This is a genomic window from Bacillus sp. FSL H8-0547 (assembly GCA_038002745.1).
Taxonomy (GTDB): domain Bacteria; phylum Bacillota; class Bacilli; order Bacillales; family Bacillaceae; genus Bacillus_P.
In genome coordinates this window covers 3,728,353-3,785,240 of the sequence record JBBODD010000001.1, presented here as the reverse complement: position 1 = coordinate 3,785,240, position 56,888 = coordinate 3,728,353, and the positions used below count along the sequence as shown (strand labels likewise).

General features: G+C 44.2%; 58 protein-coding genes (2 of these 58 only partly in view). 16 read left to right on the top strand and 42 right to left on the bottom strand.

The window, feature by feature from the left end; genetic code table 11:
- Positions 1 to 370: the beginning of a class I SAM-dependent methyltransferase gene (locus tag MHB63_19135; protein MEK3808642.1), read on the bottom strand. Its footprint begins 638 nt before the window's first position; 370 of the gene's 1,008 nt are visible here — the first part of the coding sequence; its start codon is at positions 368 to 370; the stop codon falls past the left edge of the window.
- Positions 370 to 1,695, bottom strand: coding sequence for an NAD(P)/FAD-dependent oxidoreductase (locus tag MHB63_19130; GenBank protein MEK3808641.1), 1,326 nt, complete (start codon positions 1,693 to 1,695; stop codon positions 370 to 372). Before MHB63_19130 ends, MHB63_19135 begins: the two co-directional genes overlap by 1 nt.
- Positions 1,696 to 1,746: 51 nt before the next feature.
- On the opposite strand from MHB63_19130, the gene MHB63_19125 reads away from it, so the two are divergent.
- A complete protein-coding gene (locus tag MHB63_19125; GenBank protein MEK3808640.1) occupies positions 1,747 to 1,986 on the top strand; it encodes a hypothetical protein in 240 nt (79 codons plus the stop codon).
- Between the two features lie 12 nt (positions 1,987 to 1,998).
- Positions 1,999 to 2,163 (top strand): hypothetical protein, encoded by a 165-nt coding sequence (locus MHB63_19120; protein ID MEK3808639.1) that lies wholly within the window; start codon positions 1,999 to 2,001, stop codon positions 2,161 to 2,163.
- A gap of 250 nt (positions 2,164 to 2,413) precedes the next feature.
- Here MHB63_19120 and MHB63_19115 read toward each other — a convergent pair whose 3' ends face one another.
- From MHB63_19115 to MHB63_19090, 6 genes are all read right to left on the bottom strand, one after another.
- Positions 2,414 to 3,274 (bottom strand): GNAT family N-acetyltransferase, encoded by an 861-nt coding sequence (locus MHB63_19115; GenBank protein MEK3808638.1) that lies wholly within the window; start codon positions 3,272 to 3,274, stop codon positions 2,414 to 2,416.
- Between the two features lie 102 nt (positions 3,275 to 3,376).
- A complete protein-coding gene (locus MHB63_19110) occupies positions 3,377 to 4,816 on the bottom strand; it encodes a phospholipase D family protein (protein MEK3808637.1) in 1,440 nt (479 codons plus the stop codon).
- Positions 4,817 to 4,928: 112 nt separating this feature from the next.
- Positions 4,929 to 5,420, bottom strand: a complete 492-nt coding sequence (locus tag MHB63_19105; GenBank protein MEK3808636.1) for a YhcN/YlaJ family sporulation lipoprotein — start codon at positions 5,418 to 5,420, stop codon at positions 4,929 to 4,931.
- 106 nt (positions 5,421 to 5,526) lie between these two features.
- Positions 5,527 to 6,318 (bottom strand): STAS domain-containing protein, encoded by a 792-nt coding sequence (locus MHB63_19100; GenBank protein ID MEK3808635.1) that lies wholly within the window; start codon positions 6,316 to 6,318, stop codon positions 5,527 to 5,529.
- Between the two features lie 142 nt (positions 6,319 to 6,460).
- Positions 6,461 to 7,246 carry a glucose-1-dehydrogenase gene (locus MHB63_19095; protein ID MEK3808634.1) on the bottom strand — a complete coding sequence of 262 codons (786 nt, stop codon included), beginning with the start codon at positions 7,244 to 7,246 and terminating at the stop codon, positions 6,461 to 6,463.
- Positions 7,247 to 7,261: 15 nt separating this feature from the next.
- Positions 7,262 to 8,113 (bottom strand): GRP family sugar transporter, encoded by an 852-nt coding sequence (locus MHB63_19090; GenBank protein MEK3808633.1) that lies wholly within the window; start codon positions 8,111 to 8,113, stop codon positions 7,262 to 7,264.
- 183 nt (positions 8,114 to 8,296) lie between these two features.
- On the opposite strand from MHB63_19090, the gene MHB63_19085 reads away from it, so the two are divergent.
- Both MHB63_19085 and MHB63_19080 read left to right on the top strand, forming a co-directional pair.
- Positions 8,297 to 8,500, top strand: coding sequence for a hypothetical protein (locus tag MHB63_19085; GenBank protein ID MEK3808632.1), 204 nt, complete (start codon positions 8,297 to 8,299; stop codon positions 8,498 to 8,500).
- A 212-nt stretch (positions 8,501 to 8,712) separates the two neighbouring features.
- Positions 8,713 to 10,200, top strand: a complete 1,488-nt coding sequence (locus MHB63_19080) for an aldehyde dehydrogenase family protein (GenBank protein MEK3808631.1) — start codon at positions 8,713 to 8,715, stop codon at positions 10,198 to 10,200.
- A 121-nt stretch (positions 10,201 to 10,321) separates the two neighbouring features.
- Here the strand turns inward: MHB63_19080 and MHB63_19075 are convergent, their stop codons facing one another.
- The gene (locus MHB63_19075) at positions 10,322 to 10,525 is read right to left on the bottom strand and encodes a DUF6501 family protein (protein MEK3808630.1); all 204 of its coding nucleotides are present in this window, start codon (positions 10,523 to 10,525) and stop codon (positions 10,322 to 10,324) included.
- A gap of 117 nt (positions 10,526 to 10,642) precedes the next feature.
- Between MHB63_19075 and MHB63_19070 the strand changes: the two genes are divergently transcribed.
- A complete protein-coding gene (locus MHB63_19070) occupies positions 10,643 to 12,517 on the top strand; it encodes a prenyltransferase/squalene oxidase repeat-containing protein (protein MEK3808629.1) in 1,875 nt (624 codons plus the stop codon).
- Between the two features lie 72 nt (positions 12,518 to 12,589).
- Here MHB63_19070 and MHB63_19065 read toward each other — a convergent pair whose 3' ends face one another.
- The 6 genes from MHB63_19065 to MHB63_19040 all read right to left on the bottom strand — a co-directional run bounded on the left by MHB63_19065 (position 12,590) and on the right by MHB63_19040 (position 18,682).
- Entirely contained in the window at positions 12,590 to 12,904 is a 315-nt protein-coding gene (locus MHB63_19065; GenBank protein MEK3808628.1) for an RNA polymerase alpha subunit C-terminal domain-containing protein, read from the bottom strand.
- Between the two features lie 29 nt (positions 12,905 to 12,933).
- Entirely contained in the window at positions 12,934 to 14,085 is a 1,152-nt protein-coding gene (locus MHB63_19060) for a GNAT family N-acetyltransferase (protein ID MEK3808627.1), read from the bottom strand.
- A 17-nt stretch (positions 14,086 to 14,102) separates the two neighbouring features.
- A complete protein-coding gene (locus MHB63_19055) occupies positions 14,103 to 14,873 on the bottom strand; it encodes an SDR family oxidoreductase (GenBank protein MEK3808626.1) in 771 nt (256 codons plus the stop codon).
- Between the two features lie 15 nt (positions 14,874 to 14,888).
- Entirely contained in the window at positions 14,889 to 16,676 is a 1,788-nt protein-coding gene (locus MHB63_19050) for a S9 family peptidase (GenBank protein ID MEK3808625.1), read from the bottom strand.
- 130 nt (positions 16,677 to 16,806) lie between these two features.
- On the bottom strand, positions 16,807 to 17,562 hold the full coding sequence (locus tag MHB63_19045; protein ID MEK3808624.1) for an STAS domain-containing protein: 756 nt from the start codon (positions 17,560 to 17,562) through the stop codon (positions 16,807 to 16,809).
- A 76-nt stretch (positions 17,563 to 17,638) separates the two neighbouring features.
- Entirely contained in the window at positions 17,639 to 18,682 is a 1,044-nt protein-coding gene (locus MHB63_19040) for a C45 family peptidase (protein MEK3808623.1), read from the bottom strand.
- Positions 18,683 to 18,816: 134 nt separating this feature from the next.
- Here MHB63_19040 and MHB63_19035 point away from each other — a divergent pair, with 134 nt between their 5' ends.
- Complete coding sequence (locus MHB63_19035) at positions 18,817 to 19,953, top strand: NADH-dependent flavin oxidoreductase (GenBank protein MEK3808622.1); 1,137 nt, start codon at positions 18,817 to 18,819, stop codon at positions 19,951 to 19,953.
- Between the two features lie 349 nt (positions 19,954 to 20,302).
- Here the strand turns inward: MHB63_19035 and odhB are convergent, their stop codons facing one another.
- The 4 genes from odhB to MHB63_19015 form a co-directional block, all read right to left on the bottom strand.
- Entirely contained in the window at positions 20,303 to 21,568 is a 1,266-nt protein-coding gene (gene odhB, locus MHB63_19030; GenBank protein MEK3808621.1) for a 2-oxoglutarate dehydrogenase complex dihydrolipoyllysine-residue succinyltransferase, read from the bottom strand.
- A 2-nt stretch (positions 21,569 to 21,570) separates the two neighbouring features.
- A complete protein-coding gene (sucA, locus tag MHB63_19025; protein ID MEK3808620.1) occupies positions 21,571 to 24,411 on the bottom strand; it encodes a 2-oxoglutarate dehydrogenase E1 component in 2,841 nt (946 codons plus the stop codon).
- A gap of 453 nt (positions 24,412 to 24,864) precedes the next feature.
- On the bottom strand, positions 24,865 to 26,790 hold the full coding sequence (locus tag MHB63_19020; GenBank protein MEK3808619.1) for a VWA domain-containing protein: 1,926 nt from the start codon (positions 26,788 to 26,790) through the stop codon (positions 24,865 to 24,867).
- A gap of 12 nt (positions 26,791 to 26,802) precedes the next feature.
- Entirely contained in the window at positions 26,803 to 27,693 is an 891-nt protein-coding gene (locus tag MHB63_19015; protein MEK3808618.1) for a MoxR family ATPase, read from the bottom strand.
- Between the two features lie 170 nt (positions 27,694 to 27,863).
- Here MHB63_19015 and MHB63_19010 point away from each other — a divergent pair, with 170 nt between their 5' ends.
- Positions 27,864 to 28,457, top strand: coding sequence for a hypothetical protein (locus MHB63_19010; protein MEK3808617.1), 594 nt, complete (start codon positions 27,864 to 27,866; stop codon positions 28,455 to 28,457).
- Positions 28,458 to 28,496: 39 nt separating this feature from the next.
- Here the strand turns inward: MHB63_19010 and MHB63_19005 are convergent, their stop codons facing one another.
- The 4 genes from MHB63_19005 to MHB63_18990 all read right to left on the bottom strand — a co-directional run bounded on the left by MHB63_19005 (position 28,497) and on the right by MHB63_18990 (position 32,310).
- Positions 28,497 to 29,495 carry an LLM class flavin-dependent oxidoreductase gene (locus MHB63_19005; GenBank protein MEK3808616.1) on the bottom strand — a complete coding sequence of 333 codons (999 nt, stop codon included), beginning with the start codon at positions 29,493 to 29,495 and terminating at the stop codon, positions 28,497 to 28,499.
- Positions 29,496 to 29,602: 107 nt separating this feature from the next.
- A complete protein-coding gene (locus MHB63_19000; GenBank protein ID MEK3808615.1) occupies positions 29,603 to 30,625 on the bottom strand; it encodes an LLM class flavin-dependent oxidoreductase in 1,023 nt (340 codons plus the stop codon).
- 143 nt (positions 30,626 to 30,768) lie between these two features.
- Complete coding sequence (locus tag MHB63_18995; protein ID MEK3808614.1) at positions 30,769 to 31,341, bottom strand: YitT family protein; 573 nt, start codon at positions 31,339 to 31,341, stop codon at positions 30,769 to 30,771.
- Between the two features lie 96 nt (positions 31,342 to 31,437).
- Positions 31,438 to 32,310, bottom strand: coding sequence for a VanW family protein (locus MHB63_18990; protein ID MEK3808613.1), 873 nt, complete (start codon positions 32,308 to 32,310; stop codon positions 31,438 to 31,440).
- 239 nt (positions 32,311 to 32,549) lie between these two features.
- Between MHB63_18990 and MHB63_18985 the strand changes: the two genes are divergently transcribed.
- Entirely contained in the window at positions 32,550 to 34,484 is a 1,935-nt protein-coding gene (locus MHB63_18985) for an LTA synthase family protein (GenBank protein MEK3808612.1), read from the top strand.
- A gap of 42 nt (positions 34,485 to 34,526) precedes the next feature.
- Here MHB63_18985 and MHB63_18980 read toward each other — a convergent pair whose 3' ends face one another.
- From MHB63_18980 to cdaS, 5 genes are all read right to left on the bottom strand, one after another.
- The gene (locus MHB63_18980) at positions 34,527 to 35,081 is read right to left on the bottom strand and encodes a superoxide dismutase family protein (GenBank protein ID MEK3808611.1); all 555 of its coding nucleotides are present in this window, start codon (positions 35,079 to 35,081) and stop codon (positions 34,527 to 34,529) included.
- A 539-nt stretch (positions 35,082 to 35,620) separates the two neighbouring features.
- Positions 35,621 to 36,649, bottom strand: a complete 1,029-nt coding sequence (locus MHB63_18975) for a LysM peptidoglycan-binding domain-containing protein (GenBank protein MEK3808610.1) — start codon at positions 36,647 to 36,649, stop codon at positions 35,621 to 35,623.
- Positions 36,650 to 37,060: 411 nt separating this feature from the next.
- The gene (locus MHB63_18970; GenBank protein ID MEK3808609.1) at positions 37,061 to 38,257 is read right to left on the bottom strand and encodes an MFS transporter; all 1,197 of its coding nucleotides are present in this window, start codon (positions 38,255 to 38,257) and stop codon (positions 37,061 to 37,063) included.
- Positions 38,258 to 38,388: 131 nt separating this feature from the next.
- Positions 38,389 to 39,723, bottom strand: a complete 1,335-nt coding sequence (locus MHB63_18965; protein ID MEK3808608.1) for an NCS2 family permease — start codon at positions 39,721 to 39,723, stop codon at positions 38,389 to 38,391.
- 126 nt (positions 39,724 to 39,849) lie between these two features.
- A complete protein-coding gene (gene cdaS, locus MHB63_18960; protein ID MEK3808607.1) occupies positions 39,850 to 40,452 on the bottom strand; it encodes a sporulation-specific diadenylate cyclase CdaS in 603 nt (200 codons plus the stop codon).
- A gap of 300 nt (positions 40,453 to 40,752) precedes the next feature.
- On the opposite strand from cdaS, the gene MHB63_18955 reads away from it, so the two are divergent.
- The gene (locus tag MHB63_18955; GenBank protein MEK3808606.1) at positions 40,753 to 42,114 is read left to right on the top strand and encodes an MATE family efflux transporter; all 1,362 of its coding nucleotides are present in this window, start codon (positions 40,753 to 40,755) and stop codon (positions 42,112 to 42,114) included.
- Positions 42,115 to 42,192: 78 nt separating this feature from the next.
- Here the strand turns inward: MHB63_18955 and MHB63_18950 are convergent, their stop codons facing one another.
- A complete protein-coding gene (locus MHB63_18950; protein MEK3808605.1) occupies positions 42,193 to 42,600 on the bottom strand; it encodes an Lrp/AsnC family transcriptional regulator in 408 nt (135 codons plus the stop codon).
- A 116-nt stretch (positions 42,601 to 42,716) separates the two neighbouring features.
- On the opposite strand from MHB63_18950, the gene MHB63_18945 reads away from it, so the two are divergent.
- Entirely contained in the window at positions 42,717 to 43,475 is a 759-nt protein-coding gene (locus tag MHB63_18945; GenBank protein MEK3808604.1) for an MBL fold metallo-hydrolase, read from the top strand.
- A gap of 39 nt (positions 43,476 to 43,514) precedes the next feature.
- Here MHB63_18945 and bshB2 read toward each other — a convergent pair whose 3' ends face one another.
- From bshB2 to rarD, 4 genes are all read right to left on the bottom strand, one after another.
- Complete coding sequence (gene bshB2 / locus MHB63_18940; GenBank protein ID MEK3808603.1) at positions 43,515 to 44,180, bottom strand: bacillithiol biosynthesis deacetylase BshB2; 666 nt, start codon at positions 44,178 to 44,180, stop codon at positions 43,515 to 43,517.
- Positions 44,181 to 44,196: 16 nt separating this feature from the next.
- Positions 44,197 to 44,547: a YojF family protein gene (locus MHB63_18935; GenBank protein ID MEK3808602.1), complete on the bottom strand. Its 351-nt coding sequence runs from the start codon at positions 44,545 to 44,547 to the stop codon at positions 44,197 to 44,199.
- A 12-nt stretch (positions 44,548 to 44,559) separates the two neighbouring features.
- Positions 44,560 to 44,832 (bottom strand): hypothetical protein, encoded by a 273-nt coding sequence (locus tag MHB63_18930; protein MEK3808601.1) that lies wholly within the window; start codon positions 44,830 to 44,832, stop codon positions 44,560 to 44,562.
- A gap of 86 nt (positions 44,833 to 44,918) precedes the next feature.
- Positions 44,919 to 45,851: an EamA family transporter RarD gene (gene rarD / locus MHB63_18925; GenBank protein MEK3808600.1), complete on the bottom strand. Its 933-nt coding sequence runs from the start codon at positions 45,849 to 45,851 to the stop codon at positions 44,919 to 44,921.
- 136 nt (positions 45,852 to 45,987) lie between these two features.
- Between rarD and MHB63_18920 the strand changes: the two genes are divergently transcribed.
- A complete protein-coding gene (locus MHB63_18920; protein MEK3808599.1) occupies positions 45,988 to 46,455 on the top strand; it encodes a spore gernimation protein GerT in 468 nt (155 codons plus the stop codon).
- Between the two features lie 71 nt (positions 46,456 to 46,526).
- Here the strand turns inward: MHB63_18920 and MHB63_18915 are convergent, their stop codons facing one another.
- From MHB63_18915 to MHB63_18900, 4 genes are all read right to left on the bottom strand, one after another.
- A complete protein-coding gene (locus MHB63_18915; protein MEK3808598.1) occupies positions 46,527 to 46,766 on the bottom strand; it encodes a hypothetical protein in 240 nt (79 codons plus the stop codon).
- An 89-nt stretch (positions 46,767 to 46,855) separates the two neighbouring features.
- Positions 46,856 to 47,236: a DUF2188 domain-containing protein gene (locus tag MHB63_18910; protein ID MEK3808597.1), complete on the bottom strand. Its 381-nt coding sequence runs from the start codon at positions 47,234 to 47,236 to the stop codon at positions 46,856 to 46,858.
- A gap of 121 nt (positions 47,237 to 47,357) precedes the next feature.
- The gene (locus MHB63_18905; GenBank protein ID MEK3808596.1) at positions 47,358 to 48,086 is read right to left on the bottom strand and encodes an SDR family oxidoreductase; all 729 of its coding nucleotides are present in this window, start codon (positions 48,084 to 48,086) and stop codon (positions 47,358 to 47,360) included.
- Complete coding sequence (locus MHB63_18900) at positions 48,083 to 48,406, bottom strand: winged helix-turn-helix transcriptional regulator (protein MEK3808595.1); 324 nt, start codon at positions 48,404 to 48,406, stop codon at positions 48,083 to 48,085. Before MHB63_18900 ends, MHB63_18905 begins: the two co-directional genes overlap by 4 nt.
- A 147-nt stretch (positions 48,407 to 48,553) precedes the next feature.
- Between MHB63_18900 and MHB63_18895 the strand changes: the two genes are divergently transcribed.
- The 3 genes from MHB63_18895 (at position 48,554) to MHB63_18885 (ending at position 51,364) form a co-directional block, all read left to right on the top strand.
- The gene (locus MHB63_18895; protein ID MEK3808594.1) at positions 48,554 to 49,177 is read left to right on the top strand and encodes a nitroreductase family protein; all 624 of its coding nucleotides are present in this window, start codon (positions 48,554 to 48,556) and stop codon (positions 49,175 to 49,177) included.
- 102 nt (positions 49,178 to 49,279) lie between these two features.
- Positions 49,280 to 50,566, top strand: a complete 1,287-nt coding sequence (locus MHB63_18890) for a GntP family permease (GenBank protein ID MEK3808593.1) — start codon at positions 49,280 to 49,282, stop codon at positions 50,564 to 50,566.
- 21 nt (positions 50,567 to 50,587) lie between these two features.
- Positions 50,588 to 51,364, top strand: coding sequence for a 3-hydroxybutyrate dehydrogenase (locus MHB63_18885; protein ID MEK3808592.1), 777 nt, complete (start codon positions 50,588 to 50,590; stop codon positions 51,362 to 51,364).
- Between the two features lie 41 nt (positions 51,365 to 51,405).
- On the opposite strand, the gene MHB63_18880 is transcribed toward MHB63_18885, so the two are convergent.
- The 3 genes from MHB63_18880 to MHB63_18870 all read right to left on the bottom strand — a co-directional run bounded on the left by MHB63_18880 (position 51,406) and on the right by MHB63_18870 (position 54,806).
- Positions 51,406 to 52,011 (bottom strand): alpha/beta hydrolase, encoded by a 606-nt coding sequence (locus MHB63_18880; protein ID MEK3808591.1) that lies wholly within the window; start codon positions 52,009 to 52,011, stop codon positions 51,406 to 51,408.
- Positions 52,012 to 52,072: 61 nt separating this feature from the next.
- Positions 52,073 to 52,684 (bottom strand): NAD(P)H:quinone oxidoreductase, encoded by a 612-nt coding sequence (gene wrbA, locus MHB63_18875; GenBank protein ID MEK3808590.1) that lies wholly within the window; start codon positions 52,682 to 52,684, stop codon positions 52,073 to 52,075.
- A gap of 718 nt (positions 52,685 to 53,402) precedes the next feature.
- The gene (locus MHB63_18870; GenBank protein ID MEK3808589.1) at positions 53,403 to 54,806 is read right to left on the bottom strand and encodes a S41 family peptidase; all 1,404 of its coding nucleotides are present in this window, start codon (positions 54,804 to 54,806) and stop codon (positions 53,403 to 53,405) included.
- Positions 54,807 to 54,903: 97 nt separating this feature from the next.
- Here MHB63_18870 and MHB63_18865 point away from each other — a divergent pair, with 97 nt between their 5' ends.
- Positions 54,904 to 55,683: a class I SAM-dependent methyltransferase gene (locus MHB63_18865; GenBank protein ID MEK3808588.1), complete on the top strand. Its 780-nt coding sequence runs from the start codon at positions 54,904 to 54,906 to the stop codon at positions 55,681 to 55,683.
- 79 nt (positions 55,684 to 55,762) lie between these two features.
- Positions 55,763 to 56,023 carry a hypothetical protein gene (locus MHB63_18860; GenBank protein ID MEK3808587.1) on the top strand — a complete coding sequence of 87 codons (261 nt, stop codon included), beginning with the start codon at positions 55,763 to 55,765 and terminating at the stop codon, positions 56,021 to 56,023.
- Positions 56,024 to 56,059: 36 nt separating this feature from the next.
- Here MHB63_18860 and MHB63_18855 read toward each other — a convergent pair whose 3' ends face one another.
- Together MHB63_18855 and MHB63_18850 are read right to left on the bottom strand one after the other, a co-directional pair.
- Positions 56,060 to 56,584, bottom strand: coding sequence for a mismatch-specific DNA-glycosylase (locus MHB63_18855; protein MEK3808586.1), 525 nt, complete (start codon positions 56,582 to 56,584; stop codon positions 56,060 to 56,062).
- A protein-coding gene (locus tag MHB63_18850) for a M15 family metallopeptidase (protein MEK3808585.1) crosses the window boundary here: on the bottom strand, positions 56,584 to 56,888 show its end. 517 nt of this gene lie beyond the right edge of the window; 305 of the gene's 822 nt are visible here — the last part of the coding sequence; its start codon lies off the right edge, out of view — the gene reads right to left on this strand; its stop codon occupies positions 56,584 to 56,586. Before MHB63_18850 ends, MHB63_18855 begins: the two co-directional genes overlap by 1 nt.

Genomic DNA, 56,888 nt, shown 5'->3' with positions numbered 1-56,888 from the left:
CATCTGTTTTCATAATGGACGGGTATGTCAAAAGCGCGGGGATGTGCAGCTCCATCATTTCTTTCAGCAAAATGCCGACAGACTTTGGATCACGCTTGCTGTCAGGCAGCATAAAGCTTCTTGAGGTTTTAAATTTATTTCTTGAAACCTTTTTAAGGTACTTAATAGAGACCCCAACTTCCACCCAGCGTTCAAGAATCTCTGTTTCTAATGAATGACTGGCTGCAACCTCTTCGATCGTTTTTGGAGATTTAAAAATTTCAAACAGATCAAGTTCATACCCGACATATGCGTGCCAGCTGTATAAAAACGGCAAATTCTTCTTCATCCAGCTTCTCGCTTTGTAAAGCCTTACATATTCAGCAATCATCAACGGCTGTACCTCCCTTTCGCTTCCCACGGATAATCATTTTCATACGTGAACATGTAGCGGGTATGCAAAAATTCAATATTCTGGATCGATCTCGCCGGCATCAGGCCAATCTGAATCAGCCTGTCCACAAACGATTCCTTCCATATTCCAAGTCCCGAAATATTAAGCATTTGCTTTGTATGAAGCTTTTCATCATCTGTCATCTGTTTGAGGCTTCTGTTTCTGAGTGTACCAAAGTACCTGAAAGGCTTTGAATACGCTAGCGCGGACAGGTGGCTGAGGCTTAAAATAAAATCCACCCTTGACTTGCGGACTTTTTCATACCACTTTAAATTATCCTGACTGAGTTCATTATGCCTGTACATCCAGCACAGCAGTTCGCCGAGCACATCTCCGTCCTGTATGGCAAGATTCATGCCTTCCCCTGCCATCGGATGCACGCTGTGCGCAGAATCTCCGAGAATCGCCATGTTCCCCGACACATATGAATCTGCGTGGAAATGAACGGGAATCATCAGCTGGATCTTCTTCCACTCCGTAAGTTCGGTCACATAGCCATCAAGTTCAGGACACAAGTCGATATACTTCTTGTGAAAATGTTCAATGCCTTTTGCCTTAAGGGACTGATAGGCACCTGACTGAATGAGGTAGACCGTTCTGACTTCATTGTCAGGAAGGGGAAAGAGTCCGAGAAAAGCATGAGGTGTAGAGATGATTTTTCCTTCCGTCATGTCAGCCGGCCTTTTGAATGTGACGGTTAAAAAGTGATGATCATATTCATGCTCATTCAGGCTGACATTCATCGCTTTTCTGACGTTTGATTTTCTTCCTTCAGCACCGATAAAATAATCTGCCTGAATTTCCACTTCCTCTTTTCCCATTGATACAATCGCTGTTGAATCATCACTGAATGCCTTGAATCGCGCGGGCTGTATGTAATGGAAAGAAGGAAACTTTTTGGCTTCTTCAAGCAGGAGTTCCTTTAATTTTTCATGGGGGATCATCAAAGCAAAATTGAACTTGCTCTCAATGATTCCGTAACGCATTACAGCTGATCCAAGCAATCTATATGAACCTTTCTTACGTTTCATTTCATTCATTTCAATTTCATTGATCCGGTGTCCTGATCTTAGAACAGGCTCTGATAAACCGAGAGCGTCAAAGATTTCAAGACTTTTCGGCTGAAGCAGCTCCCCTTTATACAAATGCGGGGAGCCTTTTGTCTGTTCTACCACGCAGACATCGATCCCGCACTTGGCAAGCTTCAGAGCAGCGGTCAACCCTCCAACTCCCCCGCCAATGACTAAAACCTGTGTTTTCATCCTCCCACCGCCTTTCACCTTTCATTTCCACATTTGGGAAACATTGAAACCATGGAATGCGCCAGAAAAGCGGAGCCGACTGTTCAGGCCTGGCAGTCAGATAAGAAATCACCGGAAAAGTCCGGGTTTGACTTTTTCGGTGATTTTGTTCTGACAGAAGGACTAGGAGGCGGAGCTGGACATGGGAAAAGCGGAATCAGCCGTTTAGCTCCGACAGGCAGAAAAGAAATTGACCAGAAAGGCCGGGTTTGCCTTTTTGGGCGATTTTGTTCTGACGGAGGAGTTGGCTGATGGAGCTGGACAATGCGAAAAGCGGAATCGACTGTTCAGGCCTGGCAGGCAGATAAGAAATCACCGGAAAAGTCCGGGTTTGACTTTTTCAGTGATTTTGTTCTGACAGAAGGACTAGGAGACGGAGCTGGACATGCGAAAAGCGGAATCGCTCGTTTAGCTCCGGGAGTCAGATAAGGAAGCGCGTTAATGGTGCTTTGTATGGGGAAGCATTTTTCCCAGAATGTTACCCTATATTTAGCGGTTAGCAATTTACAGGGATGCATTTCGCTAAAATGGTACCCTCTATTTCTGCAACAACAACTTATAGGAATCCATTTTACTGCTGGCATCCGGGGATACACTGGGCATCGCTCCACACCAACAAAAAAAAACCCAAGACTGCTGTTTAGAAGCAGTCTTGAGTATAAAAGTGAACCGGAAACATTTAAACTGCTCCTTGATTTGAAAATGAAATCATCACAGAATCCTGGATCGGCTTGTAGCCTATTTTCTGATAGATGCTGTTTGATGTAGGATTTGATAAGTCTGTATATAGAGTGCAGAATGAATAATCCTTCAAGAGCTCACTGCTGAGTGCGGACACGCAGCTGCTCGCATATCCTCTTCCCCTGAATTTTTCCGGAGTGTATACAAGGGATACCGTTATGCCGTTTTGAGTTGACCGCGATTTTTTTGCCATCGAAACAGGTATTCCGTCAACCGACCAGATGTAAATAGAGTCCTCAGCGAGAAATTTCTTCATTCTTTCTGCTGCCTGTAGAGTCGTGATCGGGGGCTCATTTGTAAACGTCATAAAGTCCGCCATCCACTCTGTTAAAAGCGGCAGGTGTTCAAGTTTTGCTTTTTGAAAGCTCCCTTCACTGACAGCTACAGGCTGCACCTCATGAAGCTGATAGATTTTTTGCTCCATCACAATGTCGGCTCTAATCCCCGCCTGTTCGGCCCACTCTTTGGCAAATCTTTCTGTCCAGTACCTCTCACCGACAGCACCCGGCACAGAAACCCCTGCTGATATCAGCTGTCTGACCATTTCAGCAATCAACGTTTCACTGATTAGTTCGTTATTATATGTAAGAATTAAATTGTGAGGGGGCGTCATAAGCAGCGCTGCCGCAGGTGCCCCTTCTGTTTCCATCAGAGCGGTATATACGTCTGAAGCCGGAACCGTCTTTTTAAAAACAGACAGGAGTCCCAGCGCCAAATTATTTTCCGCTTCCTGCTTCATAAGCAGCGGTTCTGATTTTTCAATGTACGTGCGGCGGTCTTTGTATTCTTTAAGCATCATCCATTATCACCTCTAATCTTTGTATTAGATTCACCCCCTCACTTTCCCTTTAAAATAATTATTTTTTTCGCAAAAAAAAAACTCCGAGGCAAATCCCGGAGTTTAGAAGGTTGTAAACCTGAAAAATTTCTGCAGAGCATATATGCCCCTTTTGAATACCGGCATGTCATCTCTGTATTTTTCAACATTCAGGGTATATTCAGCTCCGTCATTCGTCCAGAGTTTTGTGAAATACGCTTCGACTTCTTTCATAACGTCCTCATCCTGAGGAGCGGTGATTTTCAAGTCGTTCTCAAGATTAAGGTCATCAAGATTCCGTTTTGTGAAATTCGCCGAACCGCTGATGATCGTGGATTCATTTTTCCCTTTAATATAAAGAAGCTTCGGATGATACTGTTCATTTGTTGTGTTATACCATCTGATTTTCGCTTTCTTTTTCGTATCTTCCATCAATTCTTCAGCAACAGGACGGTTAGGCAGGCCTATTTTCTCCTGGCCGAAAGCATTTTGATTCGGATCAAGAATCATATTCACCTCAACACCGCGGTTAGATGCGTCAACGAGTGAGTTGATCACTTTTCTGTCAGCTAAATAAAACATTCCCATCCAGATGACATCCTGTTTTTCTGCAGCCCTGATCGACGACAGCAAATGCTCGTAAATTTTCCCTTCAGTCAGCACCTGCACGCCGATATTCCCTTTCTCATTTTCCGTTTCAGTGTACTCAGGAAGTTTGGGTCCGCCGGAGTAGTTCGATACAGCCTGTTCGGATTCGAGCACGTCTGCAATGACATTTCCGCTTACCTGAAAAGCAGTATTGGAATGAAACCCGCTTGCATCGTGAGGATTAGCGGATGAGACAATGGCTGTCTTCTCCGTAGCGACTGCTTTTCTGTGATTTGCCTTTACATTAAAAAGCTTTAAATAAGACCTTACCGTCATACCAGGGGCAGTATCCCCAAACGGATTGGCCACCCAGCCTTTTCCTGACTGGCCGAACCACTGAAAAAACGTTCTCCAGACACTGGAATACAGCGGATTAGAATCTCGCAGAGGCTCCATATCCGACAGAACGACATCTATGCCTGCATCCTTAAAAGCTTCAAGCTCCTTTGATTCGTGTGACCCGTATGAGGTATTGATTTCGTCTGTAATAAAGACAATCGGCATGTCAGGGTTTTCTTTCTTTTTTTGAAGCAGCGCCTCCGTCAGCTGAGCACTGATATCGGGATAGGATTCTCCCTTGTTGTAATAGCCGTTAAACAAAAATAAGTCAATCACAACAAATTCTTCAGCTTCATCAATCGCTTTAAGCACAGCATCAAATATCATCCGATCTGATTTGACCCTGTTTTCTTTCTGATACGTCAGGTCATATAAAAAATCGACATCCTCCACCTTGCGTACTTCCCCTTCATATGAAAGACCTTCGGGAAGAGGCTTATAGCTTTGATACATAACAGTACCTGTTAAAATAATAAAAATTAGCAGGATGACAAACAGGCGTTTCTTTTTATAGCCTGCAAACGAAAACCTTGACAATAAAACTCCCCCTACAACAGAATAATGGCTTTCTTTATATCCCCTGTTTCATTGATATAAAAACCTTTATCAAAAAAATAGACCGCAGACTGGCTGCGGCCCGTACAATTAGTTATTTCGACTGGGGAAACATACGCTTCACCATTTCACCGAACTCATCTGCCAGTCCTGAAACCGGTTCGCCGTTTCGGATTTTATCGCCGTAGTCTTTTACACGGTCAAAAAAGTCAGGATTTTCCGAAACAAACACATTGTCCAAATTGCGGTCTGTTGATCGTACCTGATCAGCTACTCTGTTCTTTAATTCATCAGACAGTTTGCCTTTAGGATTTCCCTCAAGCATAACTGCTGCATAAGCCGTATTATCAAGAACAATGACATTCGCATATTTGATTTCTTCTAAATCTGCCACTTTTTTTGCAGCATCGTCAGCTACATTCATGCGGTTATCGCGGTTTTCATTCGTTTGTTCATCATAAGTGACATTCTTAAGCTCATTGTTCATGATGTTGTCGTTTTCACGTGCGTTATTATCCATTCCACAGCCGGCGGCAATCAAAACAGAGAAAAAAATGGCTGTTCCTGTCATTAGAAACTTATTCATTCAGCATGCCTCCCAAATTTTTATTCCCTTTATTTTCTGCAATTGAGAACTGATTATGCAGGATGAACAAAAATACTTGTGGGAGACAATGAGAAAACCAGCCCCATCAAGAAGGCTGGCTCGTGATTTTTTGAAGTGCGTACCCTTTTTCTTTCCAGATATAAAAAATCCCCTGCTTAAAGGACTGAAACGTTTTTACATTCAAAATATAGCCCTGATGAGTGATATGCTGCACAAGCTTTGGGTTCATCCCTGCAAAGATGGATACGGTCCCCATAAGCCGCAGGCCTTCTGCGATTTGATTAAGATGAAAAGCAATTGTTTCATCAAATGTCTCGCTAATGCCTGTAAAGTCAAAAATCATATATTCAGCTCTCCGCTCGGCGGCTTCCTTCAGGATCTTCTCTTTCATTTTTTCCATTCTTTCTTCTGTCAGGGTTCCTGTCAGAGCGATCAAAAGAGCAGAGTCGAGTGCGGTGCCGATGATTGGCGTATACATTTCCTCAAGCAGCGCTTTTCCCTCTTCTATCACATCTTCATATTCTGTTACATCACGCCACGTCAGGACAAATCCTGTCTGTTCCCCTTGAAGATTGCTCAGTTTGTCCACAACGATTTTAGCTGTGAACCGGTTAAACAGCCTGATCTGGGCACTGTGCGGAAACGGACCGTTTTTTAGGATGTCATTTTGTTTTTTCCCGTGAAAGCGCCGGATATCAAACCCGATAAATGCTTCCGGATCAGTAATTCCTGCAAGCGGCCCCACTTTTGACAGAATCTCTTTTGCAGCATGATTCATCCAGATGATGCGGTACTCATCATCTGCAAAAATAAGCCCTTCCCCTATCCGGTCCAGCAGAGAATAAACATTCATATCCTCTAAAATCGATGAACTCATCTTCACTTGCCTCTTCCCCCTAGAAGACTATTTTTCTGTATGTATTCCACAATTATATCCTTTTCCACCATTTTGAAAAGAATAAACGTGCTGAGGGGTCAGTCCCGCTGTGCGTTAATGCACAGCGGGACTGACCCCTCCTTTATCCTTTTCCAGCCTGAAAGCTCGGGTATTTTGTCATTCCGCCGTCTGCATAGAGGGTAATTCCTGTTACGTAGCTTGCCTCTGATGAAGCAAGGAATGCCACACATGCAGCGATTTCTTCCGGTTTGCCGATGTATCCCATTGGGATGAGGTCAATGACATCTTTTTTAATCTCAGGATCCGCAAATTTTTCTGCATTGATTGGTGTATCTATTGCTCCCGGCGCGATATTGTTGACGCGAATGCCGGATGAAGCATATTCGAGTGCAAGGGTTTCAGTCAAAAGCTTGATTCCGCCTTTGCTTGCTGCATAGTGGGCAAAATGTGGCCAGGGAATCTGCTGATGCACAGATGACATATTGATAACAGAGCCTTTAATGTTATGATCAAGCATATGCCTGATCGCTTCTCTGCTTCCTAAAAAGCATCCTGTCAGGTTTGTCTGTATGACTTTATTCCAGTTTTCAAGGCTCAGTTCTTCAGTGGGAATCTCAGCCTGTATTCCTGCGTTATTGACCATAATATCAAGTGTGCCGTAAGTATCGACTGCAAACTGGACAATACGCTTCACATCATGCTCCTGTGAGACGTCACCCTGGATTTTTGAAGCTTCACCGCCGTTTGCCTTGATCTCTTCGATGACAAGGTCGGGCTTATCGTCTTCTGTTAAGTAGTTGACAACGACTTTTACGCCCTCTTTTGCAAAGCGCTGTGCAATGGCTTTTCCAAGTCCGGATGAAGCACCGGTAACAGCAGCAACTTTTCCTTTTAAGCTTTCATACATTCAGCATTCCTCCATTTACCTTTTTGTATAGCCAAGCAGCACTCCGCCTCCGATAATCAGCAAGCAGCCAATAATAACGAGCACAATCTGTTTTTTTGTCTTTTTTTCACCCAGCAGAAAGATTCCGCCCAGTGTGGAAATGATGATACCTGTCTGGGATAAAGAAAAGCTTGTCGCAACTCCGATTTTCGGAAGGGAGAGAAGCAGCCCAAGGTTTCCTGCCGCCCACATTAATCCTGTCAGAATGTTCCGCAGTGCATATTTATCAAAAGGCTTATGTCTCGCGGTAAGAATAATAGCAGCAAGCACCATCCCAATCGCCTGCGGCAAAATGGCTGCCCAGCCGTCAATCTCAAAGTAGCGGATAATAATAACGTAGCCGATGTACCCGATTGAGGAAATAAACAGAATGAAGAGTCCACGCTTCAGGCTCTTTCCGGCTCCTTCTTCATCCTTCTGGCCAATGGATGTAAACACTACTCCTGTAATGATGAGGAGGATGGCTAGGCTTCCAAGGATAACCGTCATTTTTGTATCCCATTCTTTAAAAAGCAGAACGCCGAACAGTGTCGTCCCCATAAGCTGCATGCCTGTTGAGATCGGCACGGTTTTGGATACGCCGATATGCTTGACACTGGCAAGCTGATTCAGCTGCCCGACCGTCCAGAAAATACCCGAGATAATTCCGATTGACCATACAACCGGAGTGAGATCAGGATTTGAAAAAAAGAACATAACAACCGAAAACAAAAACGCTCCTATTGTAATACCAAGTGTTTGGCTGTATGCATTACCGCCAAGTTTTACACTAACAAGCACAAGACTTCCCCACGCAACGGCGGGAATTAAAGCAAGCAAAATTCCAATCATGATGATATCCCTTTCTACTATGTAGTCGTGCAGCTATTTGGACATTTGAAAGTATTATTTCCCCTTATGCAGAAAATAACACAGCCTGCCTTAGTTCATTCCACTAATAAGAAAGATTGAAACAGCATGTTTATAAATAGCGCCGCTTTTTTATACTGGATAGAAAAAGGAGGGTCATATATGGAAGATGTTTTTGCTGAATACGGTGTGTGGGATCTCTATCTTAGAGACAGATACCCTCTTGAAGAATCCGGGATACTCAAAGAGGCTGAAGAAGATGAGCTCATAGGCTTCTTTGAAACGTTTGAGTACGAATCATATGAACAGTTTTCAACCCTCTTTCCACTCTATTTATTTCTCAGAAAGAAGAACCGGCAATTTTGATATGATGCCGGTTCTTCTATTTATTTATAACTTTCAAACTCAAAAAAATTCGAATACAAAACCCTTATTTATTGTAAATTTTGAATTTTTGATATATTATTCTATTTGTAACCGCTTACACAACAGCAGGCAATGACCTGCATCTTGTTGGCGGGTCTTCAGCACGATTTTCTACATAGGTTTTCACCACAAATATTTAGGAGGCTGATGAAATGAGTCAAGCTACACTGAAGGCTGGAGAAAAACTGGAGAAATTTCTGCAGGGAAACAAAAAGCTGTTTATAAACGGGGAATTTGTAGAAAGCGTTTCTAAAAAGACATTTAATACACCTAACCCGGCAACCGGTAAAACGCTCGCTTCCGTGTATGAAGGAGATAAAGCAGACATCGATCTTGCTGTTAAAGCCGCAAGAAAAGCATTTGACAGCGGTCCATGGTCAAAAATGAGCGCGGCTGAGCGCAGCCGATTAATGTACAAGCTTGCTGATCTCATGGAAGCCAATAAAGAAGAGCTGGCCCAGCTTGAAACACTCGATAACGGGAAACCAATTAATGAAACAACTAACGCTGATGTTCCGCTCGCGATTGAGCATATGCGCTATTATGCCGGCTGGTCAACAAAAATTGTCGGACAGACGATTCCTGTCAGCGGACAATATTTCAACTATACAAGACATGAAGCATTAGGGGTTGTCGGACAGATCATCCCGTGGAACTTCCCGCTGCTCATGGCGATGTGGAAGCTTGGTGCTGCTCTTGCAACCGGCTGTACAGTGGTCCTGAAGCCTGCAGAACAAACACCGCTTTCTGCCTTGTATCTGGCAGAACTCATTGCAGAAGCCGGCTTCCCTGAAGGTGTTGTGAATATTGTACCTGGATTCGGCGAGACTGCAGGAGATGCTCTTGTCATGCATCCTGATGTTGATAAGATTGCTTTCACAGGATCGACCCCTGTCGGAAAAATGATCATGGAAAAAGCGGCAAAATCCTTAAAGCGCGTTACACTTGAGCTTGGAGGGAAATCTCCAAACATCATTCTTCCGGATGCTGACCTGTCAGCAGCGGTTCCAGGTGCGCTGACTGGCGTTATGTTTAACCAGGGACAAGTCTGCTGCGCAGGATCCCGCGTCTTTATTCAGAAAAAACATTATGATAATGTCGTGGCAGATATGGTGTCGCACGCGAAAAACATCCGTCAGGGAGCAGGAATCGAGCCGGAAACGCAAATCGGGCCGCTCGTATCTGACGAACAGCAGAACCGCGTGCTGAACTACATCCAGCGCGGCGTCGAAGAAGGAGCCGAAATCCTGACCGGCGGAAGCTCGCCATCTGAAAATGGATACTTTGTATCCCCAACGATCTTCTCTGCCGTAAAAGATGAAATGACGATTGCAAGAGAAGAGATTTTCGGTCCGGTTATCGCTGCTATGCCTTATGATGATCTTGATGAAGTGATCAACCGTGCCAACCAGAGCGAATACGGCCTGGCAGCAGGACTCTGGACGCGCGACATTGCAAACGCGCATTATGTGGCAGGCAAACTGAAAGCCGGAACGGTCTGGGTTAACTGCTACAACGCATTTGATGCCGCTTCTCCTTTTGGAGGCTACAAACAATCCGGTCTTGGACGGGAAATGGGCTCGTATGCACTTGATAATTATACTGAAGTAAAGAGTGTCTGGATCAATCTGCAGCGTTAATGCTTTCATCCTCCCCTGCCCGCTTGAGGCCATTTTGCCTCAGCGGGCAGTTTTTTATTTTGCACTCAAGTTAAAAGCCAATAAAAAAACACCGCCTGATCAAGCCAGACGGTGCTGCTTCTTACTTTTCCTCGAAATAATCTTTGTAAAAACCGCTTACTTTCCCATTATTGTCGATCACAAAGTAAAATTCTTCTGTTTCATTTTTCACTTCATATGTATTTCCCGCCGTTAACACTCTGTTGACCATATACTTCTCGGCATTTGTATGTTTGCAGGTAACCGTTTTGAATGTTTCTCTGTTAAGCCAGTCCTGATGAATCATCCGTGATTCTCCTTTGCGCATTTTGACCTCATTATACTATAGAAATGTAAGTGCCGCCACCCGCTGAGTAATAACCTTCACTTCCCCGAATAGACTGGTGAAGATGAGGTGAAACATGTGAACCTATTTAGACGGACAGAAGATGAAGTACAAAAGCGGATTGCAGAACTTAGAGGCGTTCAAAGGACGGATGGTTCCTTTCGCTACTGTTTTGAGGGCGGACCTATGACTGATGCTTTTATGATTATTACGCTCAGATCCCTTGGAGATCAGGATGAACAGCTGATAGAAAAACTTGTCCGAAGGCTTATAAAGATTCAATCTCATGACGGGGTATGGAGACTGTATGAGGATGAAAAGGAAGGAAATCTGACAGCAACTGTTCAGGCCTACACGGCGCTTGTTATTTCAGGACACTTTACCGCTGCAAGCCCTGAACTTCAGCGTGCAGAGACATTCATTCTCGCAAACGGCGGCCTGTCTGACGTTCATTTCATGACAAAATGGATGCTTGCAGTCAACGGTCTTTATCCGTGGCCGAAGCGATTCAGGTTTCCGCTGTCATATTTGCTGCTCCCGGCATCTTCCCCCTTCAGTATGTACCAGTTAAGTTCTTATGCAAGAATTCATTTTATGCCGATGATTCTCGCCATGAATAAAAAGTATATTCATAAGGGACTTGAAACAGCTGACTTTTCACACCTTTATGCATCTAAACCCAAATCAATCGACTGGCTGTCCCTTCAACGTGATGAGCGGTCCCGTCCAAATCTTTTCCTGCAGATGATACGCTCTATCGCAGCCTATCCAGCCTATCTTCACAAATCAGGTTATCAGACAGCAGAAAGATACATCCTTGACCGGGTTGAAGCAGACGGAACCCTTTTCAGCTATGCAAGCGCCACTTTTTTTATGATTTACGGATTGCTTGCCACCGGATATAAAGAGCAATCGTCGCAAATCCAGCGTGCCATATCAGGATTAAAATCACTAATTTATGAACAGGACGGCCTTGCCACTCTTGAAAACTCGACATCTACTCTATGGGACACAGCCCTTCTCAGCTACAGCATTCAAGCTTCTGGTGTAAGCTGCCGGGATCCGATGATTGCTGCGGCTTCTCGTTTCTTGCTGAAAAGACAGCACGCCAAAAAAGCTGAATGGGCGGTTCATAATTCTAAATCAGAAGCTGGCGGATGGGGATTTTCTGACATCAACACCAATCATCCTGATAACGATGACACCGCAGCAGCTCTCCGGGCCTTAACACCTGCAGCGGTATATGATCCCATCATGTTTTCCAGCTGGAACAGAGGAACCTCCTGGCTGCTTTCCATGCAAAACCGTGACGGAGGTTTTGCTGCATTTGAAAAAAATACGGACAGTGCCTTGGCTGCCATGCTTCCTCTTGAAAATGCAGGCGATGCTGCAGCCGATCCTTCTACAGCAGATCTCACAGGGCGCGTGCTTGAATACTTGGGATCGTTTGCCGGACTTAAAAAGAATCATCCTTCAGTAAAAGCTGCAATCAACTGGCTCAAAAGCAATCAGGAAAAAGACGGTTCCTGGTATGGACGCTGGGGAGTCTGCTACATTTACGGCACATGGGCAGCCATTACAGGAATGAGAGCTGCAGGTGTATCTACTAACAACGCCTCCATTCAGAAGGCCGTGACCTGGCTGCTCAGCATTCAAAATGAGGATGGAGGATTTGGAGAATCCTGCAGAAGCTGCGAGGTTAAATCCTATGTGTCTCTTGGGTACAGCACACCATCTCAAACGGCGTGGGCACTTGATGCCCTTCTCACCGTTCTCGATAAAGAGCATGAGGCCGTTCAGCTTGCCGTGAACCGTCTGCTGCTGCCATTTGATCAACAAAGCGATGAATATCCAACCGGAATCGGTCTGCCAAAACAATTTTACATTCGCTATCACAGCTATGGCAGAATTTTTCCGCTGCTTGCTTTAAGTCGTTACCTGAAAATGAATTAGAAAAGGAGCCTTTTCCTTAAGGCTCCTCTTTTGCACGCTGCTTACGCTGTCAGACTTCACTTGACCTATATGTTATTTCGTACTCTTAAATGATAAACCAGCATCTTCCAAAGCGGCTCTTAACTTTGGAATTGTACTCGGACCCACTCCATGCAGTTTCAAAATATCCGGTTCACTATACTCTGACAGGCGCTGAAGTGAGGTAATATTGTTCCGTTCGAGAGCTCTTCTGGCAGGTGCACCTATCTTTGAAAGAAAATCACTCTCAATCTCTATCTCCGATTCGCACACAGGGCAAATTGGGCAATCCGAGCTTTTAACATAATTGTGGCCATTTTTACAAGTCCTCAATGTTTTATCCGCCAGCGTCGTTGACCTCCTTTTCATGAGAATCCTTTATTTCAGAGTCGTGCCTGTTAAAAGAAATCATAGAAAAACGATTTTCTCTCCGGAATCAGCCGTTCGAGACGGATTGCAGCCTCTTCACTGCCTTCCATTTCCCCAATATCATATAAAACCGACGGCCGCTTATATCCAAGTAATGCTGCTGTCAGCGCATTAATGGAAAGGCTGATTTCGCCTTTCTCAGCGTCTGTTTTCGTCACGTTTCCATCGCTGATCTCGTACGTCCCATTATTCCACGGAGCATGTTCATCCTTGATCGTGAGGACTGTGCGTTCTTGTGAAGCAAATTCATAGTCTTTTAAAAAGGCTTCAGCATCTACAATTCTTGCCATAAAGTAAGGAGTCACTTCTGCTTTGATTCTTGGCTCTTTTAATGAATAGAAAAGAGGATCGCTTTCAAACGTGGTGATTTCAAGGTCTTTGATCATCGAGTCATGCTGGCAGATAAAATTCCATAAACCCGTTCTCGCTGAAGGTGTCAGCGGAACAAACTCTTCCACGGTCATTTTGGAATCCTTCACTTCATATAGGAGATACCCTTCTGCCGTACCGCTTTCATTGTAATAGACTGCTGCATAGGTATCTTCGCTGTATATGGATTGCTGCCACCATCTCGTTTCCCTTTTCAGCATGCCTGAAAATCTCGAAGCAAACTGATCATAAACCTTCTCAATTTCTTCGGAATGACCATCCTTTCCGGCATGACGCTTTACAGTTCCAGGAACCTGTTTTTTCATGACAAGACTCTCAGATTTTAAAGATGCTTTTAAATGGCTGCTGAAAAGTTCCCACCCGTATTTCCGGTAAAAAGGAACAGAAAAGGGATGAAGCATGGAAATCGTACAGCCTTCATTTTTCATCGTTTCCAGCAGATCCGTCAGCATTTCCCGGACAAACCCGCTTCTGCGGTATTCAGGATATGTCGCTACACCGGCGACTCCGCCCATTTTTACTGTCCGTCCTCCGATATACACCTCTAAAGGCAGCAAATGAAGCTTTGCTGCAAGCTCTTCTCCTGAAAAGACACCATACAGCTGATGATGTTTATCCATCAAATCCAGCCGTTCTTCCACCTTCTCCTCAGGTACTTTGTACTGAAAAGCATATTCTGATAATTTCATTGCTTCTTTATAATGCTCTTTTGTCAGTTTCACGACTGTCATCTTGATAGTCCCCTCTTTCATGATCGGATAAATCCGCCTTCTGAATGTATCGTCTGGCCGGTGATCCACTCGCTTTGCTCACTTGCCAAAAAGGCAATAAGCCTGGCAGCATCCTCAGGCTTGCCGATTCTCCCCGCCGGAAATTTCAAAAGCAGAGAAGCCTTTATTTCATCCGTCATCCAGCCAGTATCTGTCGGACCGGGATTCACGGCATTGACTGTGATCCCCTTATGGCCGATTTCAGCTGCCAGCGTTTTTGTCATGTCTGGTATACATGCTTTTGTTGCCGCATAAGCAAGCTCACCGGGCATCGGGCCAAGCGACTGTCCGGAAGTGAGGGTGATCACTCTTCCTCCCCGTCCTTTTGTAAATCTCCTCGCAAACTCGGTGCTCAGCATGATTGGAGCCCGCACATTTAGTAGATAGTGACGATCCAGAATAGCAGATGTAAGTGTTTCTGCATCGCTATAGACAGAGTAGGCTGCATTGTTAATAAGAACGGCAGCCTCGCCAAGCGTTCTCTCCGCCTTGTCAAACAGCATGGAAAAAGATGCTGGATCTGTTAAATCAAGCTCCATGCTGGCGCAGCGGACTCCCTTTTGAACGATGCTCTCTTCCAGTTTTTCTATGTCTTCCTTCAAAGAACCCCACGGCTGCTCGGAATCATAGGGTCTATAGTAAGTAAAAAAGATATCGATGCCTGCCTCAGCAAGCTCAACGCATATGGCTGCCCCGATGCCTGATTGTCTGCTTGCTCCGGTGACAATCGCCATTTTTCTGTTATTCATTCCTACACCTGCTTTTTAGAGATGCTGATTCAAGAAATCAGCAATTGCTTTGTATACAAGAATCTCATTTTCTTTTTTCGAAAATCCATGTCCTTCGTTTTCAAGCACTATATAGTCTGTCTTTCTTCCTTTTTGCCGCAATGCTTCTACAATCTTATCAGACTCTGCTTTGACAACACGGGGATCGTTTGCCCCTTGGATCACGAGCATCGGCTTTGTCATGCCATCAATATGAGTAATCGGTGAAAAATCAATCAGTTTTTCACGGTCGCGTTCAGGATTGCCTACCCACTGATCCATTGCCGGCTTCCAGAATTCCGGTACACTCTCAATAAACGAAAAAAGATCGCTCGGCCCGAAAATATCCACTACCGCTTTGAAGTAGTCAGCGTGACGTCCGTGCAGCAGCAGAGCCATATAGCCGCCATAGCTTCCGCCCATCAGAAAGATTTTCTCTTTATCAGCAAGCCCTTCCCCAATCAGCCAGTCAATTCCGGCCGTCATGTCAAATCGCGGCCCATTTCCCCAGTCTCCTTCAACCAATTTTGAAAAAGATAGGCCATATCGTGTTGATCCTCTGAAATTGGGTGCAAAAATGCTGTAGCCGCTTTTCAGAAGATATTGAAACAAAGCCCTGAATGCATTGGTCTCAGCAGATTGAGGACCGCCATGAGGCCAGATAATCATGTGGTGGTTGCTTACTTCAGAATGTGCCCTGTAAAGAGAAGCTTCAATGGCCATCCCGTCGAAAGAAGGATAGGTTACGGTCTCCGGATTTACCAGATCCTCCGGTGAGAGTCCAGGCACACCGTGATTGGTTACTTGCTGCCATGAGTGTGACGGTGTTCTGCTGAAGATATTCAGCGGCATTATGGCAGACTGTCCAAGGAGGAAGAGCTTGCCTTCCTTTGTGATTTGCAGTTTGCTGATGCGGTCGGCAGGTACGTTAAGCTGCTCATAGGATTGATCCGACAGATTAAAGCTATAGAGCTCATCCTTGACCCCTTTTTCTGCAATGATATAGAATTTGCCGGAAAAAGAATCATATTTCAGAGTACTGAAGTCTTTGCCTTCAAGCTGCAGAACCTTTGCAAAACTCTTTGAAGGAAGGTGAAACTTTGCCAGATAGGAAAAGTCTGATTCATAGTTCGTCAGAAAATAGAGGTCATCCTCTGATATGTATACAGCATCATTCTGCGTGTAAGAGACTTCGCTTTCCGGTGCAGCTAGTATGTTTTCTCCGTCTTTTCCAACATAGAGGAGAGATGACGTATTGCTGAAATTCTTTATAAATGCAAAGCTTGTTTCTTGCGGTGACACAGCAAGCAAATAAATGGGCGCATCTGTGCCCTTGAGCATCAGTTCCTCTTTTCCGCTATCAATTTCATAGCGGTATACTGCAAGGTTTTTTTCATGGCCATTTTTAGTTGATGTGTAATACAGCGATTTTTCGTCCTTTGAAAAAAACGGCTGCATATGGCGTTCGCCTTCAGCCAGACGCAGCGGGCTCTGGGCACCTCCCTTTTTGGACAAGGCATAAAGCTGCGTATTTTCATCCCCGTCCCTGTCAAAGCCTGCAAGGATAAAATCCGCCCGGCTGTTATAAGCCAGACTGCCGCATGCCTGATTTACGGTTGTCAGAGGATATGGATAGTGGTTTGGAAGATCCATCGCCCACAGATTGTAATGGCCTCCGATATTTGTACTGAAAACGAGCTGATTGCCATCAGGTGAAACGATGAAATCCTGAATGGACAGCACGTTCAAAAATTGCTCGACATCCGGCTGATTAAAAGTAATCATTATGTACACCCCTCAAAAAATCATTTCGTGTTCTTATTCGACAAAAAGAAATAAATTCCTTCATCGTATTAGTGCAAAATAATTTTATTATGTAAACTTAAAGGCGTATTTAAAGGCCCCTTCCAGGACCTTATTTTTCTTTCATCTGAATGAATCTTAAGCCGGTCTGCAAATTGGAAAACGTCTGAATACTGTCCATTGAAACACCAAGATTGATAAGGGTCTGGGCGATCTCCGGCCTGATCCCGACAATCATGCACTGTGCACCGAGGAGTTTTACCGCTTCAGCTGCCTGAATCAGATGATTCGCCACATATGTATCAACAACGGGAACCCCTGTTATCTCAATAATGACGTAACGGCATTGATAGGTTTCCACACTGTGCAGCAGATTTTCGGTAATAACGGCAGCGCGTTCATCATGAACCGCACCGATTAACGGTAGGATGCAAACATCTTTTGATATAGGGATAATCGGTGCCGAAAGCTCATTAATCATGCTGTCCTGTTTTCTGTATGCTTTATTCCAGCAGTCCGTGCAGATCTTAACGAGCTCTGCAATCATCGGATCAAACCAGCTGTCCGTTTTCTCATAAAGCTCATCTGCACTGGCCGAATCCTCCATTGCATCAATAATTGTTCGTTTAAACTGCTGAATGGACGTGACCAAATACTTTAAACACTCTTCTTCGCTGAAGTGCCTGTCAATCCATTCTTTAAAGAAATGAACAGCCTCATTTTCCGATTGGCTGATTTGACTGAAAATGATCTGGAACGTTCTCCGCTTATCCTCTTCCGTTAAAAAATTCGGGCTGGCTACCTTTCCTTCCCATCTCTGAAAAAGCAGCTCCTCGTTCCGGTTCATCATGTCAATTACTTGCTGCATATACATTCCCCCAACTTTCTTTGCTCTTGTACCGTACCCTCTGGAGCATCTCTCTCAAACGCTGTGTACAAGCTTTTTAGTAGGGAAATTCTAAATCTGACTCTATTGTTCCTTTTATTCTTTTCAGGAAGCTGTCCTTTCCGTTCAGCCAATCTTTGAAGTCAATTGAAACCGGCTCCCTGTCTCCCCCTGCGCCTATAAGGACTTGGAGTGTTTCAGGTACATATACAGCTGTATGAAGAGTTCCAGCCCAGTTGCCGTACTCTTTTTTGAATATGGCACCATCTGTCCGGTTGAAAAAAGCAAAAGCGTCTTTCGGGTTCAGCTCTGTATGAAATCGCCCCTCTATCCACTTCTTTCTTTGCATGGTTTCTTCAAGACGATTCCTGTTTTCAGAACGTTTATCACCCAATTCAAAATGATTGGTGCAGGCAAGCTTTTGCCCTCTTTTCACCTGAACGCCTTTGCTTGACGCTTCAGCAATTGCCGCATGCCCTGACGAGTCATAGAGGGAGTAGTTGAATGCGTGGCGGTGAGGGATTTCTTTCAGCAGCCAAATGGCTTCTTCGGTTGATTTGCACGTATCGAGCAGCATTCTTGCAATGCTGCAGCAAATAAACCCGTCGCCCGGCTTGAGACGGTTCACAAAGTGATAGCCGACTGCAAGACCCTTTTCATTCATTCCGTCCATGCGTCCGATCATCCGCGTCGCAAACCCTATGCTTGCATAGGCGGTTTCAGGCTGCCAGATTAAAAACCTGCCTTCATACGTCTTTGGGTGATAATCGTAGTTTCTCGCGTAAATTCCATCCTGCATCAGTGCGCTGCAACCTGATTTTTTCCAGTCTCCCTGATAGCCGCTGTATTCATGGATGACATCCGCAAGAGGCCACTCCATTCCCTCTGAAAGCCCTTCAAGCTCCGTCCACAAACCCGGGGAAAAAGATTCCATAAGGCGTTTTGCCTCCTTTAATTCTGTGCTGTAGGACTTTGCAGATTTCACGCGTCTCTTTTTATGATTTTCAAAAAGGTTTGATCCCCTGTGGATCTTTCCCTGCTTCACGCCAAGGTCAAAATAAGTGCCTCTTCCCTGGATAATTTCCACTTCGATTTTTGTCATAACGATCACTCTCCGTTACTCTATCATGAATGATTTTATCGGCAGAAACAAATTCTAATGAGCAGATTTAATGATTTTGTGCGAAAGCGGAAGTATGATGATAGATGAACGAAAACATACGGAGGTTGAGAATAATGAATTCAGAGTATAAGCAGCTCCTTCAGCCATTTTCATTTAAGAATGGCGTTCAGTTAAAGAACAGGATTGTCATGGCCCCCATGACAAATTTTTCCTCAAACGATGACGGCACTGTGACAAAAGCAGAAACGGATTACTACAGCCGCCGTTCAGGCGGACCCGGGATGGTCATTACTGCATGCGCGTATGTGACTCCAAGCGGAAAGGGCTTCCCGGGAGAGTTCGGAAGTGACACTGACGATATGATTCCTTCCTTAAAACAGCTGGCTGCAGCCATTAAAGAAAAAGGCGCAAAAGCCATCATGCAAATCTTCCACGGAGGACGAATGGTCCCCGCTGAACTGGTTCCAGGAGGAGATGTTGTGAGCGCAAGCGATGTGCCGGCCGAGCAGGGACACCCATCTGGCGAGGCGCCTGTGCCGCGTGCTTTAACAATAGATGAGATCCGCTCCATCATCGATGACTTTGGAGAATCAACGCGCCGCGCCATTCAGGCAGGATTTGACGGCGTTGAAATTCACGGCGCAAATGGATACCTGATTCAGCAGTTCGTATCGCCTCACAGCAATCGGCGCGAAGACGAATTCGGAGGTTCACTTGAGAAGAGACTTGCCTTTCCTTTGGCTGTAGTTGATTCTGTTAAAAAAGCAGCAGCCGAATTTGGTGATGAGAACTTTCTAGTAGGATACAGATTTTCTCCTGAAGAACCGGAAACGCCTGGGATTACGATGGAAGATACGCTCGCACTGGTTGATGCCCTGAAAGAGAAGAATCTTGATTATCTTCATATTTCATTAATGGAATACTGGTCAGCTCCAAGAAGAGGAATTGATGATACCCGCTCAAGGCTTGAAATTATTCAGGAACGGGTTGGCGACAGCGTTCCCCTTATTGGCGTAGGGTCCATATACACCCCTGATGACGCGGTAAAAGCAATGAATACCGGTGTTCCTCTTGTTGCACTTGGCAGAGAGCTGATTATCGACCCTGACTGGGTACAAAAGATTGAAGAAGGACAGGAAGATAAAATTGATACCCAGCTTGATAAACAGGCGCAGGATCGTCTTGTTGTTCCTGATCCGCTGTGGCAGGCGATTATCAACACGCCTGGCTGGTTTCCTGTTAAAGAATAGAATGAACACAAAAAGAGCATCTTTTGCAGATGCTCTTTTTTGTGGAGTCTATATGCCTTATTTTCAGGGTTCAGCATGGTGCTGAACAGGCGATTCCGCTTTTCTGGTGTCCAGTTCCATCAGCCAACTCCTCTGTCAGAACAAAATCCCCGAAAAAGTCAAAACCGGACTTTTCCGGAGATTTCTTATCTGCCTATCGGAGCTAAACGGCTGATTCCACTTTTCTAGTGTCCAGTTCCATCGCCCAACTCCTCTGCCAGAACAAAATCACCGAAAAAGTCAAGACCGGACTTTTTCGGTGATTTCTTATCTGACTGTCAGGCCTGAACAGTCGGCTCCGCTTTTCTTTTTACCCTTCAATCAGCAGCGACTCTGGATCTTCAAGAAGGTCTTTGATTGTCGCAAGGAAGCTTACGGCTTCTTTTCCGTCGACGATGCGGTGATCGTAGGAAAGTGCAATGTACATCATTGGACGGTTTTCCATTGTATCCTTATCGATTGCCACAGGGCGAAGCTGGATTTTATGCATGCCCAAAATTCCAACCTGCGGTCCGTTAAGGATTGGTGTTGACATCAGGGAGCCGAAAACGCCTCCGTTTGTAATCGTGAATGTGCCTCCTGAAAGGTCAGCAATTGTCAGCTTGTTTTTCTGTGCTTTACCGGCAAGATCACTGATATCCCCTTCAATTTGGGCGAATGATTTGCGGTCTGCATCGCGGACAACAGGCACGACAAGGCCTTCAGGAGCAGAGACAGCAATGCCGATATCATAGAATTTTTTGATGATCAGCTGATCTCCCTGAATCTCAGCGTTGAGAAGCGGGTATTTTTTAAGAGCTGCGATTACTGCCTTTGTAAAGAATGACATAAATCCAAGACGCACATCGTGCTGTTCGAAGAATTTGTCTTTACGGCGCTTGCGGATGTCCATAACAGCAGTCATGTCCACTTCATTAAACGTAGTCAGCATCGCTGCTGTCTGCTGAACTTCTACAAGACGTTTTGCGATCGTTTGTCTGCGTCTTGACATGCGCTCAATTTCTACCGGCTTGTCATAAGAATCTGCTGTAACAGCAGGTTTCGCTTCAGGTTTAGGAGCAGCTGGCGCCTGCGGCTTAGCTTCAGGCGAATAGGCCTCTACATCATGCTTGCGCAATCTTCCAAGCGGATCTCCTGATGGAACCTGGGAAAGGTCAATCCCTTTTTCCCTCGCAAGCTTGCGGGCAGACGGAGAAGCAATCGGACGCTGTGACTTCGCTTCCTGCTGTTCTTGCTTTACAGGTGCAGACGGTTTCGGCTGCTCTTCCGTTTTCGCTTCTTGTTTAGGTTCTTCAGGTTTTGCCTCAGGAGTTTTTTGTTCCTCGCCAGAAGAAGCTCCGCCGTTTTCATCAATTTCAGCGATCACTTCACCCACTTGAACAGTGTCTCCTGAATCTTTAACAACATCTTTCAGCACACCAGAATAATCAGCTGTCAGTTCAACGTTTACTTTATCGGTTTCAAGTTCAACCAGATATTCCCCTTTTTCAACGTAGTCTCCCGGCTGTTTCAGCCATTGTGCGATGGTTCCTTCTGAGATGGATTCAGCTAATTCTGGTACGATTACTTGTGCCATGATTAAATTCTCCCTTCGTTTTTCCACGTCAATGCTTCAGTCACGATGCGTTCCTGATCTTTTTTATGAACGTTTGGATCTCCCTCTGCGGTTGAAGATCTTCTCTTTCTGCCGATATACTTCACTTTTGTCTGTGCTGGCGAAACTTCCCGGAGTTCCGGTTCAATGTATGTCCATGCACCCATGTTCATTGGCTCTTCCTGTACCCATACAATCTCTTCAAGAGCTTCATATCTTCCCAAAATAGCTGCTATTTCTTTTTTCGGGAAAGGATACAGTTCTTCCACTCTTACAAGGTGAATACTGTCAGCTTTGTTTTCCATTGCGTTCAGTTTGTCCGTTAAGTCTGTCGCGATTTTTCCGCTGCAAAGGACAATTCGCTTCACTTCTGAATGGTTCAGGCCGAGTCCGGGCTGTTCAATAACCGAACGGAATCCACCAGCGCTCATTTCATCGATAGTTGAAATAGTCTGTGCGTTTCGCAGCAGGCTCTTTGGCGTCATGATGACAAGCGGACGCACTTCCTCGCGTTTGAGCAGAGCTGCCTGTCTTCTTAAAATATGGAAATATTGCGCTGCGCTTGTCAGGTTGGCAACTGTCCAGTTGTTTTCTGCTGCAAGCTGAAGATAGCGCTCAAGTCTCGCACTTGAATGCTCTGGCCCCTGTCCTTCGTACCCGTGCGGAAGAAGCATCACAAGACCTGATTTTTGTCCCCATTTTGCGCGGCCTGCAGAGATGAACTGGTCAAAGAATACCTGGGCGGCATTGGCAAAATCTCCGTACTGTGCTTCCCAGAGCACAAGTGTTTCTGGAGCAAAGACGTTATATCCGTATTCAAATCCGAGCACAGACCCCTCAGAAAGCGGACTATTATGAACGGCAAATGATACGTTTGATTTACTAAGTTTATGCAGCGGTGCATAAACATTGCCTGTCTCGCTGTCATGCAGGACAAGATGTCTTTGGGAGAATGTGCCGCGCTCTGAATCCTGTCCTGAGAGGCGGATCGGTGTTCCGTCTTCAAGGATCGTTGCAAACGCAAGCGTTTCAGCAAGAGCCCAGTCAGCCTTTTGCTCACCTGCAAAGATGTTCGCCCGGCGCTCTAAAATGCGCTTAAGCTTATCAAACACATGAAAATCTTCCGGCCATTTTACAAGTTCATCATTAATTCTGAGCAGCGCTTCTTTCTCAACAGCCGTTTCAATAGCCGGCAGCCCGTTGATAACGATTTCAGGAAGTTCTATATCATGTACCTGAGTAACTTTTTTAGAAGGTACTTTTTGGTACGCTGCATCGAATTTATCCAGTACTTGCTGATCAATTTCTTCAATTTTTTCTTTCGTTGCATATCCTGCTTCTTCAAGCTTCTTCGCATAAAGAGCCCGTGCAGTAGGATGCTTGCGGATTTTTTCGTAAAGCTGCGGCTGCGTCGTCATCGGCTCATCCATCTCGTTGTGGCCGAAGCGGCGGTAGCCGATCAGGTCAATCAGGAAGTCGCGGTTAAACAGTTTGCGGTATTCAATCGCCATTAGAACAGCTGCAAGGCAAGCCTCCGGATCATCTGCATTAACGTGAACGATCGGAATTTCATACCCTTTGGCAAGGTCACTTGCATACTTAGTCGACCTTGAATCCATGCTTTCTGTCGTAAAGCCGATCATGTTATTTGCAATAATGTGAATGGATCCGCCTGTCTGGTAGCCTTTCAGCGAGTTCAGGTTCAGTGTCTCCGCTACAATTCCTTCTCCAGGAAACGCTGCATCCCCATGAATGATAATTGCCATAGATTCTTTTACGTCATGCTCTGGGTAGCCGGCTGTTTTGCGGTTATCCTGTGCGGCACGCGTATATCCCATGACAATAGGATCAACATACTCCAAATGGCTTGGGTTGTTTGCTAGAGTCAGTCTCGCCCTCTTCGTGCTTTCATCTGTAATCTGTCTGTCAGCGCCAAGATGATATTTTACATCTCCGCTCCAGCCATAGTTAATGCCTACAGAACCTTCAGATGGCACAAGCTCCTTGTTTGGAGAATGCTGAAATTCCGAAAAAATAATTTCATACGGTTTTTTAAGGACATGGGCAAGAACATTCAGACGTCCTCTGTGCGCCATTCCGATGTTTACATTGTGTGTGCCTGCGTGAACTGCATTGGAGATAAGTTCATCAAGCATCGGAACAAGCATATCAAGCCCTTCAATTGAGAACCGCTTCTGTCCGACAAACGTGCGGTGAAGGAATTTTTCAAATCCTTCAACTTCAGAAAGACGGCGAAGTATGGAAAGACGCTTTTCGTTTGTGTGGCTTTTGAAGATTTCTCCTGATTCAACCATTTTTTTAAGCCAGTATTTTTCTTCAAAACGGTGAACATGGGAAAATTCAAAAGCAATGGTTTTTGTATAAACTTCTTTTAAGTAAGTAATTGCCTGAAGTCCGTTCGTCACATCCTGCGGTGCATCCGCACACAGAATCGACGCTGGAATTTCTTCAAGATCTGCTTCTGTAAGCCCGTAATCCTTCAGCTTAAGAAACTCTTTTCCAGGGTTTTCAAAAGGATAAATAGAAGCGTTTAAGTGTCCGTAAGTGCGGATATCATCAGCGAGCTTGACTGCATAGGCAATCTTCTTCATCTTGTCCGCACTAGGCACGCCCCCTGCAGCCGGAACAGCCTCTGATGCTGCCTGCTGCGGTGATTCATCCCAGCCGTTAAACATTTCTCGCAATTCGGCGTCAACCGATTCCGGATCCTGTTTATACTGATCAAACAGTTCCAGGACATAGCCAAGGTTCGGGCCATGAAAATCTTCAAGTCGAATCTTGCGCTTTGTTGTTGTTCCTGACATCTTACATTACCCCCAGCAATGGTAGTGAATCTGCTTTCACGCAGATCCAATTGGATATTATTGTAATATACTATCCTTTCATTCAAAGAATGATAGGTTTGGATTAAAACGCTTCCATTTCCATTTTAACACTCCCTGGCTTTTTTATCAAAGGAGTATCATAAGAAAATTAAAAATAATAGTGAAAAACAAAAATTAATAATGATTCTTCATGAGACCGCAGCCCTTAATTTCGACTGACTGCCAAAAAATAGCTTGTCATCCGACAAAAATCCCCATATTCTTACCAATTTTCTTTTCTTACAGCCAACCGCACCCGCATTTTTGGAATGTTCTTTCTTTTGTATACTTTCCCGTCAGATCAGACCCTCCATACAAGGATGAATATTGTTTAGATTTGAGTATTTCATAATAATATTTGAAAGAAAAAAGCGCCTCATCGCGAGACGCTTATCAGGCATGAATACTTTTTTGTAGCAATTTTTTCAAAACAGGAAACAAGACTTCCGGAAGCGTGTCAATATCAGGAACAACAATGCTGAACTTTCCATATATGTTCTGGATTGTTTTCTGCTGTCCCTCATCAATTTCGCCGTTTGAAAGGAAAATATTTATCACTTCAATTCCGCGCTTTCTGGCTTCAAGCACCGCTTCATGTGTGTCGATGATCCCGTTCTGCTCATATCCTGAAGCGGCCGGTTCACCGTCTGAGAAAACTAGCATAAATTTTTGGCTCTCACTTCTTTGCATCAGCTGTTTGGTCATATGGCGAATCGCATAGCCGTCGCGATTATCCTCTTCCGGCTGCAGCTGGAGGATCTCCGGCCCCCTCTTTTTTTGAAGAGACGAACCAAAGTCAATGACCGTCTTAAAGTGGTTTGGCTGGCTTGTTTCGGTGGCTTCATTTGTATCTTCCCAAAAACCGGTTACTTGATGGACGACAGATACAGATTTAAGGGCTTCATGAAACAGTGTAATCCCGAGCTTCGTCTGCTCCATTTTGTCAAACATAGAAGCAGAGCAGTCAACGAGCAGGCAGAAGGCAGCATCAATCTGCGCCGAAGGCTGATTTTTCTTATAGAACAGACGAGGATTATCATCCGTTAAAAGCTTCAGCAGTTTCTTGCTCAATCTCCCTGTATGCAAATCGCTTCTTGGGGAAATTTTTTTATGTTCCAGGGTTTTTTCAATCATTTGCTTTAATTTTTTTTGATAAGGAGCGATGATTTCTTTTTTCTCGCGGTAGGAGACCTGTTCATCAGCAGAAGGCAAGTCCGGAACTGTAAAAACAGGAAAGGCATATTTGTTTTCTTTGCCAAATGCTTCATTTCCGCCTTTTTCCTCCCTGTTTTCTGCATTCTCCAGGGCTTCGAGCTGCGAATAATCGTTTCGGGCTGTCTTTTTGGATGACCCCTGCACCATTCCCAGTGCCTGATCTCCATCATCCCCCTCCCTTACACCTTCACCCAGCAGGTCAGTTTTCGTTCCCTGCTCAAGATCAAACTGAAGAAAACTTTTCGTTGCCTCGCTTGTTTCCCGGTGCCATGTTGGAAGCTTGTCTTCATGGACATCCTCATCATCATCTTCTCTTTTTTGCTTGAGAATATCATCATTTTTAAGTTTTGATTTTCTTTTCATTTCATCAAATGTCATAGCCTCATCGGCCGCCGCATAGTCAAGAACCGGAAGATGAAAATACATGTTCAGCATATCAGCCTCGAGAAGATCCTCAAGCACCTCTGTGACAGAGAGAACAATTTTGCTGATGGCTGCTGTTTCTTTTGCCTCGTAAAAAGATAAGATCTCTCTTTCTAAAAAAGGAACGGCAAGGTCAATGGACTCACTTAGTGACGGAAAAACCTCCAGGGGTGAATCCGATGTAGCTTTTAAATAGAAAGCGTTGTAAAGTGCATCTGTTAAAATGGTCCGTTCCTGATTTATAATCAGCTGGCTTTTAAAAAACCGCCTGTACATTTCCCTTCTTGCCGCAAATACACGCACAGTGCCGGGTCTTTCTTTTTTGCAGGCTTCCTCGAGGCGCAAATCCTCAAGCATGACGAAAAGCTGCTTGGCAAAGCTTGAAAGCGAAAGGTTCTGTGCAGCTTTTACAAAGGAATCAACAGCTTGATAATCCGTATACCTGCTGCTGCCGATGCTCCGGAGAAACACATCGCTTTTCAGTCCGTTCACCATATCCTTGCGGGGACGATTGTCCCAGAAATGGCTGATATGCACTTTTTTAGTGAACGGGTCAAAATAGGACTGCACGGCAAATTCAACTTCTGTCTCATCGCTGCGTGTCAGTGTTTTTGCAAGATCCGACAGCTCCATAAAAAGAAAGGAATCTACCCGTTTATCATTGAATTTAATGTATTTCATGACAGATCCCCTTTATGCAAACAGCGTTTCTGCAATATTACGGATCGCTGCCTTTTCCCTGTCATCTTCAAGTTTCTCAGTAATTCCGCGTGAGATCGCACGCAAAGGCGGAAGATAGACGGCAAGGTCGCATGTATCAATCAAGGCCCGTACTGAAGCGGCTTCTTCTGAAATTTGTCCGTTTTGCACCTGTAAGAGTAAATCAGATGACAAAGTGACAAATTGGGACAGAAGTTTTTCATCTTTCAATTTCGACTGTGTGCGAAGAACGGATTTCAGCTGGTCTCCCTGAATATACGGAACTTCTATGACAACAAAACGGTTTTTGAGTGCTTCATTCAGAGGTACCGTGCCGACATATCCTTCATTAATGGCAGCAACTGTGCCAAAGCCTTCTGAGGCCCGGATGACTTCCCCGGTAAACGGGTTCGTGATCATCTTACGGTAATCAAGCACTCCGTTTAAGATAGGAAGCGTTTCAGGCTTCGCCATATTGATTTCATCTATATAAAGTAGATGGCCTTTTTTCATCGCATGGATGACAGGCCCCTCTATAAACTCAATTGATGTTTTCGCCCCCTCCTGCGAAATGGTTTTATAGCCAAGGAGCGCCTCGGCATCAAGGTCGACACTGCAGTTGATGCTGTGCATCGGCTGTCCGAACAAATTGGAAAGGGTTTCGGCAAGCTTGGTTTTTCCAGAGCCTGTAGGTCCTTTTAATAGAACATTTTTCCCAAGCGAGAGGGCAATCATCGCATCAAAGAGGACCGCATCCTCTGAAGGCATATAGCCTCCTGTTCCGATCAAGTATGAGTCCCCGCTGTTTTTATAGGATTCTGCCCGCTTCCTGATATCTGCCAAAAGCTGCTGCGGAAGGTTCATGGCTTCTAATTGTAAGGTCATTGTAGGTTGTTCCCTTCTCTCGTTCAAATTTCTCTGCCCCAGTATACTAGAAAAAAACGCATGACTCAAAGGGATTGTCTTTTGCAAGCGCGTTCAAAGAAAAAACCGATTATAACTGGTGGATTGCTGGTCGGAAGTGCTACATTAAATGATAAAAAAGAGGTGAATCTATGTTTAGTTTGTGGGCAGCTCTTATAGCTTATGCTGTATTTTTTGCGCCGGGAAAGGACGGCGAGGAAGATGACATCATGAAACACCTTTTGACTGGTTCTTTTGAACAGGCAGATCCGCTCGTTGTTATGGTGTTTTCATTTTTAGGGATTTTCCCAATGATCTTTGCTCTTTTAATTTTGCCGAATGATACCCGGAAGCTTCCGGCCTGGCCTTTTGTTCTCGGTTCATTTGCACTGGGAGCTTTTTCGCTGCTTCCTTACTTCTTTTTGAGAAAAGAGCGTAAGCATATAGAAAGGAAATTCTCAGAAAAAACGAAAAGGCTTCGTGATTCAAAGTTGGTGATTTTGATTCTTGCCGTGCTTACTGCCGGTCTATACCTTTTCGGCATCTTTATGGGGTCAATAGAGAGATATTCAGAGGCCTTTCAATCTTCGCAGCTGGTCAGTGTGATGACAGCTGACCTGTTTGTTTTAACATGGCTTTCGTGGTTTGTGCTTAAACATGAATACAAAATGGGCAGAAGAGCCTTCTATTCTTTTATTCCCGTTCTGGGTCCGCTTTGTTTGCTGCTTCTAAAAGAAAAAAAATAAGGGTGAAGACCCCTTCACCCTCGTTTCAAAAAAGCTTATTCAGCGAAACAGTCCGGATACAATCTCGAATGACCGCAGGCGTTCGTGATGGTCGTAAATAGAGGCATTGACCATAATTTCGTTTGCGCCGGTTTCTTCTATGAATGTTTCAAGTTTCTCTTTTACCGTGCTTTCACTGCCGACAATGGATGAACCAAGCTGCTGATGAATGGCAGCTTTTTCATATGGCGTCCACAGTTCTTCCATATTTTCAACCGGAGGCTGCATTTTTCCGGGACGATTGCGGACAAGATTCAAAAACTGCTGCTGCATGGAAGTCGCCAGATAGGCTGCTCTTTCATCTGTATCAGCAGCGATGATGTTGGCGCCCACCATTGCGTAAGGTTCGTCAAGGACTTCTGACGGCCTGAAGCTGCTTCTATACAAATTCATTGCGGGCACCGTATGCTCTGGAGAAAAATGACTGGCAAAAGCAAACGGCAGGCCAAGTCTCCCTGCAAGCTGTGCGCTGAAGCCGCTTGAACCCAAAAGCCAAATTGGCACATTCAGGCCTTTTCCCGGCACAGCTTTAACATGAGCTGCCTCTGTCGGATTAAAGTATTCTCTTAATTCATCAAGCTGTTCAGGGAAATCTTCCCCATTGCTCATGTTTTCTCTACGCAGTGCCCGTGCTGTTAACTGGTCAGTTCCCGGAGCCCGTCCAAGCCCAAGATCAATTCTTCCAGGGTAAAGCGATTCTAGCGTTCCAAATTGCTCTGCGATGACAAGAGGCGAATGATTCGGCAGCATAATCCCGCCTGACCCAACACGTATGGTGGAGGTTCCTCCGGCAACATGGCCGATCAGCACAGCAGTTGCAGAGCTTGCGATTCCTTCCATATTATGATGCTCTGCCAGCCAGAAACGGTTATATCCCCACTTCTCCGCGTGCTGGGCAAGATCCAGTGTGTTTTTAAAAGCACCTGATGGCGTGCTCCCTTCTACAACAGGAGCAAGATCCAGAATTGAAAGCTTTACATCTTTTTTTGTATTGGACATAAAAAGTCCTCCTTCTAGTACATCTTAAAGACGAATTTATAGAAACTTACAAAAAGTAAGCACGTGTGATTGGTTTCTATTTTAACAAGGAAGAAGGATAAAAGAAACTAATTCGACTCCAGTCGGCAGCTTCCGGTTTGAAATGCTTCTGCAAGCAGCCTGTACGACTCACGTTTTTCTTTGAAATCGTAAATGTTGGTCAGGATAAGGGCTTCATCTGTCTTATAGTCATCCGCTATCCGCAGAAGGTCCTCCTTTATCCTTTCCGGAGTGCCGATCAGCATTCGCTTGCGGTTCATTCGTATTTTGCTCTTTTGATCCTCATTAAACGTTATCTTTCGGGCTTGATCCGGAGAAATGATTCTTGTGTCTCCCCCGCTTTCAACCTGGAGCAGCCAGGCATCCTGACTGCTTGCCAGATACTCTGCCTTCTCCTGAGATTCAGCACAGACTGCAAAAATGCAGAAATTTGTCTTCGGTTCTTTTAAATTGCCCACTGGCTTAAACTGCTTTCTGTAATCTTCCATAGCTTTTTCCCCGCCGACCGGGTTGATAAAGTGCCCGTATGTAAAAGCCATCCCGTGTTCAGCTGCCACTCTGGCTCCTCTGTGCGATATTCCGAGCAGCCACAAATCCGGAGAGGACGACAGCGGATCCGGCATCGCCTGTACACCAGAAAAAGCATGATCCTCCGGCAGGCCGCTGCTTAAGTAACCCCGTAAGTCCTTTAGCTGTCTTGGAAATTCGTTCATGCTCTTTCGAAGGCCATCTGTCAGTGCAAGACGTGTTTCTGCCGAGCCTCCCGGAGAACGTCCAATGCCAAGGTCAATCCTGTTTGGAAAAAGCGTTTCAAGAGTACGAAACGTTTCAGCTACTTTCAGCGGACTGTACTGAGGGAGCAGCACACCCCCGGATCCGACTTTTATCCGTTCCGTATGAGAGGCAGCATGTGCCATCAAAATTTCCGGCGCTGTGCTTGCAAGACCGCTCGTGTTGTGATGTTCTGCAAACCAATACCGGCAATAGCCCAGCTTTTCAGCCTCTTTTACAAGGTGAAGGGATTGTGCAAGCGCATCTTTGGCTGTAAACCCTTCTGAAATGGGTGACTGGTCTAATATACTAAGTTTCATTGCATCTGCTCCTCCCACTGGTGTAATTTCGCTTATGCTGAAGAAAATGCATCCCTCTCAATAGATTTACCGCAGCGGTCTTTAAAAATCAAACATTTGAACTGTCTGAAAACAAAAACAGATCCCTCAGGACCTGCATTCTGCTATTCTTCCGGCTTCATGACAATCGAAGTAACAAGCCCAACCACAGCGATGGTTATACAGGAAAAAACAAAACTCCTCAATTCCAGTGTTTTATATCCCGCAAGAACGACAAGCCCGTCTACTAAAAGGATTGCGATGCCGATATTTAAGCTGGTATAGTCTGAAATCAGCCGTGCAAGCAGATCTGTCCCCCCGGTGCTTGTATCATTTCTGAGCATAATCCCGATTCCTATTCCTATAACGCATCCGCCTATTAATGAACTTAAAAAGATTGGCAGATCAAAAGACGTCCTAAGAGGATCAAGCAGATCAATAAAGAACGCGGAAACGAGCAAACCATGAAAGCTGCTGTAAAAATACGCCGGCTTATAAAACCAGGCATACATGCATAGCGGAATGCTGAACAATAAAATGCATAATCCAGTCTTAAAATCAAAGTAATAATGCATAATAAGCGCCGCACCATCCACACCGCCGTCAATCAGATGGTGAGGGACAAGAAACCCGTTAATGCCTATGCCGATCAGCAAACTTCCTATTATAATGGCGGCTATCTTCTGTGTGATAAGCATCACCTTGCCTAAGAAAAGAGTCTTCTAACTATATGTCCAGGCATATTCTTTCAGAAGCATCTTTTTCAGACCGGCAAAATCAACCGCCGCAAATCGTTACTTCTTCCTTTCTGCACTCTTTTCGTAGAGCACTTCCTTTGTGGAATAAATCGTCACCGTCACACTTGAGCTGTAAACAGCAGCCATGATGAGAACAGGCTCGCTGTACTTGTTGGTGAACTTGAAATCAGGACCATACCAGCTGACCGTCGCATCCCTTCCCTTAGGCACATAGGGAACATTTCTGGAATGGGAAAACCGTTCAATTATTTTTAGGCCTGCATTGTCTGTCGCATTAAATAAGGTAGAAGAAACCTGGCAGATTCCGCCGCCAATTCCTTCCGCAAGCTCGCCTCTAATGATAATCGGAGCTTTCATATAGCCTTTTGCAGCCGTTCTGTTCCCTACAACACCATTAAACGAGAAGGTTTCTCCCGGAAAAACAACTGTATTATTAATGGCGTCTGCAGCAAGGATTATGTTTGTTGATCTTTGTACATTTCGTTTGTTAAAAAAAGTAGCATAGCTGCCGATCCGTGCTGAACGGATGCTTTTTAAAAGATCACTGTCCACCCTGGGGTATAAATCCATTTTTGGCGCCTGGACCGTCATCGGCCCTTTCCCGTAAAAAAAGGAATATAAAAGTTCAAGAAATTTTTCTTTGTGCAGCCTGTAGCCTTTTTTTTCCTGTATAATCGCGCCTGATTTACTTAGATGGGCATTTACAGGGGGCTTGTACATCACGTTGTCAATTCGCGTTGACAGCTGATTTATTTTTTCATCGTCCATTATGTACATTTCTTCAGTAAGCTGCGCCAAATCTTCCTTTGAAATTGTCCCGATACTCTCCGTCTGGTCTTTGATCATCAGACTGTCATGATCGGGCTGCTGAGTCAGCGCAATCAGCAAAGCGAAAAAAGCCATTTTCATACACCATCACTCCCCTGCTTACTATTGGCTGCACAGTATGACTTTATGTATGATTTATAAACATTTTTGAAATAAAACATGATAGAATTTCAGATTGATTGAATTATAAGAAAGTTGACTTTTATACAGGGAATGCGTTATGATTTTTCTTATCTTTTGCTGAACAAATTCAACATTTTCAAACCGACTGCTAACGATTTTTAAAAATGATAGTACTTGATTACTAGAGGTGAAAAAAATTGAACAAATTATTTGCTAAGGGTTTTTTAAATAAGCATCTTGGCTTTTTTATTTTCGCTGTAGTCCTGCTGTGGATTAAAACCTATGCTGCTTATCAAACTGAATTTTCATTAGGCATTGATAATGCCATTCAGCAATTTCTGCTGTTTGTTAACCCGATCAGCTCTGCTGTGCTGTTTCTTGGATTAGCACTTTTTGCAAAAGGAAAAAAGGCGTTTATCTGGATCATCATTATTGATTTCCTTATGTCCTTCCTTTTATATGCGAACCTTGTCTACTACCGTTTCTTTAATGACTTTATTACGGTTCCAACTTTGACGCAGACGAAGAATGCAGGCGACCTTGGACAAAGTCTTGGAGCTCTTGTTAAACCATATGATGTCCTGTACTTCCTGGATGTTGTCATTTTGATGGTTCTAGTATTCGGGAAATTTGTTAAGCCTGAAAATGTTCGAATGAAAGGCAAAAGAGTAGCGACCGTGATCGTTTCAGCTTTTGTTCTGTTCGGAGCAAATCTTGCTCTTGCTGAAATGGACCGTCCACAATTGCTGACACGCACTTTTGACCGAAACTACCTTGTGAAATACCTTGGAATGTACAACTACACAATTTATGATGCGATTCAAAGTTCTAAGTCTTCCGCTCAGCGCGCACTTGCTGACAGCAATGACGTTACAGAAGTACTGAACTATACGAAAGCAACACAGGCCAAGCCAAACCCTGAATATTTCGGCAAAGCTGAAGGCATGAACGTCATCTATATTTCACTTGAATCGCTGCAGACTTTTGCGATCGATTATAAAATTAACGGCGAAGAAGTAACGCCGTTCTTAAACTCACTGACGAAAGACAAGAATACTCTTTACTTTGATAACTTCTTCCATCAAACTGGCCAGGGTAAAACATCTGACGCCGAGTTTATGGTTGAAAACTCATTATACCCACTTCCGCAGGGAGCTGTTTTTACAACAAAAGCTGAAAACACGTATCAGGCAGCACCGGCAATCATGGATCAAAAGGGTTATTCAACCGGCGTATTCCACGGCAACTACAAATCGTTCTGGAATCGCGATGTCATGTATAAATCACTGGGATATGAACAATTCTTCGACGCTGAGTATTACTCAATGAAAGAAGAAGATGTTGTGAACTACGGATTAAAAGACAAACCATTCTTTGAAGAGTCCATTCCGCTCCTAAAATCAATGGAGCAGCCGTTTTACACAAAGTTCATTTCATTAACGAACCATTTCCCTTATCCGATTGAAGAAGATGAGGCTACCATTGACCCTCATACAACCGGAGACGGGTCAGTTGACCGCTACTTCCAAACGGCACGCTACATGGATGAATCTCTTCAGCAGTTTTTTGAAGACCTGAAGAAATCAGGTATGTATGACAATACAATGATCGTCATGTACGGTGACCACTACGGAATTTCAGAAAATCATAACAAAGCGATGTCTCAGGTAATGGGAAAAGAAATCAACGGCTTTGAACACGCTCAGCTGCAGAGAGTTCCGCTCTTCATTCATGCCCCTGGCTTAAAAGGCGGACAGCAGCACCAATTCGGCGGCACAGTTGATATTCGCCCTACTGTTCTTAACTTGCTTGGCGTTGATACAAAAGACTATATCCAAATGGGTACAGACTTGATGTCAAAAGACCACCAGCAAGTAGTACCATTCAGAAACGGTGATTTCGTGACTCCGGAATTCACTTCTGTTGACGGCAAGTTTTATGATACAAAAACAGGAGATCTTGTAAAAGAGAACGAAGAAATACAACAGACGGAAGAAATGGTAGACAAAAAGCTGACAATCTCAGATAAAATCGTCTACGGTGACCTTCTCCGTTTCCACACTCCTGAAGGCTTTAAAAAAGTTGATCCTAATCAGTACCGCTACATGGGTCCTGATGAAAAAGAAGAATAATCAAAAGCTGATGAGAACTTGTTCTCATCAGCTTTTTTGTATTCAGTTCACGACAGCTCCGCAGGCAATCCGGTTTCCTGCATTTCCTGCCGGATCCGTCTGATAATCGTCTTTCGACTCGTGGATAATCAGCGAACTTCCATCCTCATCAAGCAGGGAATTCTTTTTCCCCTGCATCAAGGTAACATCTGCAGTCTGCAGTTCCACATCCACCTTCCCCTTCTCGTTAACTTCAATGTTAGGAAGATCTCCTGCATGATAACCTTTTGGATTATCGAATCCATGCTGTTTTTTCTTCGGATTATAATGTCCTCCTGCCGTTTTAAAATCCGGTTTATCGCACTTTCCGGTTTCATGGATATGAATGGCTTTTATGCCGGGCGGCAGCCCTTCAGCCTTAAGCCTGATTGATACCCCTTTGCCTGCTTCAGTAAAAACCGCGGTTCCAATTTTAATCCCCTCGCTGTTTATCATTTCTGCTGTAACCGGAGCAGCAGCACTCCCGCTCGCAGGTGCTGACTCTTCACTTGAAGCTGTGCAGCCGCTAAGCGCCGTGACAGCAGACAGTAAAACCGCTGATACAATATGTTTTTTCATGATTCAGCCTCCATTTCAAAAATTCTCTAGTAGGTTGTGCATAATGGAGGAAATTTAAAACGGAGGAAGTGATTATGTGAACATAAGTGTTTGCTTTTTCTTTTTGGAGATGTGCGGGGTTATAGAGAGAACCTTTTGTATGGCTTCTTTTATGCTGGAGGGTTATGTATCGACTGCTTATGACCTTTCACTCCTCTCTTCTATATTGAAGGGTCATATCACGGCTGCTTATGACCCTTCACTCGCTCTCCCTCATGCTAAAGGGTCATATCACGGCTATTTATGACCTTGCACTCACTCTCTTTCATGTTGAAGGGTCATATCACGGCTGCTTATGACCCTTCACTCGCTCTCCCCCATACTGAAAGGTCATAACACGCCTGCTTATGACCCTTCACACACTCTCCCCCATACTGAAGGGTCATAATTTATTGCTGAAATGCATATATATAACATCTTTTGTAAACATCACAATAATAAAAACAAAAAATCCGCTCCCTCTTTTAAAAGGAACGGATTTCATGAACCACAGCGGCTTCTTATTTCAAATATCTTTTAGCTCCCAGGTACCTTGCTTTCCAGTAGGAGTTGTCCATCTTCGAAACCGTTACACCCGATGAGCTTGCGTGAATAAATTCACCATTGCCAAGGTAGATCCCCATATGGGATGGACCTGCTTTATAAGTAGTGAAATAAACGAAGTCACCTTTTTGCGGAGAGCTTACAGACGTCATAATATCCCAGTAGCCTGCAGTGCTCAGGCGGGATACGGACGTTACTTTGTTCAGTACATAGTACATATAGCCGCTGCAGTCAAAACCTGACGGGGTATTTCCGCCCCAGCGGTACGGAACTCCGATGTGTTTTTTAGCTTCGGCAATCATTGTATCTATTTTACTGCTTGCAGATGGCTTTGTTTCTTCCACTTCTTTAGGCGGCTGTGCTCCTGAACCTTTAACTTTGAGAACCTGTCCTGCATATATGGTATCAGATTTCAGATTATTCATTGCTTTCAGTTCAGAGACCGTTAAATCAAACTTATTCGCAATTTTCCCAAGATAGTCGCCAAGCTGAACCTTATATGTAGACGTTTGAGGTGTCTGGGCTGCTGGTTTTGGACTTTGCACAGGAGCTTGCGGTGCAGGTGCTGATGATGCTTTGCTGACTTTTAAAACCTGACCCGGCCGGATCAAATCTGATTTAAGGCTGTTCCAGCTTTTCAGTTCATTTACCGATACTTTATGTTTTGACGCAATAACCCAAAGTGAATCACCTGACTTCACAGTGTATGCAGCGGCAGACGCTGGTTTTTTTACTGATGCAGGTTTTGGGGCTGACGGTTTTGCATTTTGAGCACCTGAGATTTGAAGGACTTGTCCAGGGTAAATCACTTCACTCGTTAATTTATTTGTTTGTTTAATTGTTTGAATCGTTGTTTTATAGTCACGTGACAATTTCCACAGCGAATCGCCTTTTTGTATGGTTACACTTGCTGCTGAAGCTGCAGAACCAATGAGGCCTGAGCCTATGACAGCTGAAGCAGTCAACCCGAGAATCTTCTTTTTCATCTTCTGCTATGTACCTCCTTTTTTCTTACTTCACTATTTTAATAGATTAGGGCATTAATTACTACAAATTTCTAAAAATAGTATGATTTTCTTACTTTTTACGACGGAAAATGTCAATTTTATCCCGAAAAATCCCCGTAAAATGACATACTGATGCTTTTTTCCCTGGAGCACCTTCTGTCTCAAGTACATATACTATTTAAAAGGAAACAGGGTGTTTTGGATGGCGAAAAGATCAAGAGGCAAGACTTTATGGAGAATGGCATCACGGGCCAGAGGAACGTGTCCTGTATGCGGAACACAGCGTATAAAGCTCCTTTACCCGAGCCTTCTGGACGGGCAGAAGGTAACAGTCTGCAAAAAATGCAGAAATAAATAAACCGAAAAAAAAGAGAGGTATCCCCTCTCTTTTTACTTGCTTTCACTTAAACCAGCAATCTCGTTTCTCTGAAAATACTTCATACCGTACAAAATGACGAGCAGGAGCGAGAGCGTGCCGAATATAAGGACCATAAATTGCAGTCCAATCGTATCAAGAAACAGCCCAGTACCGAGCAATACGATCTGAAACATGACCCGGTCGAGCATATTCCTGAATGAAAAGAAGCGTCCATGATACTCTTTTGGTATTTTTGTCTGAAAGATGGTTGAAACAATCGGGAAGAAACAGCCGACACCAAGTCCGAATACCCCAAACGAAACAAGTGACATCCACATGATATCGCTGAAAAATAAACTTAAATGAGCAATGGAGATGACGAGCGCAAAGACAAACAGCATGTGAACAGATGAAAAGCGGTGCGTAATTTTCTTCACGAAAAAAGCGCCGATCATAAAAGCAATCCCCTCTACCGTATACAGCAGTCCTTTAATGGATGTACTGTCCTGCAGTTCGCTGATGTTGATGACCATTAGATTAAAACCGCCGATAAATAACACTGGAATGATTGTCAGGACAAGCGCTGTGATCGCTATAGGCGCGGCCTTCAGCACCGGAAGCACTTCTCTGAAGGAACCCGAACTTCCCGTACCGTTCTTTTCTTTTTTCTCTTCCTCGAAATCAAGCAGGAACGTTGCTCCGAATAGTATGGCATAGGCAGCCATAGAAAGAGCATAGATGGATGTTAAACTCATAAAGACGAGCAGTGCCCCTGCCAGTGCCGTTCCAATGACCCTTGCAATGGTCGCAACGTTCATATGCACCCCGTTCATCTGTATCAGATCCTGATCCTTGACGATAATCGGAATAACAGCCTGCAAAGCAGGAAAATAAAAAGCAGCCGACAGCTGAATGCTGATCATAAACAGAACCATAAACAAAAGAGAATCAAGCCCGATTGCGATAAACATAAACACGACACTTACCATTCGCCCAAGTCCGGAGTAGATCAGCACCGTTTTTTTTGAACAGCTGTCAATCAGCCTTCCCGCCAAAGGACCGACCAGCACTCCGGCAAGCAGACCAGTAAACAGAATAAGCGATTTCATAAAGTCGGATGGCACATTTTTCTGCATGAATTCAAGGTTTCCAATAATTCCGAACCACAGTCCAAGTCCGGCAACGAACTCCCCGCTGAGCACAATCCAGACATTTTTATTTTTCCACATCATATTGTCCCCGTTTTCTTAGCTGAACCAGCTGAATTTTCTCTATCTATACTATAGCACCGGCTGATTTATTTCGCCACACGAAAAAAGCTGCTTTTCATACGAAAAAAAGAGACCTTATTCGGTCTCCTTTAAATCATTGTATAAAAGTTGATTAGGAACGCAGCCGTAATGACATACATCATCCAGTGAAGCTCTCTCACCCTGCCTGTAAATACTTTAAGCAGCGTATAGGAAATAAATCCGAAAGCTACCCCTTCTGCGATGCTGAATGTAAGAGGCATCATAATAATTGTTAAAAATGCAGGTATCAATTCTGTCAGATCATCAAAGTGAATTTCCTCTAGCTCTGTCAGCATGAAGGCACCGATGATGACAAGTACAGGAGCAGTTGCCGCATTTGGAATGAACTGAATAAGCGGTGTGAACAGCAGTGTCAGCAAAAACAGCAGCGCGGCAAAGACTGCTTTCAGACCCGTTCTTCCGCCTTCAGCGATTCCGGTCGCATTTTCAATATAGGTGTTCATGGCTGTGCTGCCGAAAACGGCGCTTATCATTGTGCCGAGTGCACCAGTTGTAAGGGCACGCTTCATATGCGGTGTTTCACCGTTTTCATCGTTCAGATCGGCTTTTTTCGTCAGCCCGATTAACGTAGCGAGCGTGTCAAAAAGTTCAACAATCGTGAATGAAAAAATGACAGAGAAAATGCCGTATCCGATGGCTGCCATAATATCGAGCTTTAAAAACGTCAGTTCAACAGAGGGCCAGTCCGTCGAAAAAATGTCGCCAGCTGATGCCGGAACAGGCGAGTGGCCGGTTGCCATTGAAAGAATGGTAATGACAAAAATGCTCAAGATCAAACCGCCTTTAATGTTTCTCGAAACGAGAGCGGCAGCGAGAATAAGTCCAAGAAGTGAAAGCCATGTACCTTTATCCGCGATGTTTCCCAGTGCAACATAAGTGGATTCATCAGGTACAATAATTCCTCCGTTTTTCAGGCCTATAAACGCGACAAAAAGGCCGATTCCGGCTGTTATCGATGCTTTAAGCGTTTTTGGGATAGCCGAAACGACTTTAGAACTTACCCCGGTAACCGAAAGCAAAAAGAAAACGAGTCCCGATATAAACACAGCGCCAAGTGCTGTTTCCCACGACAGGCCCTGTCCAAGCACCACCGTGTATGTAAAAAAGGCGTTGAGCCCCATCCCCGGGCCGATGACGATCGGCAAATTAGCCCATAGACCCATGAGCATTGTTGTTAAGACGATAGCCAAAATGGTACCCGCAAGTGCTGCCTCTTTCGGCATCCCCGCTTCTGACAGAATAATCGGGTTGACTAATATGATATAACTGACAGTCATAAAAGTAGTCAAAGCTGCCAGAAATTCCGTCTTAACGGATGTATTCCGTTCATCAAGCTTGAAGTAATCATTCAGGAGTGAACGGGGTTTGCTGCTGTCTTTCATGTCTATTCTCCTCCTCAAATTTTGAAGAGCGCTGTCTTACTATGATGAAAGTTCAATCAAAGAATAAAGGCAAAGCTCGTCAATTAAAAACTATATTATATGCTTTTTTCTGAAAAAAGAAAAGCCTTAATCCGAGCTGAACGGATACAGCCCCCCGTCAATCGCAAAGGACATTTTCCCCGTTTCCTCTGATACAACTAAAGCGATGGCATCTGTTTTTTCTGTTATGCCGATTGCCGCACGGTGTCTTGTCCCCATCTTTGTTCCGGAATTTTTAATGGATAGAGGGAGCACATTTGCTGCTGAAAAGATCCTTGTACCCGAAATCAGCACTGCCCCGTCATGAAGAGGATTTCCGGGATAAAAAATGCTCTCAAGAAGTGACGCTGTGAGCTCTGCATTTATCTGAACTCCGTTTTGGAGAATCCCCTGCAGCGGATTTTCCCGTTCAATTACGATTAATCCGCCGTGCTTGTGCTTTGCAAGCTCCTGGATGACTTTGGAAAGCACCTCATAGTGCGGCGTGTATGCTGACAAATAGGCCTGAAGATAATAGGACGATGCCTGTGCCTGAAGCTGCTGGAAGGTTTTATGCAGCTCTTCGAGTTCGCAAAGAAGGCAATAATTTTTCACATGCAGCGATGACATTAGCTGCTCTGATTCTTTTATGATCACGCCAAGCTGATGATAAATATGTTTTTTAATCGGGTCCAGCGGTTCTTGTTCCACTCCGCACTCTCCTCTCCGGTAAATCTTTTTTAGTGTTTGAAACGAAGAGTCATCTCATGCAAGAAATTCCCAAAAACGGTTAATACTAATAAAAAATATTTGGGGAGGGTCAATAGTGACTGTAATGAAAATCGTTCAATATTTGTTCTCTGGAATGGGTATTGTCATCTTGAGTTTCTTCTACTATCAAATGTTTAAGCCGCAAAAAAAAGAGGTGGAACAGAAACCGAAATAATGACTGGCCATTCTCTTTTCGTGGTATAATTCTTTCGTTACTCTACAGAAACGGAGAAAGCAGCCATGAAACAAACATATACGTTATGGGATAAAAGCAAACAGTTCTTCCATATTCTTCTTCCAATTTTAATTACACAAGTAGCGCTTTATTCGATGAATTTTTTTGATACGACAATGTCCGGAAAGGTCAGCCCGGGAGATCTTGCAGGGGTTGCAATCGGTTCAAGCGTATGGGTTCCGGTATATACAGGACTGAGCGGAATTCTGCTTGCTGTCACTCCTATCGTCTCTCAGTATGCAGGAGCCAAACAAAAGGATAAAATTCCTTTCACGGTCATACAGGGCCTCTATTTGTCAGTTCTCCTTGCCTCAGCAGTTGCAATAGCGGGATTCTTTGCTCTTGATCCGATTCTGAATTCCATGAACCTGGAAAATCACGTTCGGGAAACAGCCAAGTACTATCTTGCAGCGCTGGCTTTTGGAATACTTCCTCTTTTTTCATATAATGTTCTGCGCTGCTTCATAGACGCACTTGGCTTTACGAGAGTCTCTATGTTTATTACTCTGCTTTCCCTTCCTATTAATGTGGTTTTTAACTATCTGCTTGTCTTCGGTAAATTTGGATTTCCCGCTCTCGGAGGTGTGGGGGCAGGGGTAGCATCAGCGATAACGTACTGGTCGATTATGCTGATCTCGGTTTATGTCGTTTATAAAAAAGTTCCCTTTGCAGAGTACGGCATTTTCAGCAGATGGTATAAGGCTTCTGTCAAGGCATGGCTCGATCTGCTTAAAATCGGGATCCCTATCGGCATTGCGATTTTCTTTGAAACAAGCATTTTCGCTGCTGTCACTCTGCTCATGAGCAACTATGATACGGTGACCATTGCTTCTCACCAAATCGCTATTAATTTTGCCTCCCTTCTGTATATGCTGCCGCTCAGCATCTCAATGGCCCTTACCATCGTAGTCGGGTTTGAGGTTGGCGCCAAACGCTATAAAGATGCAAAAATATACAGTTATCTCGGGATTGTGCTTGCTGTTATCCTGTCTTCGCTTACAGCAGCAGTCATCTACTTCTTCAGAAGTGAAATTGCCGGAATCTACACAAATGACGGGATTGTCGTTGCCCTGTCTGCGCAGTTTTTAATCTACGCCATCTTCTTTCAGCTTTCTGATGCGATTGCTGCTCCAATTCAGGGAGCCTTGAGGGGATATAAAGATGTAAATGTCACGCTTATCATGGCTCTTGTCTCTTACTGGGTGATAGGGCTGCCAACGGGATACTACCTTGCAAACAACACAGATTTCATGGCTTTCGGATACTGGATTGGACTGATTGCGGGGCTTGCAGCTGCGGCTGCAGCACTCTCCGCCAGACTATGGTTCATTCAAAACAGAGTTTATGGTAAAAGACAGCGGGGCTGAACATTACAGCTCTTATACAAAAAACAAAACCCCCGGGTGCACCGGGGGTTTTTGTCTATCTTCAGGAAACCATTTTTATCAGCTGGACCTGATGACGATTGAAAGTTTATAGTTCGCATATAAATTCAAGTCATTTAAAAATTCATCCAGGTCCTCATTTTTATCGAACTTGCATTCAATTAAGTAACAGCTTTCCCCGCTTATTTTATACAGCTTGGCGACATTCTTTTTTTCTATAAACTCAAGCAGAGGTTTATGGTTACGGTTTCTTGTGAAAACATTGATAAATGCATGAATCATTTTTCCTGTTTTCTGGTCATTTAAATTGATGGTATACCCTTCAATAATGCCCTCTTCTTCAAGCTTGAGTACTCTGGCTGATGCTGCCTGACCAGTCAAATGGACTTTTTTGCCCAGTTCTTTCATGGTCATTCTTCCGTTATTTCTTAGCTCCTCAATAATCTTAAGGTCTGTTGCATCCGGCATGCGGCAAACATCCTTTCAATAATCAAGCCAAATGGCTTTAAGACTTGATTTCATCTATGTATTACCTTCTGCATGTATTTTATACTAAGATAGAAAAGTTGAGAAGGAGGAACACAATGTACATTCAGCAAATACGAAACGCCACTTTAAAAGTCCAATATGCGGGTAAAACCTTTTTGATTGATCCATTTTTCGCAGAAAAACATGCAATGCCGCCGTTCCCTAACACACCAAATCAGGATGTGAGAAATCCGCTTGTTGATCTTCCTGTACCGGTTGAAGAACTCACTCAAGCCGATGCCGTTATTGTTACACATTTGCACCCTGATCATTTTGATCAAGCTGCTGCGGAAGCTTTGTCTAAAGACATGACCATTCTCGCGCAGAGTACGGAAGATGCAGAAGAAATCCGTAAATATGGCTTTACTGATTGTTCAGCGTTTGATGATGTTCAGCTTTTCGAAGGCATCAGGCTGATCCGGACATCAGGACAGCACGGAAGAGGAGACATCACCAAAATGACAGGACCCGTTTCGGGGATTGTCTTTAAAAATGATAAAGAGCCGACATTATATGTTGCCGGAGATACAGTCTGGTGCAGCGAGGTTGAAGAAGCGCTTGATCTCCATCAGCCGGATGTTGTGGTTGTAAACGGTGGCGCAGCGAGGTTCCTTGAAGGCGGTCCGATTACAATGACAGCTGAGGACATTTTTACTGTTAAGGAAGCAGCTCCTCAGGCTGAGATCGTCGTTTCGCACATGGAGTCTTTAAATCACTGCCTTTTATCCCGAAGAGAGCTTAACCGTTTGATTACAGAGAAAAACTTCGGCAGCACTGTTTTTGTGCCGGAGGACGGGGAAACACTAAAATTCTAAGTACAGAAAAACGAGTGCGGAATGAAATCCGCACTCGTTTTAGTCATTCCATTTATATGTCCAGAAGATTTCTTTCTCAATCCATTGTGAAACTTCAGGATCTTTGTTTTTGAACTTCTCTTCCATTTGCTTCAGCATGCCCTCTGTCTGGCTGCGGTGAGCACGCAGCGCGTTCAGCTTCATCTCGGCAACACTTGTAATATCAACTGTCACATCATGCTCGCCAAGAACCTCCGTACGATTACGGGTAATGGCGATGCAGTATGTTTCCGGCCTTTCTTCAATCGGCTTTCTCTTCAGGGCATGAATGACTGCTTCCCCAGTTGCATCATGATCCGGATGAACCCCGTGACCGGGATAAAATGTTACAACAAGCGTCGGTTTTACTTCATCGATGATGTTTTCAATGATATCCGCAAATGTGTCAATGTCTTCAAATTCAAGCGTTTTATCGCGAAGGCCAAGCATTCTTAAATCCTGCACATTGAGTGCATCACATGCATCCTTCAATTCTTTTTTTCGGATTTCAGGCAGCACTTCTCTGTTGGCAAAGAGAGGACTTCCCATGTTCCGGCCCATTTGCCCGAGTGTTGCACAAGCATAAGTAACCGGAATTCCTTCTTTTCGTTTTAAAGACATTAATCCCCCTACGCCGAATGATTCATCATCGGGATGAGGCAGGACAACTAATACATGTTCTCTCATCTTTTCTTCTCTCCTTCTACTCAGCAAACGGTGTTTCGCTGATCTGAAGCGCGATGGCAAGCTTTCCGTCGCGGTCATGCCCAGCCATCAGCAGCTGATTGTTTTCATTGTATACCCAGTCTGTCAGGCCTTCTGCATAAATCCAGCCATGATCCATTTTAAGTCCGACCCGGTATGGGCCCTGTCCTGTAATTTTTGCCTGGTTAAACGAGACTTTTGCATTTCGGATAAAAGCAACGACCGTCATGTTATTTTCATTCATATGGGCAGAATATGCGCCGGTTGTTGTTTCAAGATGCACATAAACTTCTTTGTTTACTAAAACATCCAGGTGTTTCTGAATATCTTCTTTGGAAATTGGGACCATGTGATTGCTCCTTTATGTAAGTACTATCCGTTCTTCTGCTACTTTTACATGCAGGTCCATCAGGGCGATTTTCTCCTGATCACTGAGTCCGGATGCTGAAATGCGCTTCATAGCAGAAAAGAATTTCTGCTCCGGCTTTTTGCGGAGCCTGGGATGAGTGTGTTCATCCTTAAGGTCTCTTTCAATGGCGTCACAAAGAGTCTTCATTTCGTCTGATGACGCCTCAAGACTCCGGTTTGACCAAAGGTTTCTGTATGCTTCAAGCAAGCTTCTGTCAAAACTCATCTTCTTCAACCCTTCCTGCATGTCTTATTGTATACCTAAAAATCATTTCAATGAAAGAAAAAAGCCTCGCACAAGGGCAGGCTTTCCTACAATCCCATTGTTTTCTTTTTCTTCCATTTCCATGCGCTTCCCTTCACGTGTGAAAAAGAGAACAGAACAAGCGCAGACCAAATGAGTGAGAAAGTAATCATTTCCGTTCCAGAAAATGATTCATTGTAAACAAGCACCCCTAGAAGCAGTGTAATTGTCGGGGCGATATACTGCAGAATACCGACCATGAATAAAGGAATGTGCTGTGCTCCTTTTGCAAACAGCAAAAGAGGAACAGCCGTGACGATGCCCGCTCCAATTAAAAAGGCATTTGTTGAAGGCGACCAGTCAAAAAAGGCTGAATTGCCTTTTGCCGCAATCGAGAAAATATAGATCAGAGCTGCCGGCATCACCATCAGTGTTTCAAGTGTAAGCCCGATCGACGCATCAAGCTTGGTTACTTTTTTCGTCAGGCCGTAAAAACCAAAACTTAAAGCGAGTACAAGAGCAACAAATGGAAACTTCCCGTACTGAAGCGTCATAAACAGCACGCCTGCAGCTGCAAGGCCAAATGAAGCATATTGCCACTTATTCAGTCGCTCTTTCAGGAAAATCATTCCGAGGAGGACGCTTATTAAAGGATTAATATAATAACCGAGGCTCGTTTCAAGAATATGGTTGTGGTTCACAGCCCAAATATAGAGATACCAGTTTATGCTGATCAGTACAGACGAAAGAACGAGAGACAGGAGCAGGAGCGGTTTTCTCAGCATGCGTTTGATCACATCTGCGAGCTGTCCCCACTGCTTTTTCATCTGAATGAGGAACATCATGAACAAGAACGACCAGAAAACACGGTGTGCCAGAATTTCCTCAGATCCAACATGCTCAATCAGCTTCCAGTAAACAGGGAGAATCCCCCATAAAAAATAGGCGAGTGCCGTATGCATCAAGCCTGTGTGGTATGCATCATATTGTTTTTGCTTCATTTTTACAGCACCTTCCTTTACAAGCAACATGCCAATTATAATCCTGAAACAAGGATTGCGACAAGAAAAAAATCTTAACCGTTGCCCTGAATCATTCATATAGTGAACTATACCTGCAAAAAAGGGCGTGACAAGCATGTTTCCCTGGAATAAGAAATTCCCCTTCAATCAGTCAGACGGACAGATGCCGGATGCCTTTAAAAACATGAACCCGAAAAATGTGGAGGATTATATTCAAACCATTATGGGCAACGTTTTTGGCGAAGGATTTCAAACTCAATTTCCCTATCAGGGCAATGTAGCGCCGGCAAAAACACAGCAGACTGTCTCCCGGAAGCCTGAACTGTTTGAAACGAACGATCACATTTTTGTAAAAATCAGCGCATCTGAAGAACAGGCTTCAACCCTCAGAATACAGCACAACAGCAATCAGCTCTTTATTATGAACTACCCGGAGAATGGAAAGCAGGAGAAAATTATCCTGCCGTCACTTGTCAGGAGAAAAGGCACAAAAGCCTCCTACAAAAACGGTGTTCTGGAGATCCGTCTGCAAAAAAATGAAGATCTTCAAATGTCGGAAATTGATGTTGTGCCAGAAAACTAAAATCACTGCACAATAATGGACCAGAGAATACAGGCTCTCTGGTCCATTATTTATCTGCAGAATCGATTTCGTCAGTATGGCCCTCCCGGGTAAGGTCCTCCCGGATAGCCTGGATAGCCGCCCGGTCCTGGGTATCCTCCATAAAATGGTGGCGGCGGTGGCGGATAATAATAGGGTCTAGGATAGTTAAACAAGGCACTGCCAAGAAATCCTCCTAGCAATCCTCCTACAAGCGGCGCTCCAAATCCAAAAAAGAATGGTCCTCTGTTGCCTCCGCCTCGGTAGCCTCTGGCTGGATAGTACGGGTACATGCATTCCCCTCCTCTTTATTGCTTACCTTATAAGGGTATTCACCTAAAAGGTTTTGGAGTGGGCGCATGTCTTAAAAAAACGAAAATAATCATCTGCTGTTTACGGTGTTTTCAACAGAGCCGTCCATTTTGTGTACAACCAATGAACAGTCGTTGTTCTTAACAAGCTCCCTGCCTTTTTCAACAGCTTCCTGCTTGGTGTCAAATCTGTAGCTTGCCCTCTTGCTGCCTTCTTTTTTAACCATCCATCCTTGTTCGTCTGAAACAACATGATATTCTTCTTTTGAATTGCTGTTATCCGAACTGCTGCCGTCAGCCCATTTTTCAGCCTGCGACACGGCAATCGGTATGGCGCGGCCCTCATCGTACCCGTCATCTACCAGTGCATTTCCAATTTCAATTGCTTTATCACGCGTCTTTGCGGGTAAATTTTTCATTGATTGAGGATAATCCTCTTTTGTCCATGGCATATTCTTCATTCCTTTCTGTTATTTTTTCTTATCTATTACCCGCCCTGCTTGATTGCAAACAGAGTCCTTCAATTTCACTCTCTATAAAAGAACATAAAAAAAGACTGTTTAACACAGTCCCTTAATGCTCATAGATCATTTTTCGGGTCATGCCCCCGTCGACCACCAGGTTTGCTCCTGTGACGAAATCATTTTCGGGGTCTGTCAGATAAAAGCAGGCTTTCGCAATATCCGCAGGCTTTCCTACCCTTTTAGATAAATGCTGCTCGTGGTCAACAGATCTCAGCTGATCGTATTCCTTTGTCTCAATCCAGCCGGGTGAGATGCAGTTTACTTTGATACGGTCATCGCCAAGCGAGGCGGCAAGCGCATGAGTAATGGCCACGATGCCTCCTTTTGTCGCTGCATATGCCTCTGAATTCGGCTCAGACATTTGCGCTCTTGTCGATGCTATGTTCACAATAAAACCGCCAGCTTCATTTTTTTTCATCACTCTGGCAGCTTCCTGAGAAGCGAGAAAAACACTTCTTAAATTTGTATTCAGCACATCATCCCAGTCTTCAATGGTTAATTCGTAAAATGGCTTAAAACGGGAGACACCGGCATTGTTTATAAGGATATCGATTTTGCCGGTTTCACGGACAGCCGTTTTCACCAGTATCTGAATATCTTCAATCTTTCTGACATCTGTTTGAACAAAGTGAATGTTATCAGAGCTGTCGGAAATGGCTTTCCCTTTTGCTGCGTCAAAATCTGCCAGAAAAACGCGGTCTCCTTTTTCTGCATATTGCCTGACAAGCTCCTCGCCAATTCCATTTGCTCCACCGGTAATGATAACAGTTCGGCTCATTTCATTTCCTCCCCAAGACAGTATTTATCCGCCCATTCTTTTACCTCATCCATAACCTTTTCAAGAGAATAGCCCATTTCTGTGAGCTTATATGTCACTTTTACAGGAGTATCGGGGATGACAACTCTCTCGACAATGCCAGCCGATTCCAGTTCTTTCAGCCTTTCAACAAGCATTTTTTGACTAATACTAGGAATAGTATCTGTCAGATCTTTAAACCGTTTAGGTCCGTCAAGCAGCACGTGGACAATTAAGCCTGTCCACCGCTTGCCTAGAAAACCGAAAGCTTTTTCCATTTTTGGGCACAAGTTAGATTCCATAGCGAATCTCCTTTACCAGCTTATTTCTTGACATCTATTCATCACCATATTATGATTTTACTATCAACACTTACTAAAAGTTAGTTTGTAACTTTTTGTATATTATACCTTATTTAAAATACTTATTCAACTTTGGAGGTTTTTCACATGACAGCAGCAACAACTGAAAGCATCTTATCTATTATGTCTGAACGCAGTTCTGTGCGCAAATATGATCCATCCGCAAAAATCAGCAAGGACGAGTTAAAAGAAATTCTGGAACTGACGGGAAAAGCTCCATCTGCATGGAACCTGCAGCACTGGAAGTTCATGGTTTTCCACAGCGATGAATCGAAAGAAAGACTTCTTCCTATTGCATACAATCAAAGCCAGATCACAGAAGCGTCTGCTGTAGTTGCCATTCTCGGCGACCTTGAAGCAAACAAAAACACAGATAAAGTATATAATCCTCTTGTATCAGCAGGTTTCATGAAAGAAGAAATTAAAGATACATTGGCAGGGCAGATTCACGGAGCATATCAAAATCCTGTATTCGCACGCGATGCAGCGTTCAGCAACGCGTCTCTTGCAGCCATGCAGCTCATGCTGACGGCTAAAGCAAAAGGGTATGACACTTGTGCTATCGGAGGCTTTAATGCATCTCAGCTTTCAGAAACATTTAAAATTGAGGATCGTTACGTTCCTGTTATGCTGATTACAATCGGAAAAGCAGCTAAGCCAGCTCACCAAAGCTCGCGAATCAGCATTGATGAACTAAGCACATTTTTATAAGGAAAAGACCGGCGGTTATAAAAACTTGCCGGTTTTTCGTTTTTTTCAGCTTCTTTTGGGGAAAGTAAGGTCAGATAAATCTACTTAAGGAGCTAATGCAGCATGATAAACATCATCATCGGATTGGTTTTGCTGATGGCGCTTGCCTATCTTGGCTGGTCCATCATCTGGATTGCGCCGCTTATTGCTTTAGTTGTAGCCGGCCTTGAAGGAGTTGACCTGCTTCCTGCCTATACGGAAACGTATATGAAAGGGTTTGTCGATTTTACCTTTAAATGGTTTCCTATTTTCCTGCTTGGGGCTATATTCGGAAAACTGATGGAAGAAACCGGCATGGCGCAGTCTGTCGCCTTTAAAATCACGCAGTTCATCGGAAAGAAACGAGCTGTGTTAGGCGTTTTAGTCGGAGCAGCCGTTCTTACATACGGCGGTGTCAGTCTGTTTGTCGTCGTTTTTGCCATCTACCCGCTTGCAATCGCCCTTTTCCGTTCTGCAGATGTGTCCAGAAACCTGATACCTGCAACGATTGTGTTAGGTGCATTTACCTTTACGATGACTGCCCTGCCGGGAACACCGCAGATTCAAAATATCATTCCAACCGATTATTTCGGCACAACTCCGACCGCAGGTCCGATTATGGGGATTGTTTCCGGTCTCATCATGGCTGCGGGAGGCTATTTCTATTTAGCCTGGCGAGGCAAAAAGCTCCAAAACAAAGGTGAGAAATTTACAGAGCCCAATGGCGGCGACAAAGTAAAGGACATTGATCCGTCACAGCTTCCAAACGCCTATCTTTCGATTATCCCCCTGATTGTTGTTGTAGTCGTTCTGAATGTGTTTAAATTGGATATTCTGCTTGCACTTGTCATTGGGATTTTATCCATCATGCTTCTTTCCATTACTAAATTTAAGATGTTTATCAAATCAATTAACGGCGGAGCTGCAGGTTCTGTGATGGCCATTGTCAACACAAGCGCTGCAGTTGGTTTCGGAGCAGTAGTGACAGCTGTACCGAGCTTTGAACAGCTTACTGATCTAATTCTTGGAGTGAAAGGGAATCCGCTTATTTCAGAGGCAATTGCCGTTCAGCTTTTGGCCAGTATAACCGGTTCAGCCTCCGGAGGAATGGGAATTGCTCTTGAGGCTCTGGGAAGTCAATATATGGAGCTTGCCAAAAGCACAGGTATTTCCCCTGAAGCTTTTCACAGGGTTGCAGCAGTTGCTTCCGGCGCCTCAATCCTTCCGCATAATGGAGCTCTGCTTACACTCCTTGCGGTTACAGGACTCAAACACAAACAAACCTACCTGGATGTTGCCGTAGTAGGACTAATCATTCCGATCATAGCTGTCATTGCAGCAATTGCACTTGCATCCATGGGATTATATTAAAGAATAAAGGAGCGGTTGACTATGTTAAAGGATAAAGTTGTATTTATTACAGGAGCTGCACAGGGAATCGGCTATGAGGTTGGCGAGCGGTTTGCTGAAAACGGAGCAAAAGTTGTTTTAACAGATGTAAATGAAGAAGGGGTAAAAAAAGCAGCCGAACAGCTTGCCCAAAAAGGCTATGAAACACTCGGCCTGAAATGTGATGTGACAAACGAAGACGAAATCAAAAAGGCCATTGATGACACCGTTGCCCATTTTGGCGCATTTCACATCCTTATTAATAATGCAGGTCTTCAATATGTATCACCAATTGAGGAATTCCCTACAGAAAAATTTGAGCTGTTGATCAAAATTATGCTGACGGCACCGTTTCTTGCTACAAAGCATGTTTTTCCGCATATGAAAAAACAAAAATACGGACGCATCATTAACATGGCATCCATTAACGGAGTCATCGGATTTGCCGGAAAAGCTGCCTACAACTCAGCCAAACACGGAGTCATCGGACTTACAAAGGTTTCAGCGCTTGAAGGAGCTGCAGATGGCATTACCGTCAATGCCCTTTGCCCAGGATATGTTGACACTCCTCTCGTACGCAACCAGCTTCAGGATCTTGCCAAAACGAGAAACGTGGAACTGGAAAAGGTGCTGGAAGAAGTCATCTACCCTCTCGTTCCTCAAAAACGTCTGCTTTCAGTTGATGAAATTGCTGATTATGCCGTTTTTCTGGCAAGTGATAAAGCGAAAGGCGTGACCGGACAGGCCGTGCTTCTTGATGGCGGTTATACGGCTCAGTAACAAGAAAAAATGCCTGGATTCTGTTTGAATCCAGGCATTTTTTATATGATTTTTTCCCTGTACCATGCAGCCGCTGCTTCCACCTCAGAGGATGTCAGCTGATGGCCGTGGTTTTCCCAGTGCACCAAGACATTTCCCCCTGCACCTTTCAATAGATCCGAGAGCTCCTCTGTTTCTTCCGGACGGCAGATTGGATCGTTCATGCCTGCCCCGATAAAAATTGGCATATCACTCAGTTCAGGAATGGCTACGCCACGTCTTGGCACCATCGGATGATGAAGGATCGCTGCTTTTAACGGCCGTTCAAAGTGGAATAACAGGCTCCCTGCTATATTTGCCCCATTCGAATACCCGATTGCTGTTACTTCTGAACGGTCAAATGAATATGTTTCTGCTGCTTCAGATAAAAAGGCATTCAGTTCATTCGTTCTGAAAATCAAATCTTCTTCATCAAATACACCTTCAGCGAGTCTTTTAAAAAACCTCGGCATGCCATTCTCGAGCACGTTTCCCCTTACACTAAGAATATTTGCTTCAGAATCAATATGTTTGGCGAGCGGTATAAGATCATTTTCATCTCCGCCAGTGCCGTGAAGCAGCAGAAGAGTTCTGTTTCGGTTCTTTCCTTTTTCAAAAAGGTGTTTCATGATGTGTCCCCTTCCATGATGACAGGGTCTGGCTGCACGCCAAACCCCTTATTTTTGAAAATTATTGCATTCCTTTTTTAATAGAATCAGCTACCATAACTGTCCGCTTAGCCTGATGCTTAACGGCCGGTTCAACATTCTCTTTTAAATTCCCGTCCTGATCTGCTGTAACAGAAGTGCCGTACGGATTTCCTCCAGCCTCGAACAGAACCTGGTCTGTGTATCCCGGAGCAGCAACAATTGCACCCCAATGGTACATCGTTGTATAAAGGCTTAAAATGGTTGCTTCCTGACCGCCATGAGGATTACTTGCCGATGCCATTGCACTTACTACTTTATTAGCAAGCTTCCCCTGGAACCATAGTCCTCCAGTTGTATCAAGAAACTGCTTCATTTGAGCAGGTACGTTTCCAAACCGGGTCGGAACGCTGAAGATGATGGCATCTGCCCATTCAAGATCGTCAAGCGTAACTTCAGGTACATGCTGAGTAGCTTCGAGATGCGCTTTCCATGCTTCATTGGACTCAATCGCAGACTGCGGAGCCAGTTCAGGAACTTTTAACACTTTTACTTCCGCTCCCGCTTCCTTTGCTCCCTCTTCAGCCCATGAAGCAAGCTTGTAATTTGTACCTGTAGAACTGTAGTAGATGACGGCTAATTTTACATTTGACATTCCGGTCTCTCCTCATTTCGGTTCGAATTTTATCTTTAAGTAATATATCTCGAAGTCGAATTAATTATATGCTGACCGCATAAAAAAGTCAACAATTAACAGTTTCTATAGGTAATATACCCATGAATACAGGGAGAAAACGTGTTTTTTTCAGTTTGTTAAGGTTAAGTTGGCGAGCTATGGTTTAGAACACTTTCTGAGGTTGGGATTCCTGACAAAGCGTTGTTAACTCAAGTTAAGAACACTTTCTGCTGGCCGAATCCATAACTAAGTGTTGTTAACTCCGGTTTAGAACACTTTCTCCTGTTCAAATGCCTGACAAAGTGCTGCTAACTCAAGTTAAGAACATTTTCTGTCAATCGAATCCATTACTAAATGTTGTTAACTTCGGTTTAGAACACTTTCTGCTGGCCGAATCCATAACTAAGTGTTGCTAACTCCGGTTTAGAACATTTTCTCTTGTTCAGAGCCTTGACAAAATGCTGCTAACTCAAGTTAAGAACACTTTCTGCTGGCCGAATCCATAACTTAGTGCTGCTAACTCCTTCTCAGAACACTTTCTCCTGTTCTAAACCATGACGAAATGCTGTTAACCCCTCCTTTAACACTTTCTCCCCTTCATCAAGTGAAGCACAACCCCTGTCAGTCAGCAAAATTCTTCACATAGAAAAAACCGAACTAATGAATAGTCCGGTTTCTCTTTTTCATATTCGTTTCTTTACTTCATTTGTTCATTCAGCACTTCGAGCGCTTTAGACATCTGCGTGTCGTTTTCCTTCAGTTTTGCCTGCAGGAGTTCCAGCATTTTAATGGTGGTTTCTCCTTTTATTGTTCCTGTTTGGCTGAGGTTGTTTTCAGTCTGGAACCTGGTAACTGCTTTTTTGGTTGTTTCCTCAAAGAATCCTTCTGTTTTAATGTCCTCATAGCCCAGTGCCTGCAGCATCTGCTGTGCTGCTTTTACTTCTGCTGATGAGTCTCCCTGTTTCAGTTCTTTTTCAGGATTTAGATACGGGAGATTGGCGTAAGCCGGAAGTGCTGCTTTGTGCTGGGGCTCTATCCCTTTTTCATGAATCCAGGACCCATCCGGCGTCAGCCATTTTGCGATCGTGTATTTAATAGAAGATCCGTCTTCAAAGCTTTTGGCAGTCTGAATCGTTCCTTTGCCGAAGGTTTTTTCACCGACAATCGGGATGCCTGCAGACTGATTAAGGGCTCCTGCCATAATTTCAGCTGCACTTGCTGTTCCATTATCGACGACTACGACAACAGGTACGTTAACGGCTGAATCGTTTTGTGATTTTTGAACTTCTTTTGTTCCATCCTTATTTTCAATCTGCATAATCGTTTTGCCTTTTGGAACGAAAATATCGCTCATGGCAATGGCTTGATCAAGCAGTCCGCCAGGATTCTGACGCAAATCGAGAACAAGACCCTTAACGTTCTGGTCATTCAATTCGTTTAATGCATCTGCGAGCTCTTTTCCGGTTGTTTCAGAAAACTTGGTAATCTGAACTTTTCCGATACCATCTTCTACTTCCGTGTAAACCGTTTCGAGCGGAATGGTATCTCTCGTCAAATTAAAATCAAGCTGTCCGACTCCGTCGCGTTCAATGACAAGCTGAACCTTTGACCCTTTTTCGCCGCGGATCAGCATGACAGCTTCATTGACTGTCATTCCTTCCACACTTTTATCATCCACTTTAAGAATTTTATCTTTTGGCTTAAGTCCCGCCTTTTCAGCAGGGGAACCTTTAATTGGGGAAACAATCATGATTTTGCCGTCAGATTCCTGAACCTCTGCCCCGATTCCTTCAAAAGAGGATGAAATGTTTTCATTGAAGCCTTTTGCTTCTTCCTGATCCATATAGGCTGAGTATGGATCTCCAAGTGACTGAAGCATTCCTTTAATGGCTCCGTCTACAAGCTTTTCTTCATTAGTATTCTGATAAAATTCGCCCTGAAGCGTGTCGTATGTAGAATAGAGCTTTTCAAACGGATCACCGCCGGTTCTCTCAGCCCCGCTTACTCCTGTGCCTTTTTGAACTACGGCAAACGTAATTCCGGCACTGATGACAGCCGTCAGCAGGATTGCGAACAAAAATTTCAGTTTGTTATTGGACAAAGTAACACCACCCTCGTTATGTAATCATTATGAGTAACAGAGAGAAAAACGTCAACTAAAATCACCATGAAACAGATTCCCTCAAACAGTATGCTCTATATATGAAAATCCATTCTTTCGGCATGCCTTCTCACACCAAAAGCAAAGCCATCATATCCTAATCAGAAAGGAGTGGTTGAAGATGCCGACTTATCTGGATCTGCTGGCACAGCTCGGCGTTGGCGGCGCCCACCCAGGGGGTTTTTTGCTGACAAAGGAAATCATTGAACTTGAGATAATTCCCGAATCAGCAGCTGTTCTTGATGCCGGATGCGGAACGGGGCAGACCATGCAGTTTTTAAAGTCCATGATTAAGGATGTTAAAGGACTTGATCCTGATCCTGTCATGCTTCAAAAAGCAGCAAAAAGGTTAAACGATTCTTCCTGCCTCATCAAAGGATCGCTCGAGGAGCTGCCTTTTAAGAGCCGCAAATTTGATTACGTTTTTTGCGAATCGGTTTTAAGCTTTACTGATGCAGAAACTTCCATCAAGGAAGCATACAGGGCTTTAAAAGAAGAAGGCATTCTTCTTGCCATTGAAATTGTAAAATCGGAAAGTGCCGAGAAGCTGATGGCAGAAGAAATTGAAGCGTTTTATGGATTCAAATCGCTGTTAACTGAAAATGAGTGGATCAATCTTTTTAAAAACACAGGATTCACAAGCATAACCGTAAAATCTCAAGAAGACTTTTTAATAGAAGAGAATGAACCAACAACCGAATTTGATATGTCGGAGAATATTCCAGAAACCTACTTTGATATGCTTGCAAAGCATGAAAGTCTCAGGGAAATCTTTCACCGCGCCGTCCAATTTCGCATTTTCAGGTGCGTAAAATAAAGGCACCGGGGTATTCGTACAAACCCTTCCTGCTGTTTTTTCATAGTTTATGGTGAAGCAGGTGAAGGGAGGAAAAAAAATGTCGCAAAATCATTATAATCTATGCTGCCAATATAACGGGCAGGTAGTACGCATCAGCGATCGTTTCGGCAGACAGCACGTTGGAAGAATTACAAATGTTACAAGACAGCGTGTATTTATCCAGCCGCTTGGCGGACGCGGACGCGGCGGATACGGCATGGGCTATTATGGCGGATACGGACCAGGCTACGGATACCCATACGGGATCGGTCTGGCATTTGTAACAGGTGTTGTTCTTGGCGGTTTGCTGTTCTGGTAAAAAAATTAAGGTAATTAAAAAAGCAGTTCATCACATTTAAGAGATGGCCTGCTTTTTCTTCATAATGATTGGGATTTCATTGTATATTTCAACAATTTCGCTGATTTTCATCCTGACAAGTCCGCTGGAAGATGGTGCCGCAAATTCAAGTACACCCATGGCAAGCGGATCGGGCTGGAGACCCCAAGCGGCTTTTTTCTTGCCGCTGTATGCGAGGTAAACTCCTTTTCCAACAAAACAGGCAAGCTTGGGCTGATAGGTTTGGAGCTTATTAAGCAGCTGCACTCTGCCTGCTCTGTATTCGCCTGGAGTAATTTCAGCAGCCGTTTTAGTCGGACGGTGAACAATGTTTGTGAAACCGATTCCCTGGTCAAGCAGATCCTTGTCTTCAAAAGGGGAAAACAGTCTGTCTGTAATTCCCGCCTCATATAGAATCCGGTAGAAACGGTTGTTTTTGCCCGCATAATGATGCATGACCTCTGCTGAATACAGGCTTGGATTGAAGCCAATGAACAAAAGATCCAGTCCGTGTCTGATTCGGTCGAGCTCAGACCCGCTCATCAGATTTTCTTCACTTTTTTAAAGTATTCTTCAAGAGTCAGCTGGTTTTCAACTATTTCTGTCGCTTCTTTTACCCCTACATAACGCAGGTGCCAAGGTTCATATGAGAACTTTGTGATCTCTTCTTTGCCTTTTTGATAGCGGATGATAAATCCGAATTTATGCGCGTTCGCCTGTACCCATTTTCCTTCGGGAGTATCTCCGAATTTTTCCGTAATATCCATATCGGCGCTTTTGCTTGTAATATCCATCGCAAGTCCTGTTTGATGTTCGCTTTGGCCCGGAAGCGCAACCGTCTCAAGTG

Bases quoted from the DNA above. Each gene is read 5' to 3' on its own strand.
- MHB63_19130 (MEK3808641.1), bottom strand. From the start codon at position 1,695: ATGAAAACACAGGTTTTAGTCATTGGCGGGGGAGTTGGAGGGTTGACC.
- MHB63_19125 (MEK3808640.1), top strand. From the start codon at position 1,747: ATGGAATGCGCCAGAAAAGCGGAGCCGACTGTTCAGGCCTGGCAGTCA.
- MHB63_19120 (MEK3808639.1), top strand. From the start codon at position 1,999: ATGCGAAAAGCGGAATCGACTGTTCAGGCCTGGCAGGCAGATAAGAAA.
- MHB63_19115 (MEK3808638.1), bottom strand. From the start codon at position 3,274: ATGATGCTTAAAGAATACAAAGACCGCCGCACGTACATTGAAAAATCA.
- MHB63_19105 (MEK3808636.1), bottom strand. From the start codon at position 5,420: ATGAATAAGTTTCTAATGACAGGAACAGCCATTTTTTTCTCTGTTTTG.
- MHB63_19100 (MEK3808635.1), bottom strand. From the start codon at position 6,318: ATGAGTTCATCGATTTTAGAGGATATGAATGTTTATTCTCTGCTGGAC.
- MHB63_19095 (MEK3808634.1), bottom strand. From the start codon at position 7,246: ATGTATGAAAGCTTAAAAGGAAAAGTTGCTGCTGTTACCGGTGCTTCA.
- MHB63_19085 (MEK3808632.1), top strand. From the start codon at position 8,297: ATGGAAGATGTTTTTGCTGAATACGGTGTGTGGGATCTCTATCTTAGA.
- MHB63_19080 (MEK3808631.1), top strand. From the start codon at position 8,713: ATGAGTCAAGCTACACTGAAGGCTGGAGAAAAACTGGAGAAATTTCTG.
- MHB63_19075 (MEK3808630.1), bottom strand. From the start codon at position 10,525: ATGATTCATCAGGACTGGCTTAACAGAGAAACATTCAAAACGGTTACC.
- MHB63_19065 (MEK3808628.1), bottom strand. From the start codon at position 12,904: ATGAAAAGGAGGTCAACGACGCTGGCGGATAAAACATTGAGGACTTGT.
- MHB63_19060 (MEK3808627.1), bottom strand. From the start codon at position 14,085: ATGACAGTCGTGAAACTGACAAAAGAGCATTATAAAGAAGCAATGAAA.
- MHB63_19055 (MEK3808626.1), bottom strand. From the start codon at position 14,873: ATGAATAACAGAAAAATGGCGATTGTCACCGGAGCAAGCAGACAATCA.
- MHB63_19050 (MEK3808625.1), bottom strand. From the start codon at position 16,676: ATGATTACTTTTAATCAGCCGGATGTCGAGCAATTTTTGAACGTGCTG.
- MHB63_19045 (MEK3808624.1), bottom strand. From the start codon at position 17,562: ATGCAGCAAGTAATTGACATGATGAACCGGAACGAGGAGCTGCTTTTT.
- MHB63_19040 (MEK3808623.1), bottom strand. From the start codon at position 18,682: ATGACAAAAATCGAAGTGGAAATTATCCAGGGAAGAGGCACTTATTTT.
- MHB63_19035 (MEK3808622.1), top strand. From the start codon at position 18,817: ATGAATTCAGAGTATAAGCAGCTCCTTCAGCCATTTTCATTTAAGAAT.
- odhB (MEK3808621.1), bottom strand. From the start codon at position 21,568: ATGGCACAAGTAATCGTACCAGAATTAGCTGAATCCATCTCAGAAGGA.
- sucA (MEK3808620.1), bottom strand. From the start codon at position 24,411: ATGTCAGGAACAACAACAAAGCGCAAGATTCGACTTGAAGATTTTCAT.
- MHB63_19020 (MEK3808619.1), bottom strand. From the start codon at position 26,790: ATGAAATACATTAAATTCAATGATAAACGGGTAGATTCCTTTCTTTTT.
- MHB63_19015 (MEK3808618.1), bottom strand. From the start codon at position 27,693: ATGACCTTACAATTAGAAGCCATGAACCTTCCGCAGCAGCTTTTGGCA.
- MHB63_19010 (MEK3808617.1), top strand. From the start codon at position 27,864: ATGTTTAGTTTGTGGGCAGCTCTTATAGCTTATGCTGTATTTTTTGCG.
- MHB63_19005 (MEK3808616.1), bottom strand. From the start codon at position 29,495: ATGTCCAATACAAAAAAAGATGTAAAGCTTTCAATTCTGGATCTTGCT.
- MHB63_19000 (MEK3808615.1), bottom strand. From the start codon at position 30,625: ATGAAACTTAGTATATTAGACCAGTCACCCATTTCAGAAGGGTTTACA.
- MHB63_18995 (MEK3808614.1), bottom strand. From the start codon at position 31,341: ATGCTTATCACACAGAAGATAGCCGCCATTATAATAGGAAGTTTGCTG.
- MHB63_18990 (MEK3808613.1), bottom strand. From the start codon at position 32,310: ATGAAAATGGCTTTTTTCGCTTTGCTGATTGCGCTGACTCAGCAGCCC.
- MHB63_18980 (MEK3808611.1), bottom strand. From the start codon at position 35,081: ATGAAAAAACATATTGTATCAGCGGTTTTACTGTCTGCTGTCACGGCG.
- MHB63_18975 (MEK3808610.1), bottom strand. From the start codon at position 36,649: ATGAAAAAGAAGATTCTCGGGTTGACTGCTTCAGCTGTCATAGGCTCA.
- MHB63_18970 (MEK3808609.1), bottom strand. From the start codon at position 38,257: ATGTGGAAAAATAAAAATGTCTGGATTGTGCTCAGCGGGGAGTTCGTT.
- MHB63_18965 (MEK3808608.1), bottom strand. From the start codon at position 39,723: ATGAAAGACAGCAGCAAACCCCGTTCACTCCTGAATGATTACTTCAAG.
- MHB63_18955 (MEK3808606.1), top strand. From the start codon at position 40,753: ATGAAACAAACATATACGTTATGGGATAAAAGCAAACAGTTCTTCCAT.
- MHB63_18950 (MEK3808605.1), bottom strand. From the start codon at position 42,600: ATGCCGGATGCAACAGACCTTAAGATTATTGAGGAGCTAAGAAATAAC.
- MHB63_18945 (MEK3808604.1), top strand. From the start codon at position 42,717: ATGTACATTCAGCAAATACGAAACGCCACTTTAAAAGTCCAATATGCG.
- bshB2 (MEK3808603.1), bottom strand. From the start codon at position 44,180: ATGAGAGAACATGTATTAGTTGTCCTGCCTCATCCCGATGATGAATCA.
- MHB63_18935 (MEK3808602.1), bottom strand. From the start codon at position 44,547: ATGGTCCCAATTTCCAAAGAAGATATTCAGAAACACCTGGATGTTTTA.
- MHB63_18930 (MEK3808601.1), bottom strand. From the start codon at position 44,832: ATGAGTTTTGACAGAAGCTTGCTTGAAGCATACAGAAACCTTTGGTCA.
- rarD (MEK3808600.1), bottom strand. From the start codon at position 45,851: ATGAAGCAAAAACAATATGATGCATACCACACAGGCTTGATGCATACG.
- MHB63_18920 (MEK3808599.1), top strand. From the start codon at position 45,988: ATGTTTCCCTGGAATAAGAAATTCCCCTTCAATCAGTCAGACGGACAG.
- MHB63_18915 (MEK3808598.1), bottom strand. From the start codon at position 46,766: ATGTACCCGTACTATCCAGCCAGAGGCTACCGAGGCGGAGGCAACAGA.
- MHB63_18910 (MEK3808597.1), bottom strand. From the start codon at position 47,236: ATGCCATGGACAAAAGAGGATTATCCTCAATCAATGAAAAATTTACCC.
- MHB63_18905 (MEK3808596.1), bottom strand. From the start codon at position 48,086: ATGAGCCGAACTGTTATCATTACCGGTGGAGCAAATGGAATTGGCGAG.
- MHB63_18900 (MEK3808595.1), bottom strand. From the start codon at position 48,406: ATGGAATCTAACTTGTGCCCAAAAATGGAAAAAGCTTTCGGTTTTCTA.
- MHB63_18895 (MEK3808594.1), top strand. From the start codon at position 48,554: ATGACAGCAGCAACAACTGAAAGCATCTTATCTATTATGTCTGAACGC.
- MHB63_18890 (MEK3808593.1), top strand. From the start codon at position 49,280: ATGATAAACATCATCATCGGATTGGTTTTGCTGATGGCGCTTGCCTAT.
- MHB63_18885 (MEK3808592.1), top strand. From the start codon at position 50,588: ATGTTAAAGGATAAAGTTGTATTTATTACAGGAGCTGCACAGGGAATC.
- MHB63_18880 (MEK3808591.1), bottom strand. From the start codon at position 52,011: ATGAAACACCTTTTTGAAAAAGGAAAGAACCGAAACAGAACTCTTCTG.
- wrbA (MEK3808590.1), bottom strand. From the start codon at position 52,684: ATGTCAAATGTAAAATTAGCCGTCATCTACTACAGTTCTACAGGTACA.
- MHB63_18860 (MEK3808587.1), top strand. From the start codon at position 55,763: ATGTCGCAAAATCATTATAATCTATGCTGCCAATATAACGGGCAGGTA.
- MHB63_18855 (MEK3808586.1), bottom strand. From the start codon at position 56,584: ATGAGCGGGTCTGAGCTCGACCGAATCAGACACGGACTGGATCTTTTG.